61 protein-coding genes and 4 tRNA genes (2 of these 65 running past the window's edge) are annotated in these 56,863 nt (G+C 50.1%); 17 read left to right on the top strand and 48 right to left on the bottom strand.

The genetic code is table 11. The features are described from left to right. The 11 genes in view from secY to rplN are tightly spaced (at most 21 nt apart) and all read right to left on the bottom strand, a layout consistent with a single transcriptional unit that may run on beyond the window. A protein-coding gene (secY, locus tag BCM14_RS06675; RefSeq protein WP_106227231.1) for a preprotein translocase subunit SecY crosses the window boundary here: on the bottom strand, nt 1-91 show its 5' portion. The gene continues 1,235 nt to the left of window position 1, outside the view; the window shows 91 of its 1,326 coding nt (coding positions 1-91); it begins with the start codon at nt 89-91; the stop codon falls past the left edge of the window. Nucleotides 92-105: 14 nt separating this feature from the next. Continuing rightward, nucleotides 106-546: a 50S ribosomal protein L15 gene (gene rplO / locus BCM14_RS06670; RefSeq protein WP_106227230.1), complete on the bottom strand. Its 441-nt coding sequence runs from the start codon at nt 544-546 to the stop codon at nt 106-108. An 11-nt stretch (nt 547-557) separates the two neighbouring features. After that, nucleotides 558-743 carry a 50S ribosomal protein L30 gene (gene rpmD / locus BCM14_RS06665; protein WP_106227229.1) on the bottom strand — a complete coding sequence of 62 codons (186 nt, stop codon included), beginning with the start codon at nt 741-743 and terminating at the stop codon, nt 558-560. Nucleotides 744-745: 2 nt separating this feature from the next. After that, nucleotides 746-1,267 (bottom strand): 30S ribosomal protein S5, encoded by a 522-nt coding sequence (rpsE, locus tag BCM14_RS06660; RefSeq protein ID WP_106227228.1) that lies wholly within the window; start codon nt 1,265-1,267, stop codon nt 746-748. Nucleotides 1,268-1,282: 15 nt separating this feature from the next. Then, complete coding sequence (gene rplR / locus BCM14_RS06655; protein WP_106227227.1) at nt 1,283-1,648, bottom strand: 50S ribosomal protein L18; 366 nt, start codon at nt 1,646-1,648, stop codon at nt 1,283-1,285. A 21-nt stretch (nt 1,649-1,669) separates the two neighbouring features. After that, the gene (rplF, locus tag BCM14_RS06650) at nt 1,670-2,203 is read right to left on the bottom strand and encodes a 50S ribosomal protein L6 (protein WP_106227226.1); all 534 of its coding nucleotides are present in this window, start codon (nt 2,201-2,203) and stop codon (nt 1,670-1,672) included. A gap of 10 nt (nt 2,204-2,213) precedes the next feature. Next, on the bottom strand, nt 2,214-2,609 hold the full coding sequence (gene rpsH / locus BCM14_RS06645) for a 30S ribosomal protein S8 (RefSeq protein ID WP_106227225.1): 396 nt from the start codon (nt 2,607-2,609) through the stop codon (nt 2,214-2,216). A 10-nt stretch (nt 2,610-2,619) separates the two neighbouring features. Beyond that, on the bottom strand, nt 2,620-2,925 hold the full coding sequence (rpsN, locus tag BCM14_RS06640) for a 30S ribosomal protein S14 (RefSeq protein ID WP_106227224.1): 306 nt from the start codon (nt 2,923-2,925) through the stop codon (nt 2,620-2,622). An 11-nt stretch (nt 2,926-2,936) separates the two neighbouring features. After that, nucleotides 2,937-3,476, bottom strand: coding sequence for a 50S ribosomal protein L5 (rplE, locus tag BCM14_RS06635; RefSeq protein ID WP_106227223.1), 540 nt, complete (start codon nt 3,474-3,476; stop codon nt 2,937-2,939). Between the two features lie 12 nt (nt 3,477-3,488). Next, nucleotides 3,489-3,809: a 50S ribosomal protein L24 gene (rplX, locus tag BCM14_RS06630; RefSeq protein ID WP_106227222.1), complete on the bottom strand. Its 321-nt coding sequence runs from the start codon at nt 3,807-3,809 to the stop codon at nt 3,489-3,491. 9 nt (nt 3,810-3,818) lie between these two features. Further along, entirely contained in the window at nt 3,819-4,187 is a 369-nt protein-coding gene (gene rplN / locus BCM14_RS06625) for a 50S ribosomal protein L14 (protein WP_106227221.1), read from the bottom strand. Between the two features lie 419 nt (nt 4,188-4,606). On the opposite strand from rplN, the gene BCM14_RS06620 reads away from it, so the two are divergent. After that, nucleotides 4,607-6,034, top strand: a complete 1,428-nt coding sequence (locus tag BCM14_RS06620; protein WP_106227220.1) for an NAD-dependent succinate-semialdehyde dehydrogenase — start codon at nt 4,607-4,609, stop codon at nt 6,032-6,034. Between the two features lie 92 nt (nt 6,035-6,126). Here BCM14_RS06620 and rpsQ read toward each other — a convergent pair whose 3' ends face one another. From rpsQ to mnmG, 32 genes are all read right to left on the bottom strand, one after another. Next, on the bottom strand, nt 6,127-6,408 hold the full coding sequence (gene rpsQ / locus BCM14_RS06615) for a 30S ribosomal protein S17 (protein ID WP_106227219.1): 282 nt from the start codon (nt 6,406-6,408) through the stop codon (nt 6,127-6,129). Between the two features lies 1 nt (nt 6,409). Beyond that, nucleotides 6,410-6,601: a 50S ribosomal protein L29 gene (gene rpmC, locus BCM14_RS06610; protein WP_106227218.1), complete on the bottom strand. Its 192-nt coding sequence runs from the start codon at nt 6,599-6,601 to the stop codon at nt 6,410-6,412. Nucleotides 6,602-6,620: 19 nt separating this feature from the next. Beyond that, complete coding sequence (gene rplP, locus BCM14_RS06605; RefSeq protein ID WP_106227217.1) at nt 6,621-7,037, bottom strand: 50S ribosomal protein L16; 417 nt, start codon at nt 7,035-7,037, stop codon at nt 6,621-6,623. A gap of 2 nt (nt 7,038-7,039) precedes the next feature. After that, nucleotides 7,040-7,831: a 30S ribosomal protein S3 gene (gene rpsC, locus BCM14_RS06600; RefSeq protein ID WP_106227216.1), complete on the bottom strand. Its 792-nt coding sequence runs from the start codon at nt 7,829-7,831 to the stop codon at nt 7,040-7,042. Nucleotides 7,832-7,840: 9 nt separating this feature from the next. Further along, nucleotides 7,841-8,170, bottom strand: a complete 330-nt coding sequence (gene rplV, locus BCM14_RS06595) for a 50S ribosomal protein L22 (RefSeq protein WP_106227215.1) — start codon at nt 8,168-8,170, stop codon at nt 7,841-7,843. 3 nt (nt 8,171-8,173) lie between these two features. Beyond that, nucleotides 8,174-8,449 (bottom strand): 30S ribosomal protein S19, encoded by a 276-nt coding sequence (rpsS, locus tag BCM14_RS06590; RefSeq protein WP_106227214.1) that lies wholly within the window; start codon nt 8,447-8,449, stop codon nt 8,174-8,176. Between the two features lie 11 nt (nt 8,450-8,460). Next, on the bottom strand, nt 8,461-9,288 hold the full coding sequence (gene rplB / locus BCM14_RS06585) for a 50S ribosomal protein L2 (RefSeq protein ID WP_106227213.1): 828 nt from the start codon (nt 9,286-9,288) through the stop codon (nt 8,461-8,463). Further along, nucleotides 9,289-9,585, bottom strand: a complete 297-nt coding sequence (rplW, locus tag BCM14_RS06580) for a 50S ribosomal protein L23 (protein ID WP_106227212.1) — start codon at nt 9,583-9,585, stop codon at nt 9,289-9,291. Beyond that, entirely contained in the window at nt 9,582-10,205 is a 624-nt protein-coding gene (rplD, locus tag BCM14_RS06575; RefSeq protein WP_106227211.1) for a 50S ribosomal protein L4, read from the bottom strand. The genes rplW and rplD overlap by 4 nt, the downstream gene beginning before the upstream one ends. A gap of 3 nt (nt 10,206-10,208) precedes the next feature. Further along, nucleotides 10,209-10,898: a 50S ribosomal protein L3 gene (gene rplC / locus BCM14_RS06570; protein WP_106227210.1), complete on the bottom strand. Its 690-nt coding sequence runs from the start codon at nt 10,896-10,898 to the stop codon at nt 10,209-10,211. A gap of 256 nt (nt 10,899-11,154) precedes the next feature. Then, nucleotides 11,155-11,466 (bottom strand): 30S ribosomal protein S10, encoded by a 312-nt coding sequence (gene rpsJ, locus BCM14_RS06565; protein WP_003806903.1) that lies wholly within the window; start codon nt 11,464-11,466, stop codon nt 11,155-11,157. A 94-nt stretch (nt 11,467-11,560) separates the two neighbouring features. Further along, on the bottom strand, nt 11,561-12,751 hold the full coding sequence (tuf, locus tag BCM14_RS06560) for an elongation factor Tu (RefSeq protein WP_106227197.1): 1,191 nt from the start codon (nt 12,749-12,751) through the stop codon (nt 11,561-11,563). A gap of 18 nt (nt 12,752-12,769) precedes the next feature. Continuing rightward, nucleotides 12,770-14,872, bottom strand: a complete 2,103-nt coding sequence (gene fusA, locus BCM14_RS06555; protein WP_106227209.1) for an elongation factor G — start codon at nt 14,870-14,872, stop codon at nt 12,770-12,772. A gap of 15 nt (nt 14,873-14,887) precedes the next feature. Further along, entirely contained in the window at nt 14,888-15,358 is a 471-nt protein-coding gene (gene rpsG, locus BCM14_RS06550; protein ID WP_106227208.1) for a 30S ribosomal protein S7, read from the bottom strand. Between the two features lie 160 nt (nt 15,359-15,518). Then, on the bottom strand, nt 15,519-15,902 hold the full coding sequence (gene rpsL, locus BCM14_RS06545) for a 30S ribosomal protein S12 (protein WP_106227207.1): 384 nt from the start codon (nt 15,900-15,902) through the stop codon (nt 15,519-15,521). 364 nt (nt 15,903-16,266) lie between these two features. Continuing rightward, entirely contained in the window at nt 16,267-20,487 is a 4,221-nt protein-coding gene (gene rpoC / locus BCM14_RS06535; protein ID WP_106227205.1) for a DNA-directed RNA polymerase subunit beta', read from the bottom strand. Next, nucleotides 20,487-24,599: a DNA-directed RNA polymerase subunit beta gene (gene rpoB, locus BCM14_RS06530; RefSeq protein WP_106227204.1), complete on the bottom strand. Its 4,113-nt coding sequence runs from the start codon at nt 24,597-24,599 to the stop codon at nt 20,487-20,489. Before rpoB ends, rpoC begins: the two co-directional genes overlap by 1 nt. 191 nt (nt 24,600-24,790) lie before the next feature. Further along, a complete protein-coding gene (rplL, locus tag BCM14_RS06525; RefSeq protein WP_106227203.1) occupies nt 24,791-25,168 on the bottom strand; it encodes a 50S ribosomal protein L7/L12 in 378 nt (125 codons plus the stop codon). A 71-nt stretch (nt 25,169-25,239) separates the two neighbouring features. After that, on the bottom strand, nt 25,240-25,764 hold the full coding sequence (rplJ, locus tag BCM14_RS06520) for a 50S ribosomal protein L10 (RefSeq protein ID WP_106227202.1): 525 nt from the start codon (nt 25,762-25,764) through the stop codon (nt 25,240-25,242). Nucleotides 25,765-26,010: 246 nt separating this feature from the next. Further along, nucleotides 26,011-26,715 (bottom strand): 50S ribosomal protein L1, encoded by a 705-nt coding sequence (gene rplA / locus BCM14_RS06515; RefSeq protein WP_106227201.1) that lies wholly within the window; start codon nt 26,713-26,715, stop codon nt 26,011-26,013. 2 nt (nt 26,716-26,717) lie between these two features. Beyond that, nucleotides 26,718-27,149 (bottom strand): 50S ribosomal protein L11, encoded by a 432-nt coding sequence (rplK, locus tag BCM14_RS06510; protein WP_106227200.1) that lies wholly within the window; start codon nt 27,147-27,149, stop codon nt 26,718-26,720. 55 nt (nt 27,150-27,204) lie between these two features. Further along, complete coding sequence (gene nusG, locus BCM14_RS06505; RefSeq protein ID WP_106227199.1) at nt 27,205-27,738, bottom strand: transcription termination/antitermination protein NusG; 534 nt, start codon at nt 27,736-27,738, stop codon at nt 27,205-27,207. A 12-nt stretch (nt 27,739-27,750) separates the two neighbouring features. After that, nucleotides 27,751-28,134 (bottom strand): preprotein translocase subunit SecE, encoded by a 384-nt coding sequence (gene secE / locus BCM14_RS06500; protein WP_106227198.1) that lies wholly within the window; start codon nt 28,132-28,134, stop codon nt 27,751-27,753. A gap of 50 nt (nt 28,135-28,184) precedes the next feature. Then, a tRNA-Trp gene (locus BCM14_RS06495) sits at nt 28,185-28,260 on the bottom strand. 58 nt (nt 28,261-28,318) lie between these two features. Next, entirely contained in the window at nt 28,319-29,509 is a 1,191-nt protein-coding gene (tuf, locus tag BCM14_RS06490; protein ID WP_106227197.1) for an elongation factor Tu, read from the bottom strand. A 99-nt stretch (nt 29,510-29,608) separates the two neighbouring features. Continuing rightward, a tRNA-Thr gene (locus BCM14_RS06485) sits at nt 29,609-29,683 on the bottom strand. Nucleotides 29,684-29,783: 100 nt separating this feature from the next. Next, a tRNA-Gly gene (locus BCM14_RS06480) sits at nt 29,784-29,857 on the bottom strand. Between the two features lie 41 nt (nt 29,858-29,898). Beyond that, a tRNA-Tyr gene (locus BCM14_RS06475) sits at nt 29,899-29,985 on the bottom strand. Nucleotides 29,986-30,130: 145 nt separating this feature from the next. After that, nucleotides 30,131-31,045: a ParB/RepB/Spo0J family partition protein gene (locus BCM14_RS06470; RefSeq protein WP_106227405.1), complete on the bottom strand. Its 915-nt coding sequence runs from the start codon at nt 31,043-31,045 to the stop codon at nt 30,131-30,133. Between the two features lie 18 nt (nt 31,046-31,063). Beyond that, the gene (locus tag BCM14_RS06465; protein ID WP_106227196.1) at nt 31,064-31,864 is read right to left on the bottom strand and encodes a ParA family protein; all 801 of its coding nucleotides are present in this window, start codon (nt 31,862-31,864) and stop codon (nt 31,064-31,066) included. Beyond that, complete coding sequence (gene rsmG / locus BCM14_RS06460) at nt 31,861-32,532, bottom strand: 16S rRNA (guanine(527)-N(7))-methyltransferase RsmG (protein ID WP_259673462.1); 672 nt, start codon at nt 32,530-32,532, stop codon at nt 31,861-31,863. Before rsmG ends, BCM14_RS06465 begins: the two co-directional genes overlap by 4 nt. Before the next feature lie 24 nt (nt 32,533-32,556). Next, a complete protein-coding gene (mnmG, locus tag BCM14_RS06455; protein ID WP_106227194.1) occupies nt 32,557-34,476 on the bottom strand; it encodes a tRNA uridine-5-carboxymethylaminomethyl(34) synthesis enzyme MnmG in 1,920 nt (639 codons plus the stop codon). A 292-nt stretch (nt 34,477-34,768) separates the two neighbouring features. Here mnmG and BCM14_RS06450 point away from each other — a divergent pair, with 292 nt between their 5' ends. After that, on the top strand, nt 34,769-35,938 hold the full coding sequence (locus BCM14_RS06450) for a methionine aminotransferase (protein WP_106227193.1): 1,170 nt from the start codon (nt 34,769-34,771) through the stop codon (nt 35,936-35,938). A gap of 387 nt (nt 35,939-36,325) precedes the next feature. On the opposite strand, the gene mnmE is transcribed toward BCM14_RS06450, so the two are convergent. From mnmE to rpmH, 5 genes are read right to left on the bottom strand one after another with little or no spacing between them, the layout of a single operon-like run. Then, nucleotides 36,326-37,678, bottom strand: coding sequence for a tRNA uridine-5-carboxymethylaminomethyl(34) synthesis GTPase MnmE (gene mnmE / locus BCM14_RS06445; RefSeq protein WP_106227192.1), 1,353 nt, complete (start codon nt 37,676-37,678; stop codon nt 36,326-36,328). A gap of 17 nt (nt 37,679-37,695) precedes the next feature. Next, entirely contained in the window at nt 37,696-39,426 is a 1,731-nt protein-coding gene (yidC, locus tag BCM14_RS06440; protein WP_106227191.1) for a membrane protein insertase YidC, read from the bottom strand. Between the two features lie 50 nt (nt 39,427-39,476). Beyond that, complete coding sequence (gene yidD / locus BCM14_RS06435) at nt 39,477-39,716, bottom strand: membrane protein insertion efficiency factor YidD (RefSeq protein ID WP_106227190.1); 240 nt, start codon at nt 39,714-39,716, stop codon at nt 39,477-39,479. Further along, nucleotides 39,713-40,120: a ribonuclease P protein component gene (locus tag BCM14_RS06430; protein WP_106227189.1), complete on the bottom strand. Its 408-nt coding sequence runs from the start codon at nt 40,118-40,120 to the stop codon at nt 39,713-39,715. The genes yidD and BCM14_RS06430 overlap by 4 nt, the downstream gene beginning before the upstream one ends. Nucleotides 40,121-40,168: 48 nt before the next feature. Continuing rightward, the gene (gene rpmH, locus BCM14_RS06425) at nt 40,169-40,303 is read right to left on the bottom strand and encodes a 50S ribosomal protein L34 (RefSeq protein WP_023951589.1); all 135 of its coding nucleotides are present in this window, start codon (nt 40,301-40,303) and stop codon (nt 40,169-40,171) included. A 179-nt stretch (nt 40,304-40,482) separates the two neighbouring features. On the opposite strand from rpmH, the gene dnaA reads away from it, so the two are divergent. From dnaA to BCM14_RS06350, 15 genes are all read left to right on the top strand, one after another. Next, the gene (gene dnaA, locus BCM14_RS06420) at nt 40,483-41,919 is read left to right on the top strand and encodes a chromosomal replication initiator protein DnaA (RefSeq protein WP_106227188.1); all 1,437 of its coding nucleotides are present in this window, start codon (nt 40,483-40,485) and stop codon (nt 41,917-41,919) included. Between the two features lie 3 nt (nt 41,920-41,922). Then, a complete protein-coding gene (dnaN, locus tag BCM14_RS06415; RefSeq protein ID WP_106227187.1) occupies nt 41,923-43,032 on the top strand; it encodes a DNA polymerase III subunit beta in 1,110 nt (369 codons plus the stop codon). 7 nt (nt 43,033-43,039) lie between these two features. After that, complete coding sequence (gene gyrB / locus BCM14_RS06410) at nt 43,040-45,493, top strand: DNA topoisomerase (ATP-hydrolyzing) subunit B (RefSeq protein ID WP_106227186.1); 2,454 nt, start codon at nt 43,040-43,042, stop codon at nt 45,491-45,493. 143 nt (nt 45,494-45,636) lie between these two features. Then, nucleotides 45,637-46,689 carry a cyclase family protein gene (locus tag BCM14_RS06405; RefSeq protein WP_106227185.1) on the top strand — a complete coding sequence of 351 codons (1,053 nt, stop codon included), beginning with the start codon at nt 45,637-45,639 and terminating at the stop codon, nt 46,687-46,689. A gap of 6 nt (nt 46,690-46,695) precedes the next feature. Then, the gene (locus BCM14_RS06400; RefSeq protein WP_106227184.1) at nt 46,696-48,051 is read left to right on the top strand and encodes an acyclic terpene utilization AtuA family protein; all 1,356 of its coding nucleotides are present in this window, start codon (nt 46,696-46,698) and stop codon (nt 48,049-48,051) included. Between the two features lie 5 nt (nt 48,052-48,056). Next, nucleotides 48,057-48,413 carry an AtuA-related protein gene (locus BCM14_RS06395; protein ID WP_106227183.1) on the top strand — a complete coding sequence of 119 codons (357 nt, stop codon included), beginning with the start codon at nt 48,057-48,059 and terminating at the stop codon, nt 48,411-48,413. Nucleotides 48,414-48,429: 16 nt separating this feature from the next. Further along, nucleotides 48,430-49,512 carry an NAD-dependent epimerase/dehydratase family protein gene (locus tag BCM14_RS06390; RefSeq protein WP_259673461.1) on the top strand — a complete coding sequence of 361 codons (1,083 nt, stop codon included), beginning with the start codon at nt 48,430-48,432 and terminating at the stop codon, nt 49,510-49,512. Nucleotides 49,513-49,515: 3 nt separating this feature from the next. Continuing rightward, a complete protein-coding gene (locus BCM14_RS06385) occupies nt 49,516-50,478 on the top strand; it encodes a tripartite tricarboxylate transporter substrate binding protein (RefSeq protein ID WP_106227181.1) in 963 nt (320 codons plus the stop codon). A gap of 2 nt (nt 50,479-50,480) precedes the next feature. Next, on the top strand, nt 50,481-51,623 hold the full coding sequence (locus BCM14_RS06380; protein ID WP_106227180.1) for a thiolase family protein: 1,143 nt from the start codon (nt 50,481-50,483) through the stop codon (nt 51,621-51,623). Nucleotides 51,624-51,626: 3 nt separating this feature from the next. Beyond that, nucleotides 51,627-52,019, top strand: a complete 393-nt coding sequence (locus BCM14_RS06375; protein ID WP_106227179.1) for a Zn-ribbon domain-containing OB-fold protein — start codon at nt 51,627-51,629, stop codon at nt 52,017-52,019. A 100-nt stretch (nt 52,020-52,119) separates the two neighbouring features. After that, nucleotides 52,120-52,902 (top strand): ABC transporter permease, encoded by a 783-nt coding sequence (locus BCM14_RS06370; protein WP_259673460.1) that lies wholly within the window; start codon nt 52,120-52,122, stop codon nt 52,900-52,902. Between the two features lie 2 nt (nt 52,903-52,904). Continuing rightward, nucleotides 52,905-53,960, top strand: a complete 1,056-nt coding sequence (locus BCM14_RS06365) for an ABC transporter ATP-binding protein (RefSeq protein WP_106227177.1) — start codon at nt 52,905-52,907, stop codon at nt 53,958-53,960. A gap of 15 nt (nt 53,961-53,975) precedes the next feature. Further along, entirely contained in the window at nt 53,976-54,857 is an 882-nt protein-coding gene (locus tag BCM14_RS06360; protein ID WP_106227176.1) for an ABC transporter permease, read from the top strand. Nucleotides 54,858-54,881: 24 nt separating this feature from the next. After that, entirely contained in the window at nt 54,882-56,120 is a 1,239-nt protein-coding gene (locus tag BCM14_RS06355; RefSeq protein ID WP_106227175.1) for a metal-dependent hydrolase family protein, read from the top strand. Nucleotides 56,121-56,122: 2 nt separating this feature from the next. Then, nucleotides 56,123-56,863, top strand: the beginning of a protein-coding gene (locus BCM14_RS06350) for an amidohydrolase family protein (protein WP_106227174.1). 873 nt of this gene lie beyond the right edge of the window; only the first 741 of its 1,614 coding nucleotides appear in the window; its start codon is at nt 56,123-56,125; its stop codon lies beyond the right edge, outside the window.

The raw sequence follows: 56,863 nt of genomic DNA, 5'->3' as shown, positions 1-56,863 counted from the left end.
AGACGACCAGGGCCAGTACCAGAAACACGAGACGGCGCTTTAAGTCGCCGAAACGTGGTCCTGCTGCCTTAGTTGTCTGTGCTGTTGCCATTCTTCTAATCCGTCTTAAGCGATCGAGCCGCCAGCAGCTTCAATTGAAGCGCGCGCACCGGCCGTTGCATTGATACCCTTTAGGGTAACTCTGCGTGTGAGCTCACCCGACTTAAACACTTTTACAAACTTGACTTGGGTACCAATAACGTTAGCCTGCTTGAGCACCTGCACATCGATCTCGTCGACAGGCAATGCTTGCAAATCAGACAAGCGAACCTGCGCGTACAAGTGATCGTCCAGCGTGACGAAACCACGCTTAGGCAGACGACGTTGCAAAGGCATTTGACCGCCTTCGAAACCCACTTTGTGGAAGCCGCCTGAACGGGACTTTTGTCCCTTGTGACCGCGACCAGCAGTCTTGCCCAAACCAGACCCGATGCCACGACCCACGCGACGCTTTGCGTGTGTTGAGCCTTCAGCTGGTTTGATAGTATTGAGTTGCGTAATCGACATGATTATTCCTTTCAGGCCTCTGAAACCTTCACGAGATAATCAACTTTGTTGATCATTCCGCGAACTTCAGGTGTATCCACCAGCACTTTGCTGCTGTTTACTTTGTGCAAACCCAGGCCACGAACCGTAGCTCTGTGGTCTTGCTTGGTACCGATGGTCGATTTGACCAAGGTGACTTTGATTTGTTTCTGAGTCATGATCAACCCAAGATCTCTTCAACAGTTTTGCCACGTTTAGCAGCAACTTCTGATGGGGTGTGTGAAGCGCGCAAACCGTTTAAAGTTGCGCGTACCATGTTGTAGGGATTGCTCGAGCCAAGGCTTTTCGCCACAACGTTGCGAACACCCATGACTTCAAAAATTGCGCGCATTGGGCCGCCGGCGATTACGCCAGTACCTTCAGCAGCTGGAGAAATCAAAACAGTCGCTGCGCCATGCTTACCCACCACAGTGTGATGAACCGTGCCATTTTTGAGCGTCACTTTAAACAGCTCACGACGTGCTTGCTCCATCGCTTTTTGAACAGCGACTGGCACTTCACGTGCTTTGCCTTTACCCATGCCTACCCGACCATCGCCATCACCGACGACTGTCAGTGCGGCAAAGCTCATTGTGCGACCGCCTTTTACAACTTTAGTGACGCGGTTGACCGCAATCATTTTCTCGCGAAGGCCGTCATCCCTTTCTTCGGGAGCGTTTTTACCTTGTGCTTTAGTAGCCATTTGAAGATTCCTCGCTTAAAACTTCAGACCGGCTTCACGCGCGGCATCGGCCAGGGCTTTAATACGCCCGTGGTAACGGAAACCCGAGCGATCAAAAGCGACAAGCTCAATGCCAGCTGCTTTTGCTTTCTCGGCCACACGCTTGCCCACCAATGAAGCAGCGTTGGCATTGCCACCGCGACCCGACTGACCAGCCAGCTGTTGACGCACTTCTGCTTCGACCGTTGAGGCCGAAACGAGCACGCGATCGCCTTCTGGCGAAATGATGTTTGCGTAAATATGCAAATTCGAACGGAAAACCTGAAGGCGATTGACTCGCAACTCGGCGATTTTCTTGCGTGTCGGAATTGCACGACGCAAACGGGAAATTTTCTTGTCCATGATGTTTCCTTGTTTGCGCAATTATTTCTTTTTGGTTTCTTTGATGATGACACGCTCGTCAAAATAGCGAACACCCTTGCCTTTATATGGCTCTGGTGGACGATATGCACGAATCTCTGCCGCCACTTGACCAACGACTTGCTTGTTCGAGCCTTTCAGAATAATTTCTGTCTGAGTCGGACACTCTGCCTTGATACCGGCAGGCATTGGGTGGATCACATCATGAGAAAAGCCAAGCTGAAGCTTAATCGCGTCACCTTGAATGGCTGCGCGATAACCCACACCCACTAGTGTTAACTTACGCTCAAACCCTTTACTCACACCGGTAACCATATTGGCTACCAATGCGCGCAATGTGCCTGACATAGCTTTTGCCTGACGAGAGTCATTGGCAACGATGAATGACAACTTACCGCCGTCTTCGTTAACAATGACATCACCCGTCAAGGACTGCGTCAAAGAACCCAACGGGCCTTTAACAGTGATGTTGTCTGCCTGAATGCTGGCTTCTACGCCCTTTGGCAATTCGACTGGATATTTAGCAATACGTGACATTTGGTTCTCCTTAGGCCACGTAGCACAACACTTCGCCGCCCACGCCATTGGCGCGTGCTTTGCGATCGGTCATGACACCACGCGAGGTGGACACAATTGCTACGCCCAAGCCGTTCATAACCTGAGGAATGCTGCTGCGACCTTTATAGATTCGCAGCCCTGGGCGGGAGACACGCTCAATACGCTCAATCACTGGGCGACCAGCGTAGTACTTCAGCGTAATCTCGAGCTCTGGCTTCTGCTCAGTACCCTTTACCTGAAAACCATCGATGTAGCCTTCGTCTACCAGCACAGCAGCAATAGCCGCCTTCAGCTTTGAGGAGGGCATGGTCACTGAGGGTTTATCTACCTGCTGCGCATTGCGAATGCGAGTCAGCATATCGGCGATTGGATCGCTCATGCTCATATTTTTTCTCCTACCAGCTAGCCTTGGTCATGCCGGGAATTTCACCCTTCATAGCCAATTCGCGTAGTTTCATACGGCCAAGACCGAACTTGCGGAATACACCGCGTGAACGACCTGTGATTGCACAGCGGTTACGCTGGCGTGATGGACTTGCGTTGCGGGGTAACGCCTGCAGTTTCAGACGCGCTTCGTAACGCTCTTCGTCGGACTTGGATTGATCGTCGACAATTGCCTTGAGGGCAGCGCGCTTAGCGGCAAATTTCTCTACCGTTTTGGTGCGCTTGATGTCGCGATTGATCATGGAAAGTTTTGCCACGTTTGCGCCCCTTAGTTGCGGAACGGGAAGCTAAACGCTGTCAGCAGCGCCTTTGCTTCTTCGTCTGTCTTGGCGGAGGTGGTGATGCTGATATTCATCCCACGCAGCGCGTCAATTTTGTCGTATTCGATTTCAGGGAAAATAATTTGTTCCTTGACACCGATGTTGTAATTGCCACGGCCATCAAACGCACGACCAGAAATACCGCGAAAGTCACGAACTCGGGGTAATGCAACCGAAACGAGGCGATCGAGGAATTCATACATGCGCTGACCGCGCAAAGTCACCATACAACCGATAGGATAGTTTTCGCGGATTTTGAAACCGGCGATCGCTTTCTTGGTCTTGGTAATAACCGGCTTCTGGCCAGCTATCTTTGTCAGGTCATTAACGGCGTGGTCAATTACTTTTTTGTCAGCGACGGCTTCAGAGACACCCATGTTTAGAGTGATCTTCATGATACGCGGCACTTCCATTGAGCTCTTGTAACCAAATTGCTCGCGTAGTTGGCCAGCAATCTTGTTTTGATACAGTTCTTGAAAACGAGACATGTTTATGGCCCCTTACGCTTTCGCGCCAACGACATCGCCGCTGGAGCGATAAATACGAACTCTACGACCGTCGACTTCTTTCACGCCAACACGGTCGGCTTTGCCAGTCGCGGGGTTAAATAAAGCGATGTTCGAGATATGGATGGGCATGGTTTTGTCAATAATGCCACCAGCAACACCCTGCATAGGGTTTGGACGCACATGCTTTTTAACAACGTTGATGCCTTCGACTAACACGTGATCCGCGTCAACGCGCGACAACACGGTACCGCGACGTTTTTTGTCACGCCCAGTCAAGACTACAACCTCGTCACCTTTACGAATTTTTTCCATGATGACTCCTTACAGCACTTCTGGCGCCAGGGACACGATCTTCATGAACTTTTCACCGCGCAATTCACGAGTGACTGGTCCGAAGATACGAGTGCCGATTGGCTCGAGTTTGGCATTGAGCAAAACTGCCGCGTTACCGCCGAACTTAATCAGCGAGCCGTCTTTGCGACGAACACCTTTGGCCGTACGCACAACAACAGCGTTATAGATTTCACCTTTTTTGACACGGCCGCGTGGGGCAGCATCTTTCACGGTTACTTTAATAACGTCGCCTATGGAGGCATAACGGCGCTTAGAACCGCCGAGCACCTTAATACACATCACTGAGCGTGCACCGGTGTTATCGGCCACGTCTAGCGTGGTCTGCATTTGAATCATGATTTTTCCTGTTCCAACTTAGTAAAATACAAGCGCTTGATTATCAAACGCTCCCAGTTCACCAGTTTTGGTCCCGTCAGGCGCCACAAAGCACCCTGGGTTGAAATCTGTTAATTTACTTTTCTGATCCGCTGAAGATGGTTTGCCGAGCTTTGCAATTGGCCGCTTTGTTTAATTTGCGACGTTTTTACTTAACTATGCCACCCTGTTTCTCTTTACGATTCAGGAAAGTCCACCAGTATATATCCTGATTATAATTTTTGCAACTGTGTTTCGGCGCTTTATTGTTGTTCTTGGTCATCATGTTGCGAAATTATTGATTTTTGTTGGTTGCCAAAGGTTTTTCTCTGGTGGGTGCAGTTTATTTTTCCTTGTACACTAAGTCCCCTTTCACTCCACGCCCGTTCACAGGAATACTCATGTATCAGAATCTTTCGCTGTATATCAACGGAGAGTTTATCTCCGGCGACGGTAGAAAAATGCAAGACGTCATCAACCCGGCAACTCAGGAATTGCTTGGTCAGCTGCCACATGCAAGCGAAGCGGATCTTGAGCACGCGTTGAAATCAGCGCAAAAGGCCTTTGAAACCTGGAAGCATTCATCCCCTATGGATCGCTCGGCGATTTTGCGGCGCGTTGCTCAGCTGACACGAGATCGTGCGCAAGAAATTGGTCGCAATATGACGCTCGATCAAGGTAAGCCATTGGCTGAGGCGGTGGGTGAGGTGGTTGGTTGCGCCGATCATTGCGACTGGCACGCCGAAGAGTGCCGCCGGATTTACGGTCGTGTTGTTTTGCCGCGCGCGTCCAATGTTCGGCAGCTCGTACTTAAAGAGCCAATCGGGGTGTGCGTTGCTTTTACTCCTTGGAATTTTCCCTATAACCAGGCCATCCGCAAGATCGCTGCTGCGATTGGTGCTGGTTGCACCCTGGTTCTGAAAGGCCCTGAGGACGCGCCAAGCGCGGTCATGGCGATTGCCCAGATGTTTCAGGATGCGGGCTTGCCACCAGGTGTTTTGAATATTGTTTGGGGTGAACCAGCTAAGGTTTCTGACTACTTGATCAAGTCGCCTATTTCCCGCAAGGTTTCGTTCACGGGCTCCGTGCCGGTCGGCAAGTTACTTGCAGGATTAGCTGGCGCTCACATGAAACGCGTAACCATGGAGCTCGGTGGTCATTCGCCAGTCTTGGTGTTTGAGGATGCGGATATCGATCGCGCGGCTACGATGTTAGCCAATTTTAAGATCCGGAACGCCGGTCAGGTTTGCGTGTCACCCACTCGCTTCTACATTCAAAAGTCGGTCTACGATAAGTTTCTTGCCAAATTTACGGATGTTTTGAAAAATATCAAAATAGGCAACGGTCTGGATGCCGGTGTTCAAATGGGTCCTCTGGCTCACGAGCGCCGGATTCCCGCGCTGAGCCGTTTCGTTGACGATGCGCGCAAGCGTGGCGGTGAGGTCGTGATTGGTGGAGAGCCCATTGATGGTAAAGGCTTTTTCTTCCCGCCTACAGTGATTACTGGCTTGAAGGATGACGCGATGTTGATGACTGAAGAACCATTCGGTCCGATCGCACCTGTCGTGCCATTTAACGACATCGACGAAGTCTTGGTTCGTGCGAACAGCTTACCGTTTGGTTTGTCCTCTTATGTGTTCACCAACTCACTGCAAACTGCAACGAAAGTTTCTAATGCATTAGAGTCTGGTATGGTCAATATCAATCACTTTGGCAGCGCTCTGCCAGAGACACCCTTCGGCGGCGTCAAGGATAGCGGTATCGGCAGCGAGGGCGGGGCAGAAACGTTTGATGCTTACTTAGTGACCAAATTCGTAACACACGTCTAAGGTATAACTTTGTTATGCGGTGCCCCGATAACGGGCATCAATAAAAAAAGCGACAGCAAATTGCTGTCGCTTTTTTCGCACCTGCGTCGTAATTAGATCACGCGGGCGGCTTCAACCAATCGTGTAGCTGTCCATGATTTCGAACGAGATATAGGACGACCTTCCGCGATCTCTACTGTGTCGCCTTCGTTGTACTGATTGGTTTCGTCGTGAGCCTTGTATTTAGCTGAGCGCATAACGATCTTACCCAGTACTGGGTGTTTCACGCGACGCTCAACAAGTACAACAATGGTTTTATCCATTTTGTTGCTGACGACTTTACCAACCAAGGTACGCTGACGCTTGGCGATTGTTGTTGCTTGGGCTTGGGTCATATTAATTTCCCGCCTTTTCAGTCAACAGTGTACGAACACGAGCAATATCGCGACGCACATTGCGGATCTGGCTATTGTTAGTCAACTGCTGAGTGGCTTTCTGCATACGCAGACCAAACTGGGCCTTCAGCAGGCTTTCGAGCTCTTGACCGAGCTCGGCGGCTGTTTTTGTACGTAATTCGCTGGCTTTCATATCGATTCCTTTATACCCTTTAGGCACCGATGTGACGCGATACGAAGGTCGTAGCGATTGGCAACTTAGCCGCGGCAAGGCGGAAAGCCTCACGCGCCAGTTCTTCACTGACTCCTTCCATCTCGTACAACACTTTGCCGGGTTGAATTTCTGCAACCCAATACTCCGGGTTACCTTTACCGTTACCCATACGTACTTCCGCTGGCTTCTGTGAAATTGGCTTGTCAGGGAAGATACGGATCCAGATACGTCCACCACGTTTAATGTGACGGTTGATGGCACGACGGGCTGCCTCGATCTGACGGGCTGTTAAGCGACCACGACCGGTTGCTTTTAAGCCAAACTCACCAAACGAAACGTTCGCACCGCGTGTTGCCAGGCCGGTATTACGGCCCTTCTGCTCTTTACGATATTTCCTGCGTGCTGGTTGCAGCATGCTTATTCTCCTTCAGGCGCGGGTGCGGCGTCAGTCTTGCGGGGCGCACGAGTACGACCGGCAGGACGTGCAACGCGAGCACCTTCTGGCTTGTCGCCACGTGGGGCCCGGCGTGGGCGACGCTCTTCTTCACGAGGAGCGGCGGTTTCAACAGGCACTTCGCCGTTTGCCAAAATATCGCCTTTATAGACCCATACCTTGATGCCAATCACACCGTACGTCGTGTGGGCTTCAGAAGTACCGTAGTCGATATTGGCGCGCAATGTGTGAAGCGGTACACGGCCTTCGCGATACCACTCTGTGCGGGCAATCTCAATGCCGTTCAAACGACCAGCGCTCATAATCTTGATGCCTTGAGCGCCCATACGCATTGCGTTTTGCATGGCTCGCTTCATTGCACGGCGGAACATAATCCGCTTCTCAAGCTGTTGCGAAATCGAATCGGCGATCAATTGCGCGTCTGTTTCAGGCTTGCGTATTTCTTCGATGTTGACGTGCACTGGCACACCCATCAAACGCTGCAAGTCTGATTTCAGACCTTCAATATCTTCTCCACGCTTACCGATCACAACACCAGGACGCGCTGAATAAACAGTGATCCGGGCATTCTTGGCGGGGCGTTCGATAACAACACGGCCAACCGAAGCGGCCTTAAGCTTTCTTTTCAGGTATTCGCGAACACGGATATCGGAAGCAAGCATGCCACCAAAATCTTTATCGTCGGCGAACCATTTTGAGCTCCAATTACGAGTGACCGCAAGACGGAACCCAATCGGGTGAATTTTCTGACCCATCGTGACTCCTTAGGCTCCGACCTTCACAGTAATGTGGCAGGTCTGTTTTTCAATCTGGTTGCCGCGGCCTTTGGCCCTAGCGGAAAAGCGCTTCATCGACTCAGCCTTGTCCACATAAATCGTGGTGACTTTGAGTTCGTCGATATCTGCACCGTCATTGTGCTCAGCATTTGCGATCGCTGATTCAACAGCTTTCTTCAGAATGCCGGCAGCCTTCTTGTTAGTGAAGGTAAGGATGTTCAATGCCTGAGCAACAGACTTACCACGAATCAAATCTGCAACGATTCGGGTCTTTTGCGCAGAGATATGCACCCCACGGATAATGGCTGTGGTTTCCATTTCTTACCTCTTGGCCTTTTTATCGGCTGCGTGACCTTTAAACGTACGGGTCAGCGCAAATTCACCGAGTTTGTGGCCTACCATGTTCTCGTTAACATAAACGGGAACATGCTGACGGCCATTATGCACCGCGATTGTCAACCCGATGAACTCGGGAAGAATCGTGGACCGACGCGACCAGGTTTTGATCGGCTTTTTGCCCTTTTCTGCAACTGCAGCCTCGACCTTCTTGATCAAGTGTGCATCGACGAATGGGCCTTTCTTGACTGAACGTGACATGATTCGCCCTCTTATTTACGCTTGCGGCGCTGGACGATCATATTGCTCGTCCGCTTGTTGCTTCGGGTCTTGTAACCCTTAGCTGGGGTACCCCATGGGCTGACTGGTACGCCACCCTCACCGGTACGACCTTCACCACCACCATGCGGGTGATCGACCGGGTTCATGGCAACGCCACGAACCGTCGGACGGATACCACGCCAACGTACAGCACCAGCTTTACCGATCTGACGCAGGCTGTGTTCTTCATTACCGACTTCACCAATGGTGGCACGGCATTCGATATGAACACGGCGAACCTCACCCGAGCGCAGGCGCACCTGAGCGTAAGTACCTTCGCGAGCCAACAAGACCGCTGAAGCACCGGCTGAACGTGCCATCTGGGCACCTTTACCGGGCATCAATTCGATACAGTGAATCGTTGTACCCACTGGGATATTACGAATAGGCAATGTGTTACCAGCGCGGATCGGTGCTTCAATACCGGAAATCAGTGTCGCACCAACTGCTAGACCACGAGGTGCGATGATATAGCGACGCTCACCATCTGCATAACAAAGCAACGCAATGTGTGCAGTACGGTTTGGGTCGTATTCAAGGCGTTCAACCTTTGCGGGGATACCATCTTTATTGCGACGGAAATCCACAATTCGGTAATGTTGTTTGTGACCACCGCCACGATGACGCACCGTGATGTGACCGTTGTTATTACGGCCAGAACCACGCACCTGCTTTTCGAGCAACGGGGCAAAAGGAGCGCCTTTATGCAAGGTTGGTGTAACAACCTTGAGCATGCCACGCCGACCTGGCGAGGTTGGCTTAACTTTTAATAGAGCCATTTAGTTCACCTCCGCGAGGTTGATTTCCTGGCCGTCTTTCAGCGAGACGTATGCCTTGCGCTCATGACGGCGACGACCCATAAAACGACCAAAGCGTTTAACTTTGCCTTTGCGATTCAACACTTGCACTGAGTCAACTTCTACCTTGAACAGCAGTTCAACGGCAGCTTTAACTTCAGGCTTGGTTGCGTCGGCGATAACGCGGAAAGCGACTTGGTTATTTTGCTCAGCGACCATTGTTGCTTTTTCAGTAACGATGGGTGCCAAAATGATTTGCATTAAACGATCGTTGTTCATCCCAGCATCTCCTCGAGTTGAGCGACAGCCGTTTTCGTGATCAACAATCTCTTGTAATGAATCAGAGACAAAGGATCGGCATAACGCGGCTCGACCACAGCAACGTGTGGCAGGTTGCGCGTCGCGAGGTACACGTTTTCGTCCACTGAATCAGTAATAATCAAAACCGATTCATCCAGACCCATGCTCTTGAGCTTGTCAGCTGCAAGTTTGGTCTTTGGGGACTCTAAGGTGAAAGAATCAACAATAGAAATCCGGTCTTCACGAGCCAACTGTGAAAGGATCGAACGGATACCCGCGCGATACATCTTCTTGTTCACTTTTTGGCTGAAGTTCTCTTCTGGTGAATTCGGGAAAATCCGACCACCGCCACGCCACAGTGGCGAGGATGTCATACCAGCACGGGCGCGCCCTGTGCCTTTTTGACGGAAGGGCTTCTTCGTTGAGTGATGCACTTCGGCACGATCTTTCTGTGCGCGGTTGCCTGAACGAGCGTTAGTCTGAAACGCAATGACGATCTGGTGGACAAGTGCTTCATTGAAATCGCGGCCAAATATCGTGTCTGGCGCAGCAAAGGTAGATGAAGATTGGCCTTGATCATTTAGGAGCTTGATATCCATGACTTAGGCTCCTTTTTTAGCTGGGGCCTTGATGGCCGGACGCACAATGATGTCGCCGCCTGCGTAGCCAGGCACAGCGCCCTTGACCATCAGAAGACCACGCTCAGCGTCAACACGGACAACATCGAGGTTTTGAACGGTGCGCGTATCATCACCCAGGTGACCAGACATGCGCTTACCAGGAAAAATACGGCCAGGATCCTGAGCTTGACCAATCGAACCAGGTACGCGATGTGAACGGCTGTTACCGTGCGACGCGCGCTGCGATCCAAAGTGGTGACGCTTGATCGTGCCAGCGAAACCTTTACCAATCGTGGTACCGGTGACGTCGACCTGTTGGCCAGCCTCGAAGACGCTCTCAACTGCGACCACGCTACCAAGCGTGAACTCAGCTGCGCGAGCTGGATCGAGACGAAATTCTTTTAAGATGCTGCCAGCTTCTACGCCAGCTTTAGCGTAATGGCCTGTTTGTGGCTTGGCTACACGTGAGGCGCGTCGTGTGCCGTAAGCGACTTGAACAGAGGCATAGCCATCAGAATCAAGTGACTTAACTTGTGTGACGCGATTGTTCGATACATCCAGCACTGTCACGGGGATGGACTCGCCATCTTCCGTAAAAATACGGGTCATACCGACCTTACGGCCCACCAGCCCTAGCCGATGCGCGGCAGGCGTGGTTGTCGATTTCGACATGGTTTTTCTCCGGGGTTGGGCCCCAATTCCCGACTTCGATTGGTCGGGGCTGATAAAACCCAGCTTTCGCTGGGCGCTCATATACTGCACGAACTTTTGTGACCTATTACCGAGGGCCAACAGTTCTTTTGTGGTGTCAAAGCGTACCTGCTATTACAGCTTTCGCTGCATTTTCACAGATAAGCCTTGTATTCTAGCACTAATTTTTTGAACGTGACAAGCAGTTGCTAACACAACTGCTTGTTAAACAACATTTTTATTGCAATGCAATCTCAACGTCGACACCTGCAGGCAAGTCGAGGCGCATTAGCGCGTCAACCGTTTTGTCAGTAGGATCAACGATATCCATCAAGCGCTGATGAGTACGGATTTCGAACTGGTCACGAGATGTCTTGTTGACGTGTGGCGAACGCAATACGTCATAACGACGAATACGTGTAGGCAGCGGGACAGGACCACGAACCACCGCACCGGTACGCTTTGCAGTGTCAACGATTTCAGCAGCCGACTGGTCAATTAATTTGTAATCAAAAGCTTTGAGACGGATGCGGATTTTTTGATTTTTCATGACGGTTCCAAAAGAGCGATAAAGAACAATTTTTTACAGGCACTGCTCAGCATACAGTCTGGCCAGAACCTGTCTGACCAGAACGAGCCCTGAGTTACTTCAGAATTTTCGCAACGACGCCGGCGCCAACGGTACGGCCACCTTCGCGGATAGCGAAACGCAGACCTTCTTCCATTGCGATCGGGTTGATCAACTTCACAACCATCGAGACGTTATCGCCTGGCAGAACCATTTCTTTATCTGCTGGCAATTCAATCGTGCCGGTCACATCAGTCGTACGGAAGTAGAACTGTGGGCGATAGCCTTGGAAGAAGGGGGTATGACGACCGCCTTCGTCTTTCGACAGAATGTACACCTCGGCGGTGAAGTCTGTGTGTGGCTTGATCGAACCAGGCTTGGCCAGTACTTGGCCACGCTCGACTTCTTCACGCTTGGTGCCGCGCAACAGGATACCGACGTTATCGCCCGCCTGACCTTGGTCAAGCAGTTTGCGGAACATCTCAACGCCCGTGCAAGTCGTCTTCAGTGTGTCGTGGATACCGACGATCTCAATCTCTTCGCCGACTTTAACGATACCGCGCTCGATACGACCGGTCACCACGGTGCCACGGCCCGAGATCGAGAACACGTCTTCAACGGGCATGAGGAACGCACCGTCAACCGCGCGCTCTGGCGTCGGAATGTATGAATCCAGCGCATCGGCCAATGCCATGATGGCTTGTTCGCCCAGTGGGCCAGTGTCGCCTTCAAGTGCCAACTTGGCTGAACCCTTAACGATTGGTGTGTCATCGCCTGGGAATTCGTATTTAGAAAGCAGCTCACGCACTTCCATCTCGACGAGTTCGAGCAACTCTTCATCATCAACCATGTCAGCCTTGTTCAGGAACACGATGATGTAAGGCACGCCCACCTGGCGTGACAGCAGAATGTGCTCGCGCGTCTGGGGCATTGGGCCGTCAGCAGCGGACACGACCAGAATCGCGCCGTCCATCTGTGCGGCACCGGTGATCATGTTCTTGATGTAGTCGGCGTGGCCTGGGCAATCAACGTGGGCGTAGTGACGGGTAGCCGTCTCGTACTCAACGTGAGCCGTGTTAATCGTAATACCGCGAGCACGCTCTTCAGGTGCTGCATCGATCTGCGCATAACCTTTTGCTTCGCCGCCAAATTTCTTCGACAGAACCGTTGTGATCGCTGCGGTCAGTGTGGTCTTGCCGTGGTCAACGTGGCCGATTGTGCCGACGTTTACGTGGGGCTTGGTACGTTCGAACTTTTCTTTTGCCATGATTTTTCCTCTAACTAATTATTTACCACGTGCCGCGATGATTTCATCGGCAACGTTTTTGGGAGCTTCGGAATAATGCTTGAATTCCATCGTGTAGGTTGCACGGCCTTGCGTCAATGAACGCAGGTTTGTCGAGTAACCAAACATCTCAGCCAAAGGCACTTCGGCTTTGATGATTTTGCCGCCACCAACGATGTCATCCATACCTTGCAACATGCCACGACGTGAGGACAAATCGCCCATCACGGTACCGGCATAATCTTCAGGTGTTTCGACTTCGACGGCCATCATTGGCTCAAGCAAGACGGGGCTGGCTTTACGCATGCCGTCTTTGAACGCCATTGAGGCTGCCATACGGAAGGCGTTTTCATTCGAGTCAACGTCGTGATACGAACCGAAGAACAGCGTAGCCTTAACGTCCACGACTGGATAGCCAGCCAAAATACCTGCTGGAAGCGTTTCTTCGATACCTTTGTTGACCGCAGGGATGTATTCGCGGGGAACAACACCACCTTTAATTGCATCGACGAATTCGTAGCCGCCGCCTGGAGGCAAGGGCTCAAGCTTCAGCACAACGTGACCATATTGACCACGACCGCCTGATTGCTTGACAAATTTACCTTCGATTTCTTCACACACTTTGCGAATGGTTTCGCGATAGGCAACCTGTGGCTTACCCACGTTAGCTTCTACGCTGAACTCACGCTTCATGCGATCAACAATGATCTCAAGGTGCAACTCGCCCATACCAGAAATGATGGTCTGACCAGATTCTTCATCTGTGCGTACGCGGAAGGAAGGATCTTCTTGCGCCAAACGGGACAACGCCAGACCCATTCTTTCTTGGTCAGCCTTAGTCTTTGGTTCGACTGCCTGTGAAATCACTGGCTCAGGGAAAATCATCCGCTCAAGCATGATGTGTGCATCAATATCGCACAGTGTTTCACCTGTTGTGACGTCTTTGAGACCAACAACGGCGGCGATATCACCAGCAACCACTTCTTTAATTTCTTCGCGATTGTTAGCGTGCATCTGCAAAATACGACCGATACGCTCTTTTTTACCTTTAATCGGGTTGTAAATCGTATCGCCAGACTTCAACACACCTGAATACACACGAACGAAAGTCAGCTGACCAACATAGGGGTCAGTCATCAGCTTAAATGCCAAAGCTGAGAATTTCTCTGTATCTTCGGCTTTACGGCTCGTTGCTGTACCGTCGTCAAGTTCGCCCTTGACCGGTGGGATATCCACTGGCGACGGCAAGTATTCGATCACAGCATCCAACATACGCTGAACGCCTTTGTTTTTAAACGCAGTGCCACACAACATGGGCTGAATTTCGCCAGCGATCGTGCGTGTCCGCAAACCGAGCTGGATTTCCGCTTCGGTTAGCGCGCCGGTTTCGAGGTACTTATCCATCAGCTCTTCTGATGACTCGGCCGCGGCTTCGACCATCTTTTCATGCCATTCATTTGCTGAATCCACGAGTTCAGCGGGAATCTCACCGTATGAAAACTTGATACCTTGGCTAGCTTCATCCCAGATGATTGCTTTCATCTTAACGAGATCAACCACGCCTTGAAAGTTTTCTTCAGCACCAATTGGTATAACCACTGGTATGGGATTAGCACGCAGGCGAGTCTTCAACTGATCGTAGACCTTGAAGAAGTTCGCACCAGTACGATCCATCTTATTAACAAATGAGAGACGGGGTACTTTGTACTTGTTTGCCTGACGCCATACAGTTTCGGACTGAGGCTGAACACCGCCTACAGCACAATAAACCATGCATGCGCCGTCAAGCACGCGCATTGAACGCTCTACTTCAATCGTAAAGTCAACGTGGCCGGGGGTGTCAATCACATTGATACGATGCTCGGGATATTGAGCACCCATACCGCTCCAGAAAGCGGTAGTCGCCGCTGACGTGATGGTAATGCCGCGCTCTTGCTCTTGCTCCATCCAGTCCATGGTGGCTGCGCCATCATGCACTTCGCCAATCTTATGATTGACACCGGTATAGAACAAAATTCGCTCTGTGGTTGTGGTCTTCCCTGCGTCAATGTGGGCAGAGATACCGATGTTGCGGTAGCGCTCGATCGGAGTTTTACGGGCCATGGTTGAGTCCTTAGATTACCAACGGAAATGACTGAATGCTTTGTTAGCATCCGCCATCTTGTGCGTATCATCGCGTTTTTTCATGGCTGCACCGCGGCCTTCAGCTGCATCAAGCAGTTCGCCAGCCAAGCGCAGATCCATTGATTTCTCACCGCGTTTTTTTGCAGCTTCACGCAACCAGCGCATAGCCAGTGCCAAACGACGAACCGGGCGAACTTCGACCGGTACTTGATAATTGGCACCACCCACACGGCGGCTTTTTACTTCGACTATTGGCTTGATGTTGTTAATTGCCAAGTTGAAGACTTCGATTGGCTCTTTGCCAGTCTTGACTTGAACTTGTTCGAGCGCACCGTAGACAATACGCTCAGCAACGGCTTTTTTACCTGACAACATCACAACGTTCATAAATTTTGCGAGCTCGACACTGCCGAATTTTGGATCGGGCAGAATGTCACGCTTGGGAACTTCACGACGACGGGGCATTTCAATTCCTTGTGTCTATTCAGTTGAGCCTCAGCTTTGCTGTGCCCTAAAGGAGCCATCATGGCTACTTACTTACGATTCCTGATTATGACCATCACAATCAGTTGCACTACTACTGTGTACCATTACTGCAATACAAATTTGTTACCGCGAAAGATGCTTAGCCTTTAGCTTGTTTCGGACGCTTGGCGCCGTACTTGGAGCGAGACTGCTTACGATCTTTAACGCCTTGCAAATCGAGCGAACCACGAACAATGTGGTAGCGCACACCAGGCAAGTCTTTTACACGACCGCCGCGCACCAGCACGACCGAGTGTTCTTGCAGGTTATGGCCTTCACCACCGATGTACGAAATAATTTCAAACCCATTGGTCAGACGCACTTTGGCGACTTTACGCAAGGCGGAGTTTGGCTTTTTAGGAGTGGTGGTGTACACACGTGTACAAACACCGCGTCGCTGAGGGCAATTTTCGAGCGCTGGGCTCTTGCTCTTTGTGACGCTGACTTCGCGCGGTTTACGCACGAGTTGGCTAATGGTTGGCATGACCTTCTTTCCCTTTTATCTCTGATTTCGCGCTGTCTACGGCGCTTGACCAGAATTCCCGTTCCTGGGCTGCTCGCGCAAACCCACTTAGACACGGAAAACCGTAAAAGAGCGGGTATTGCTTAAAAACCAGACCCTTCGGCAAGCCCAGAGCTACCGTGATCTGCACTAAATTATTTAATGTTAGCCATAAAAATGACTAAGCCCACTAGCATATCGCAAAATGACTACTAATGTCAACCTTGAGATTGTCACAACTGCGGGTGTTACAAAGACCAAGCAAGCAAAAAAGTCGCTCTGTCGGGTAAAAAAGACCAAGAGGTGTACGCTCTTGGCCTTTTTAATTTCCTACTAGCGACGTCGGTTACCCGTTGGTATCCTCAGACTCGTCAAAGATGGCAAGTGGTGGTGCATCTTCGAATGGGTTGAGCAACTGACGGGCGGCTTCGCGTTCTGCTGCCTCGATAGCCTCTTTCTCTTTGCGTGCCACATGGTATGCCATGCCCGTGCCCGCAGGAATCAGACGGCCCACGATGACGTTTTCTTTCAGACCACGGAGGTCATCGCGCTTGCCCATAATGGCAGCCTCGGTAAGCACTCGGGTAGTTTCCTGGAAAGACGCCGCAGAGATAAACGAATCCGTCGACAACGAAGCCTTCGTGATGCCCAGAAGAATATTGTCGTACGTGGCTGGACGTTTACCGTCAGCGACAGCACGATCATTCTCGTTGAGCAGCTCAGCACGCTCGACTTGTTCACCCTGGATAAACGAAGTATCGCCATTGTCGACAATATTGATACGGCGCAACATCTGACGAACAATCACTTCGATATGCTTATCGTTGATCTTCACACCCTGTAAACGGTACACGTCTTGAACTTCATCGACCACGTAGGTGGCTAGACGCTCAATACCTTGTAAGCGCAGAATGTCATGAGGATCAGCAGGGCCATCAACGATCATCTCACCTTTGTTGACAACTTGGCCGTCATGCACCAATACCTGCTTCTCTTTCGGGATCAGGAACTCGTGAGTGATGCCCTCAAGGTCAGTAATGACCAAGCGTTGTTTGCCTTTAGTATCTTTACCGAAGGAGACAGTACCGGTGACTTCGGCAAGCATGCCGGCATCTTTGGGTGAACGCGCCTCGAACAGCTCGGCAACACGCGGGAGACCACCAGTAATATCGCGAGTCTTCTGCGATTCTTGAGGAATACGCGCGAGCACTTCACCCACTTGGGCTTGCTGACCGTCACGAACGGTAATCAATGCACCGACGGGGAACGAGATGTTTACTGAATGATCTGTACCGGCGATTTTGACTTCTTCGCCAGCTTCGCTTATCAGCTTGATCTGAGGACGAAGAGCAATTTTGCCGCCACGTGTTTTCGGCGTGATAACAACCAGTGTGGATAGGCCAGTCACATCGTCTACTTGTCTTGCAACCGTTGCGCCTTCTTCGATATTCTCGAAGCGGACAGAACCTGCATATTCAGAAACGATAGGACGGGTCAATGGATCCCAGGTTGCCAGACGCGCACCGGCCTTCAGTACATCGCCGTCGTTAACTTGTAACGTTGCACCGTATGGCACTTTGTGACGCTCACGTTCACGATCGTTGTCACCAAAGATAACAATTTCGCCTGAGCGGGAGATCGCGACGCGCTCGCCCTTTGGATTCGTCACGTAACGCATGGTGCTGGCAAAGCGCACGACACCATTCGACTTGGTTTCAACGCCACTGGCCATTGCTGAGCGCGATGCTGCACCTCCAATGTGGAAAGTACGCATGGTCAGCTGGGTACCTGGCTCACCGATTGATTGAGCAGCGATCACGCCAACTGCTTCACCAACGTTTACTAAATAACCGCGACCGAGGTCACGACCGTAGCAATGCGCACAAAGGCCATGACGAGTTTCGCAAGTCAAAGGCGTACGAACGCGAACTTCATCAACGCCAAGCTTGTCGATGCTATCGACGAGGTCTTCGTCAAGCAGCGTACCCGCAAAGATTGCTGTTTCTTGTGTGTCAGGGTTGACAATGTCAACTGCGGCCACACGACCAAGAATACGCTCGCGCAATGGTTCGATTACTTCGCCACCCTCAACGAGGGCTTTCATCGAATAACCGTGGGACGTACCGCAGTCGTTTTCAGTAATGACCAGATCTTGCGTCACATCAACCAAACGGCGTGTCAGGTAACCCGAGTTTGCTGTCTTCAGTGCGGTATCGGCAAGACCTTTACGTGCACCGTGTGTTGAGATGAAGTACTGCAACACGTTAAGACCTTCACGGAAGTTAGCTGTAATGGGTGTCTCGATGATTGAGCCGTCTGGCTTAGCCATCAATCCACGCATACCAGCCAACTGGCGAATCTGGGCAGCTGAACCACGCGCGCCTGAGTCGGCCATCATGTAGATGGAATTGAAAGACTCCTGGCGAACGTTGTCACCATGCCGATCAACCACTGGCTCGGTGGCAAGTTGCTCCATCATGGCCTTGCCGACTTTATCGCCAGCCTTGCCCCAGATATCCACAACGTTGTTGTAGCGCTCTTGAGATGTCACCAGACCAGACGAATACTGCTTGTCGATCTCTTTAACCTCACGGCTCGCTTCAGCCAAGATATCGACCTTGACTGGAGGGATCAACATATCGCCCATAGCGATAGAAATACCGCCACGCGTTGCTAGACGGAAACCCGACTGCATCAGTTTGTCAGCGAAGATGACCGTATCGCGCAGACCACAGCGACGGAAGGACTGGTTAATCAAACGTGAAATTTCTTTCTTTTTCAGGGCGCGATTCAAGACCGAGAAAGGAAGACCTTTCGGCAGAATTTCAGAAAGCAGGGCGCGTCCAACGGTTGTTTCAACGCGCTGAATGCCTTGCTCGAATTCATTTTTGCCAACACGCGTGTACTCAGGCAAACGCACGGTGATACGTGTTTGCAAAGTAACTTCACGGTTATCGTAAGCGCGTTGAACTTCCGCGACGTCGGCAAAGAACATGCCTTCGCCTTTGCCGTTGATACGCTCGCGAGTCGCGTAGTACAAGCCCAGCACGATATCTTGTGACGGAACGATCGACGGTTCGCCGTTAGCGGGGAACAACACGTTGTTCGATGCAAGCATCAGCGTGCGTGCTTCCATCTGCGCTTCGAGCGACAGAGGGACGTGGACCGCCATCTGGTCACCGTCGAAGTCAGCGTTAAAGGCCGCGCAAACGAGTGGATGCAGCTGGATTGCCTTGCCTTCGATCAGAACTGGTTCAAAGGCCTGAATACCAAGACGGTGCAGGGTTGGCGCACGGTTGAGCATGACCGGATGTTCGCGAATCACGTCTTCGAGAATATCCCACACCACTGGCTCTTGGCTTTCTACAAGCTTTTTAGCTGCTTTGATCGTCGTGGCTAAACCCATCAGTTCCAGACGATTGAAAATGAAAGGCTTGAACAACTCGAGTGCCATTAACTTTGGCAGACCGCACTGGTGCAGTTTGAGTTGTGGACCGACCACAATCACCGAACGACCCGAATAGTCAACGCGCTTACCAAGCAAGTTCTGACGGAAGCGACCGCTCTTACCTTTAATCATATCGGCAAGTGACTTCAGTTGCCGCTTGTTAGCACCAGTCATCGCTTTACCACGACGGCCGTTATCCAACAGAGAGTCAACAGACTCTTGCAACATGCGCTTTTCGTTACGCAAGATGATTTCTGGGGCTTTCAACTCTAACAAGCGCTTGAGACGATTGTTGCGGTTAATAACGCGACGATAGAGATCGTTCAAGTCTGAGGTAGCAAAACGACCACCATCCAGAGGAACCAGCGGACGCAAATCCGGTGGCAGCACTGGCAAGACTTCCATCACCATCCACTCGGCTTTGATACCAGATTTCTGAAAACCCTCAAGCACTTTCAGGCGCTTGGATATTTTCTTAATCTTGGCTTCGGACGAGGTTGCGCGAAGTTCGCCGCGCAGTGTTTCAACTTCGCGATCGATATCGATAGTACGAAGCAATTCACGAACAGCTTCTGCACCCATCAGGGCACGGAAATCGTCGCCATACTCTTCGGTCTTAGCAATGAAATCATCATCTGACATGATTTGACCACGCTTGAGCGGGGTCATTCCTGGCTCGATGACGCACCATGCTTCGAAGTAAAGCACGCGCTCGATGTCGCGCAAGGTCATGTCGAGAACCATGCCTAAACGGGAAGGCAGGCTCTTCAAGAACCAGATGTGCGCAACTGGGCTGGCGAGTTCGATATGGCCCATGCGCTCTCGGCGCACTTTGGCCACGGTCACTTCAACGCCGCACTTCTCACAAATCACACCACGGTGCTTGAGACGTTTATATTTGCCGCACAAACATTCGTAGTCCTTGATGGGACCAAAAATCTTCGAGCAAAACAAACCATCACGCTCAGGCTTAAACGTGCGGTAGTTGATAGTCTCTGGCTTACGAACTTCACCGTAAGACCATGAGCGGATCTTTTCGGGCGACGCAATGCCAATTTTGATGGCATCGAACTGTTCGTCTTGGGAGACTTGCTTAAATAAGTCGAGTAGCGCTTTCATTATTTACGCTCCAGATCCATGTCGAGGGCCAAGGAACGGATTTCCTTAACCAACACGTTGAACGATTCAGGCATGCCTGCGTCGATCGTGTGGTCGCCCTTAACAATGTTTTCATAAACCTTAGTACGACCAGTGATGTCATCGGACTTCACCGTCAACATTTCCTGCAACGTGTAAGACGCGCCATAAGCCTCAAGTGCCCACACCTCCATCTCACCAAAACGCTGACCACCGAACTGAGCCTTACCACCCAGCGGTTGCTGAGTAACAAGCGAATACGGTCCCGTTGAACGGGCATGCATCTTGTCATCCACCAAGTGGTGCAGTTTCAGATAGTGCATGTAGCCAACCGTTACAGGGCGCTCGAATTGCTCACCAGTACGGCCGTCATAGAGCCACGCTTGCGTGCGGCTTTCTGTCAAGCCCATGCGGTCTGCAACATCTTGTGGATAAGCAAACTCGAGCATGCCAGTGATTTCTGCTTCGGTCGCACCGTCAAAGACGGGGGTCGCAAATGGAACGCCATTACGCAGGTTTTGAGCCAGTTCAATGACTTCGTCGTCATTCAACTCGTCAAGGCGAGCACCTGTGCCCGTGCTGTTGTAGATCTTTTCAAGGAAAGTCCGAATCTTTTTGACTTCTACTTTCTGTTGATCACGCAGCATTTCACCGATGCGATGACCCAGACCTTTTGCAGCCCAGCCCAGATGGACCTCTAGCACCTGTCCGACGTTCATCCGTGATGGAACGCCCAAAGGATTCAACACGATATCCGCTGGGGTACCGTCTGCCATATGGGGCATGTCTTCTACTGGAGTGATACGCGAAACAACACCTTTGTTACCATGACGACCTGCCATCTTGTCACCAGGCTGCAAGCGACGCTTAACGGCCAAGTAAACTTTGATCATCTTCAACACACCGGGTGGCAATTCGTCGCCCTGGGTGAGCTTCTTACGCTTTTCTTCAAACGCGAGATCAAATTGATGACGTTTCTGTTCGAGTGAATCCTTAGCTTGTTCGAGGACAACCGCATTAGCCTCATCGGCCAAGCGAATGTCGAACCACTGCCAGCGATCCATGTCGACTAGATACTCTGCCGTAATGCTTGCGCCTTTAGCTAACTTTTTAGGGCCGCCATTGACCACTTTATTAACAAGCATTTTTTCGATACGGTCAAACGTGTCGTTCTCGACGATACGCAACTGATCGTTCAAATCCTGGCGATAGCGACGCAGTTCATCATCAATGATGGATTGCGCGCGCTTGTCACGCACGATACCTTCACGCGTGAACACCTGAACATCAATCACCGTACCGACCATGCCTGAGGGCACGCGCAGCGAGGTGTCTTTAACGTCGGATGCTTTTTCACCAAAAATCGCACGAAGCAGTTTCTCTTCGGGGGTCAGTTGTGTTTCACCTTTAGGTGTCACTTTACCGACTAACACATCATCCGCACGAACTTCGGCGCCAATATGCACAATGCCTGAATCATCCAGACGATTGAGCTGTGTTTCAGCCAAGTTGCTGATGTCCCGTGTGATTTCTTCAGGGCCCAGTTTGGTATCACGAGCAACGACCGTCAGCTCTTCGATGTGGATCGAAGTGTAGCGATCATCAGCAACAACTTTTTCAGAGATCAAAATCGAATCTTCGAAGTTGTAACCGTTCCAGGGCATGAAGGCGATTAACATGTTCTGACCAAGGGCTAATTCGCCCAAGTCAGTTGATGCGCCATCAGCAAGGACGTCACCAGCAGCCACGACATCACCGCGACGCACGATAGGGCGTTGGTTGATGTTGGTATTCTGGTTGGAACGCGTGTACTTGATCAGGTTGTAGATATCAACGCCAACTTCGCCTGCCACATTCTCGCTATCGTTCACACGAATCACGATACGGTCAGCATCAACGTGGTCGACTAAACCACCGCGCAATGCTTGAACGGTCGTGCCTGAGTCAACAGCAACCGTGCGCTCAACGCCTGTGCCAACGACTGGCTTTTCGGGACGCAAGCAAGGAACTGCCTGACGTTGCATGTTTGCACCCATCAAGGCGCGGTTCGCGTCATCGTGCTCAAGGAAGGGGATCAATGATGCGGCGACAGAAACGATTTGCGAAGGCGCAACGTCCATATAGTTAACATTCGCTGGCGACGTCAGCAAGGTTTCACCAGCTTGACGGCAAGCCACCAGCTCGTCGGTGAATTTGCCGCTTTCGCTGAGCTCTGCGTTAGCCTGGGCGATAATGTAATTACCCTCAGCAATCGCCGACAGGTAATCAATCTGATCAGTTACCGAACCGTCTACAACTTTACGATAAGGTGTTTCAAGGAAGCCATACTCGTTCAAACGAGCGAACAGCGCCATTGAATTAATCAGACCGATGTTTGGACCTTCAGGGGTCTCAATCGGACAGACACGACCGTAATGCGTCGGATGCACGTCACGAACCTCGAAACCGGCACGTTCACGGGTCAAGCCGCCAGGTCCCAAGGCCGATACACGACGCTTGTGCGTGATCTCGGACAATGGATTGGTTTGATCCATAAATTGCGATAATTGGCTTGAGCCGAAGAACTCTTTGATCGCAGCCGAAATAGGCTTGGAGTTGATCAAATCGTGTGGCATCAGATTTTCAGTTTCGGCTTGACCGAGACGCTCTTTGACTGCGCGCTCAACGCGGACTAATCCGGCCCGGAACTGATTTTCTGCCAACTCACCAACGCAACGCACGCGACGATTACCCAGGTGATCAATATCATCGATCTGGCCACGGCCGTTACGCAATTCGACGAGGATCTTGATTGTTTCGAGAATATCGTCATTGGTCAGCGTCATTGCGCCAGTGATGTCATCACCGCGACCCAAACGGCTGTTTACTTTCATGCGACCTACGCGAGACAAATCATAAGTGTCTTCGCTGTAGAACAAGCGCTGGAACAGCGCCTCAACTGCATCTTCCGTTGGTGGTTCACCAGGGCGCATCATGCGGTAGATAGCAACCCGTGCGGCCAGCTGATCCCCGGTTTCATCCGTGCGAAGCGTTTGTGAGATGAAGGGACCGCGATCAAGATCATTCGTGAATAAGGTTTTTATCTTACTTACACCAGCAATCCGCAGCGTGTTCAGGGTTGATTCTGAAATTTCTTCGTTCGCCGAGGCAACGACTTCGCCAGTATCCACATCAACGATATTTGTGGCCAGTACGCGCCCAATCAAAAAGTCTTCGGGGACCGATACTCTTTCGATTTTCGCTGCAGCAGCATCGCGCAGGTGCTTAGCATTAATGCGCTTGTCTTTTTCGATAAGCACTTTGCCTGACTTATCAGAAATATCGAAACGCGCGACTTCGCCTTTCCAGCGATCGCCGATGAACTCCATCATTGCGCCTTCAGATTGAAGTTCGAACTCATCGAACTCAAAGAATTGGGACAATATAGTTTCAGGCGTCATGCCAATTGCTTTCAGCAGAATCGTTACCGGCATTTTGCGGCGACGATCCACACGGAAGAACAGCAGATCTTTCGGATCAAACTCGAAATCCAGCCATGAGCCCCGGTAAGGAATAACCCGTGCAGAAAATAGCAGTTTGCCCGAACTATGCGTTTTGCCGCGGTCGTGTTCGAAGAACACGCCTGGCGAACGATGCAGCTGCGACACAATGACGCGCTCAGTGCCATTGATGACAAAAGAGCCAGTGCTGGTCATGAGCGGAATTTCGCCCATGTAGACTTCCTGCTCTTTGATTTCTTTTACTGTGGGTTTACTAATCTCACGATCAAGCAGGACAAGGCGTACCTTGGCGCGCAATGGCGAGGCATAGTTCAACCCACGTAGCTGACACTCTTTGACGTCGAACACGGGTTCACCCAGCGAGTAGCTGACGAACTCGAGTCGCGCCATATTGTTATGGCTAACGATCGGGAAGATCGAATTGAAAGCCGCCTGCAAACCTTGCTCTTTACGAGCGTTCGCGGCAAGTTCGGCTTGCAAAAAGGTTAAATAGGATTGCAGTTGAGTCGCCAGGAGAAAAGGAACGTTTTGAACGTCCTCACGCTTGGCGAAGCTTTTGCGGATGCGCTTTTTTTCGGTAAACGAGTAAGGCATTGGCACTCCGACTCGAGGTTACAAAGGCCGTCAAACCACGGCCACGGGCTTATAAATATCTGTACTAGCACTACTTTCTACGACTTCAGAAAACCCTTCTGCTCTGTAGAGCCAAGCCCCGCTGAGGGGTTTTCTGAAAGCGCAAACGCCCGGGATAGCCTATTGGCGCACCCGGGCGACACTGGCAAGGCTTACTTCAATTCAGCCTTAGCGCCAGCTTCTTCAAGCTTCTTCTTGGCGGCTTCAGCGTCAGCTTTAGCCATGCCTTCTTTAACTGGCTTTGGTGTTGCATCAACCAGATCTTTAGCTTCTTTCAAGCCAAGACCAGTGATTTCACGAACGGCCTTAATGACGCTAACTTTGTTTGCGCCAATTTCGGTGAGGTGAACAGTAAACTCTGTTTGCTCTTCAGCAACAGCGGCAGCACCACCAGCAGCAGGTGCTGCGACAGCAACAGCAGCGGCAGCGGCAGACACGCCAAACTTCTCTTCCATTTCTTTGATCAGTTCTGAGAGTTCCAGAACGGTCATTGCCGAGATGGCATCAAGGATTTCAGCTTTAGTAGCCATTGTTAATACTCCAGATTAAATAAATTGCCAGGGGTTGGTATCGCTTTTGTCTTCAATGAAGTCCAACAGACTTATGCAGCCTCTTTCTGATCGCGCACAGCTGCTAGGCCACGCACAAACTTGGTTGGAATTTCATTGAGGGTACGGACGAACGTTGCGATCGGTGCTTGCATGGTGCCAAGCAATTTCGACAACAATTCTTCGCGTGAAGGCATCGTGGCCAAAGCCTTAACGCCTTCGGCATCAAATACGCTGTTGGGCAATGCCCCAGCTTTGATGACGAGCTTATCGTTGGTTTTCGAAAATGCAGATAACACTTTTGCAGCGGCGACCGGATCTACACTGATTCCATAAATCAATGGACCGGTAAGCTTATCGGACAACCCTTCGAAAGGTGTGCCAGAAATAGCCCGGCGTGCCAACGAGTTTTTAAGGACTCGCAAGTACACACCCGATTCACGCGCAGTTTTACGCAGTACGGTGACAGAGGCGACGTCCAGACCACGGTACTCTGCAACGACGATCGATTGAGCGGCTGCGACCTGGGTCGTAACTTCCTCGATGACAATTGCCTTCTCTTGACGATTGAGACTCACGGTTTGAACACTCCATCATAAGATGCCTGGGATAATTCCCTTGCATCAACCGAATGCGGCGAACCTGGACGAAATCTAATAGAAATCTTCCGTGGACGCCGTCTAGGCTGGATCCAGAAACAACCTGGGATTAAGTGTCAGTTACAAGGACAGAGAATTCCATCGCCGCAACATCGACTCCAACCGTCTTTGACAGCAACATTCGGATAAATCCGAATGCAGCCCAAAGCCTTTACATATTGACGATTACTGTTGGGTAGCCGTCAACGAAGCCACTTCGACACGAGCACCGCCGCCCATCGTGGACGACACTGCCAGCTTACGAAGGTAAATACCTTTTGCTGCTGACGGGCGAGCTTTGTTCAAAGCATCGACCAAAGCGGCTAAATTGGTTCTCAGTTGTTCAACGTCGAACGATGCGCGACCAATTGTTGCGTGAACAATACCGGCTTTATCAGTACGGTATTGAACCTGACCAGCTTTGGCGTTTTTAACTGCTTGCGCCACATCCGGGGTCACCGTACCAACTTTTGGGTTAGGCATCAGACCGCGCGGACCGAGGATCTGACCCAGCGTACCAACGATACGCATCGTATCTGGTGAAGCGATAACCACGTCAAAGTTAAACGTGCCGCCTTTGATTTGTTCGGCCAGGTCTTCCATACCAACAATGTCAGCACCGGCAGCTTTAGCTTGTTCAGCCTTGTCACCCTGTGCGAAAACCGCTACGCGAACTGACTTACCTGTACCTGCTGGCAACACGACAGAACCACGAACCAACTGATCAGACTTCTTAGGGTCGATACCAAGTTGCACGGCGATGTCGATTGACTCGTTAAACTTTGCCGTTGCACACTCTTTAACAAGGGCAATTGCCTCAGTAACCGGGTAAAACTTTTCACGATCGATTTTGCCGGCAACAAGAGCCATGCGTTTTGAAAGCTTTGCCATGATTAGACTCCCTCTACCGTGATGCCCATACTGCGGGCGCTACCAGCGATCGTACGGACCGCAGCGTCAAGATCAGCAGCTGTTAGGTCAGGCGCTTTCGCCTTCGCGATTTCTTCAGCTTGAGCACGAGTCAACTTACCGACTTTATCGGTATGTGGGGTGGCAGAACCCTTTTGAATCCCTGCAGCTTTCTTGATCAAGATAGTCGCCGGAGGCGTCTTCATGATGAAAGTGAAGCTCTTGTCTGCAAACGCGGTGATCACGACAGGAATGGGCAGACCTGGCTCCAAGCCCTGGGTCTTGGCATTAAATGCCTTGCAGAATTCCATGATGTTCAAACCGCGCTGACCCAAAGCTGGACCAATCGGTGGTGAAGGATTAGCTTTACCAGCTGGCACTTGCAGCTTGATGAAGCCTATGATTTTTTTCGCCATGCTTTACTCCTAGTGGGTTCAAGCGCCTAAAGTTAATTAGGCTCCCCGGGTTTAATCAGGTCTTTTCGACCTGACTGAAATCAAGCTCAACTGGTGTTGAGCGTCCAAAAATTGCTACTGAAACACGTACTTTGCTCTTCTCGTAATTCACTTCTTCAACGTTGCCATTGAAATCGGCAAATGGGCCTTCTTTAACACGTATCATTTCGCCCACTTCAAACAAGACTTTGGGACGTGGTTTCTCGATACCCTCTTCCATCTGAGACAGAATCTTCGCAACTTCCTTTTCGGATATTGGCGAAGGACGGTTACCCGATCCACCAAGAAAGCCCGTGACACGAGGGGTGTTCTTAATAACGTGCCAACTTTCGTCGGTCAGTTCCATTTCGACGAGAACATAACCAGGAAATATCCGACGTTCACTAATTGACTTTTGACCATTCTTCGATTCAACCACCTCTTCAGAGGGAACCAGAATCTGACCAAAAGCATCTTGCAAGCCTGCGCGCTCAATGCGCTCAACCATTGCTTTGTGAACACTTTTTTCCATGCCGGAATAGACATGAACAACATACCAACGTTTGCTCATCGATCGCCTTTATTATTTCCAGCCAAGCAAGACACTAAACAGCACCCACTCAACAGTTCGGTCGAGAATCCACAGAAACAAACCCATTACTGCGACAAAGGCAAAAACGATGCCTGTCATCTGCATGGTTTCTTTCCGAGTAGGCCAAGAAACGCGCTTGACCTCATTGTAGGAATCCTGACCGAACGCAATGGTACGTCGTCCGGGTTCGCTCGACCACGCTATTAGCGCGGCAATTATTAAACTCACAACGAACACACCCACGCGCGCAACCGCTGGCCACTTGCCTTCAAACATTGAGAAGGCAACGATACCCGCGATGACCACTAAAACTGATAATGCCAGTTTGATGCGGTCGGTGCTGCTGGTTACTGACTCGACTGATGTATTCGACATTTTCTTTTTGTGTTAACACAAGTAGTGCGATTAACACTGTTTATTGGCTGTGGCAGGGGCGGAGGGCCTCGAACCCCCAACCTTCGGTTTTGGAGACCGACACTCTGCCAATTGAGCTACGCCCCTGTACCAGTACTGCTAAACAAGTCACAAACCTTTTCAGGTTCGTGCCCCTTACTGATTTTTACTTCAGAATTTTCGCAACGACGCCGGCGCCAACGGTACGGCCACCTTCGCGGATAGCGAAACGCAGACCTTCTTCCATTGCGATCGGGTTGATCAACTTCACAACCATCGAGACGTTATCGCCTGGCAGAACCATTTCTTTATCTGCTGGCAATTCAATCGTGCCGGTCACATCAGTCGTACGGAAGTAGAACTGTGGGCGATAGCCTTGGAAGAAGGGGGTATGACGACCGCCTTCGTCTTTCGACAGAATGTACACCTCGGCGGTGAAGTCTGTGTGTGGCTTGATCGAACCAGGCTTGGCCAGTACTTGGCCACGCTCGACTTCTTCACGCTTGGTGCCGCGCAACAGGATACCGACGTTATCGCCCGCCTGACCTTGGTCAAGCAGTTTGCGGAACATCTCAACGCCCGTGCAAGTCGTCTTCAGTGTGTCGTGGATACCGACGATCTCAATCTCTTCGCCGACTTTAACGATACCGCGCTCGATACGACCGGTCACCACGGTGCCACGGCCCGAGATCGAGAACACGTCTTCAACGGGCATGAGGAACGCACCGTCAACCGCGCGCTCTGGCGTCGGAATGTATGAATCCAGCGCATCGGCCAATGCCATGATGGCTTGTTCGCCCAGTGGGCCAGTGTCGCCTTCAAGTGCCAACTTGGCTGAACCCTTAACGATTGGTGTGTCATCGCCTGGGAATTCGTATTTAGAAAGCAGCTCACGCACTTCCATCTCGACGAGTTCGAGCAACTCTTCATCATCAACCATGTCAGCCTTGTTCAGGAACACGATGATGTAAGGCACGCCCACCTGGCGTGACAGCAGAATGTGCTCGCGCGTCTGGGGCATTGGGCCGTCGGCAGCGGACACGACCAGAATCGCGCCGTCCATCTGTGCGGCACCGGTGATCATGTTCTTGATGTAGTCGGCGTGGCCTGGGCAATCAACGTGGGCGTAGTGACGGGTAGCCGTCTCGTACTCAACGTGAGCCGTGTTAATCGTAATACCGCGAGCACGCTCTTCAGGTGCTGCATCGATCTGCGCATAACCTTTTGCTTCGCCGCCAAATTTCTTCGACAGAACCGTTGTGATCGCTGCGGTCAGTGTGGTCTTGCCGTGGTCAACGTGGCCGATTGTGCCGACGTTTACGTGGGGCTTGGTACGTTCGAACTTTTCTTTTGCCATGGCAGACTCCTGACCTTTACTTAAGCTGGTGACTTAGGTTGAATAACAAAAACGTTTAAACAAATCTATTTCAATACTGCGGTAAAGCACAAATGCCTTTGGTGCCCATGACGCGGATCGAACGCGTGACCTCTCCCTTACCAAGGGAGTGCTCTACCACTGAGCCACATGGGCGCATTCGCCGGGAAACCGACCCCACGAACCATTAAATCTGTACGACTCACCGCTCGAAGTAAGTCCCTTCATTACTGCAACCTTGCCGCTCAACATTTACTGGAGCGGGTGAAGGGAATCGAACCCTCGTCGTAAGCTTGGAAGGCTTCTGCTCTACCATTGAGCTACACCCGCGAGGTCGTTTCAGTAGTTTGGGACCGCTTAAAACAGTTTTCTGGTGGAGAAGGTTGGATTCGAACCAACGTAGGCGCAAGGCCAACAGATTTACAGTCTGCCCCCTTTAACCACTCGGGCACCTCTCCACAAGAGAACCAACGATTATGGGGGAAGTTTTACGTATTGTCAAGTCAACGCGCATCTGTCTGCTGACTTTCGGGTGCGGACCTACCGGTTTACTTGATTAGTTCTGCTTGCTGGTTGTTGGCTCGTTTCGGCGAAGGTGTCTGGCTAAGCTTCGCTGAGCACATCCTTAAGGTTCATTTTTTCTATTACTGCTGAGAAATTGTCCCAATTATGAAATTCAATGAGCATTTGACCTCTACCTTTGGCGTCGGCCTTCAACGTCACTTTCGTATTTAGTTTGTCTGACAACGCCTCTTCAATCCGGGTTAAATCTCGAGATTTAGTCTTATCTTTTTTGTTATTGGTTTGTTGAGAAGTCGTGTCAGCTGCCGTGCGGGTTACTAATTTCTCAGCTTCTCGAACCGACAGGCCCTTGGCGATGATTTGATTGGCCAGTTGGATCTGCGTAGCGGAATCCACCGCTAATAACGCTCTGGCGTGGCCCATATCAATATCGCCAGCTAAAAGCATCGTTTGAACGACTGACGCAAGGTTCAACAACCGCAATAAGTTTGAAGTGGCTGACCGAGAACGACCAATTGCTGCAGCGGCTTGTTCATGCGTTAAGTTGAATTCTTCAAGAAGTCTTTTAACTCCCTGAGCCTCTTCAATTGCACTGAGATCTTCGCGCTGAATATTTTCTATCAGTGCCATGACTGCTGCATGTTCATCCGCTACGTCGCGAATTAATACCGGTACTTCTTCCAGTCCGGCTAACTGTGCGGCGCGAAATCGACGTTCGCCAGCAATAATTTCATAACGAATCGGTGCTTTACTCACCTGGCGCACGAGAATAGGCTGCATGATGCCCTGTGTACGAATGGAGTCTGCTAGTTCAGCAAGGGCCCCTTCATCCATGCGGGTACGTGGTTGATATTTGCCTGCTTGCAGTTGGGAGAGCGGCAACTGATTTGGTCGTGGTTGATTTGACCCAGCATCCAGTACTTCAAGCGATGGGCCGTCTGCGCCCAACAAGACGTCGAGACCTCGTCCAAGGCCTTTTGTTTTTTTCGTTACCATTGCGTTTCCTGTCTTCATTTACTGCACGCCGTTTTCTGTTCGTTCAATTACTTCTTGGGCGAAATCGATATAAGCCTTTGCGCCACGGGATGATTTGTCATAGCTGACGCCGGGGATTCCATAACTAGGCGCTTCAGCCAGACGAACGTTTCTCGGAACAATGGTTTTAAAAACTTTGTCGCCGAAGTGTTGCTCTAATTGTGCAGAAACTTGTTGTTGCAATGTCATCCTTGGATCAAACATCACTCTTAACAAACCAATTAAGGTCAAATCGTTGTTGATGTTGCGATGAACCCGTTTAATCGTATTGACCAAGTCGGACAAACCTTCAAGGGCGAAATACTCGCACTGCATTGGGATTATTACCCCGTGTGCCGCAGCCAATCCATTCAGCGTCAATAGCGATAAGGCAGGCGGGCAATCAATCAGAACAAAGTCATAGCGGTCTGAAACCTGGTCTATGGCCTTCTTTAATTGCAGCTCTCGCTCATTAAAGCCAACTAAGTCAATCTCTGCACCTGCTAGTTCGCGATTTGCGGGGAGGACGTCATAGCCACCTGAATCTGAGGCGACGATGGCTTGCCTTATTTCACATTCGTTGATGAGAACATCGTAAACAGTGTGCTCGATACTACTTTTATCAATCCCGCTACCCATGGTTGCATTGCCTTGGGGATCAAGGTCAATTAACAAGACCCGTTTGGCGTGCGAGGCTAAACCAGCGGCAAGGTTAGTCGTAGTGGTAGTTTTACCGACGCCGCCCTTTTGATTAGCGATACAAAATACGCGCATCATGTTGGATGGTGTGGGTGTAGTCATGGTTGGGTGTTCCTGGTTAGCCAGATCATGCATCTGTGAGCATTTAGTTCGGGTATTTTTAGTTCTTCTGTTTTGAAGAGGGCCCAAGCATTATTGGTCTCAATCTGTTTCAGCTCTTCACCTGGGTATAGACCTTTCATTGCCACCAAGGCGCCATGCTCGCCCACATGCTGGCCAGCTACTGCGATGAAATCTTGTATGGAAGCGAACGCTCTGGAAATAACAACTGAGCAGTTTTTAGGTGGCAGCTGTTCTATCCTTGCATGATTCGCTATCAAATTAGGTAGTTCCAATACACCTGCCATTTGTCGTATGAAGCTAGCTTTCTTGTCGACCGTATCAACGCACTCGACTTGGGTGTTGGGCATCATGGTGGCGATGACTATGCCAGGTAAGCCCGCTCCTGATCCTACGTCCAACACGGTACGCTGAGGTGACACAACTTTGGCCAAATAGGTTTCTAGGGGCTTGATAACCGAGAGGCAGTCGAATATATGCTGAACCAGCATGGCATCAGGATTTCGCACAGCGGTGAGGTTATAAGTTTTGTTCCAAAGGTGTAATTGGTCAACATAATGCAGCAGTTTTTCAATCTCTGTGGCTTGAAGCGTCATATTCAGGGCTGAGCCTGCCTTGATGAGACGCTCTGCGCTCGACTTTGAGGACATCACTTGGTTCATTGAGTCTGGCTATTAGGCCGCGTTGTCTGCTATCTGGGAACCATATTTGATTCTCTTCAGATGGATTAAGAGCAACGAGATTGCGGCTGGTGTGACGCCAGACATGCGCGACGCTTGACCAATCGTCTCAGGGCGATATTGCATGAGTTTTTGTCGGACTTCGAAGGACAAGCTACGGATTTCAGAATAATCAATATCACCGGGTATTGGTTGCAAATCGTGAGACTGCGCTCGAGTGATCTCGTCTTGCTGTCTGGCAATATATCCTTCGTATTTCACTTGTACCTGTACTTGTTCTGCCGCGTCGCCCGGTGGTAAACCGTTTGGCATCTGAACACCGTCGACATAAGGCATTGCCATCAATGTCTGATAAGTAACGCCAGGTCGTTTAAGTAAATCAGATAGTAAGTACTCACGTTCTATCGCTTTACCTAAAGTATTTTCAGCAACGTGCTGCTCGACCATCTTAGGATTTACCCACGTCGATCTTAAGCGCTGGATCTCAGCTTCAACGGATTCACGTTTACGGCTGTATGCCTCCCATCTCTCATCGTCAACCATACCGAATTGCCGTCCAAGGTCAGTGAGTCTCCAATCGGCATTATCTTCCCGTAGACTTAGTCGGTATTCTGCCCTTGAAGTGAACATGCGATACGGCTCGGTAACCCCTTTTGTGACGAGGTCATCGATTAGAACTCCCATGTAAGCTTGATCTCTGCGCAAAACAAATGTGCTTTGCTCTCGAGCTAATCTTGCGGCATTAATTCCGGCGAGTAGTCCTTGCGCAGCTGCTTCTTCGTATCCTGTTGTCCCGTTGATTTGACCAGCAAAAAATAGTCCTTGAATGCTTTTGGTCTCAAGACTGGTTTTCAATTCTCTGGGATCAAAATAGTCATACTCAATCGCATAACCTGGTCGAACAATATGCGCTTGCTCCAGTCCTGGCAAGCTGTGGATAAGATTGAGTTGGACGTCAAACGGCAGACTGGTTGAGACGCCGTTGGGATAGATTTCGTGAGTATCTAACCCCTCAGGTTCCAGAAATATTTGATGGCTGTTTTTGTCGGCAAAACGATGAACTTTGTCTTCAATCGAAGGACAGTATCTTGGCCCTACCCCTTCAATCACTCCGCTATACATTGGCGACCGATCTAATCCGCTTCGAATAATATCGTGCGTTTTTTCGTTCGTATGAGTAATCCAACAAGAGACTTGCTGTGGATGAAGTTCTCGGGAACCTAAAAAAGAAAAAACCGGGATCGGATCTAGATCACCTGGTTGCTCTTCCAAAACAGCGTAATTAATTGAGCGACCATCGATTCGAGGTGGGGTCCCTGTTTTGAGACGACCTTGAGGTAGCTTTAACTCTTTTAATTTTTGACCAAGTCGCGTCGCTGGCGGATCACCAGCGCGACCGGCTGTATAGTTTTGCAAGCCGACATGAATGAGTCCATTAAGAAATGTGCCGGCAGTTAGCACAACTGCTTTGGCTCGAAATTGCAATCCTATCTGAGTAACTGCACCAACGACTTTGTCGCCTTCCACAATAAGATCATCGACTGCTTGTTGAAAAAGCCAAAGATTAGGCTGGTTTTCCAACCGATTGCGAATAGCTTTGCGATATAAAACACGATCAGCCTGGGCCCGAGTTGCTCGAACTGCAGGGCCTTTTGAACCATTTAATATCCGAAACTGAATACCGGCTTCGTCAGTGGCAATAGCCATTGCTCCACCCAAGGCATCAATCTCTTTAACAAGATGTCCTTTTCCAATCCCACCGATTGATGGATTACATGACATCTGACCCAAGGTCTCGATATTATGAGTAAGTAAAAGGGTAGAAGCACCAGACCTAGCAGAAGCGAGCGCTGCTTCTGTTCCTGCGTGGCCACCGCCCACCACTATTACATCGAATATTTTTGGATGTTCCATAACCGATTAGTACTACGTAAGGGGTCGAATTATAGTCCTTGATTGCTAATTCAAAGAATACTTCTCTATTATTGTGGTGAGTGAGATTAACAACTTTAACGTTTGTTTCACGTGAAACATGACAACAAGTAAATAATGAATTTGGATGATGTTTCACGTGAAACATTGATGCCAACCCTGTGGATAACTTTGTGGGTAATAATTGTCTCGCAACCTAAAACTATCTACCAATCCGTACAATTATCAAGCTGCGACAGCTTAAAATTAAACGACTACCCAACTTATAAAATCGATGAAAATAAATACCAAACTACCTGCAGTGGGAACCAACATATTCACTATCATGTCGAAATTAGCGGCTGATCACGAATCCATCAATTTGGGCCAAGGGTTTCCAGACTTTAATCCTGATCCAACATTAATTTCACTAGTAAGTAAGGCAATGAACGATGGATATAACCAATATCCATTCATGACGGGCGTACCAGCTTTGCGACACACAATTGCTGAAAAGATGTTCAAAACTTCTGGTCACCAATATGACGTTGATCAAGAAGTTACCGTCACAAGCGGCGCTACTGAAGCGTTGATGGCTGCAGTTATTTCTTGCGCTGGGCCTGGCGATGAAGTCATAGTTCTGGAGCCATGTTACGACAGCTATATCCCAGCAATTACGCTCTCTAGTGCTACACCCATCTGTGTGCCACTTACACCTCCAACATCTGGCTCAACCACCTTCAGTATTGACTGGGATAGGGTGGCTTCGAGCATTACACCGGCAACAAAAATATTAATACTAAACTTTCCGCACAATCCAACTAGCTCTGTTTTGACAGAAGCGGATCTCGACGAACTAGAACGGTTAAGCAATCAACACGACATATTATTTATTTCGGACGAAGTCTATGAACATATTGTCTTTACCAAAGAAGGCCATAAAAGCTTAGCAACAAGGCCGGCGCTGGCGGCTCGAACTTTTGTTATATCGTCTTTTGGTAAAACCACACACACCACAGGTTGGAAACTGGGCTACTGCTGTGCACCACCAGCATTGACAAATGAACTTCGAAAGGTTCATCAATTCATGGTGTTCACAGTACCTTCGCCTTTTCAATATGCCATGGCGCAATATTGCAAAGATCCTAATACCTACCTGGGTTTAGCAGCCTTCTATCAAGAAAAAAGAGATCATCTTATAAATGGACTTAATCAAACCAGATTTAAACCTTTACCGAGCGATGGCACATTTTTTTTGCTCGCTGACTACAGCGAAATATCAGATTTACCTGAAGCTGACTTCTCAATTTGGTTAACTAAACACCATGGCGTAACCGTCATACCAGTATCTGCCTTTTATTCCGATCCAAGAAGTTCAACATCAAATCACAACATTATTCGATTTTGCTTTGCTAAACAGCCCGCCACTCTTAACGCTGCAATTGATCGACTGATCACAGTATAGATCGAAAACTCAGCTGCTGAGTTCTTTTGCTAGTTAAAAGAAGTTGTAGTCTTTTACGTGTTTTTAAAAAGCAGTTAGTTGTTCTTTAATCTTTTATATATAAAGACTAATGATTAATACAGGTTGTGGATAAGTCGAACAAGTATTAAAAAGCTCAATACATCAGTTCTTTACCTTAAAATTTGACTGGGGATAAACTCTGTTTTGAAGTGGGTACAAAATTGGATAGTTTTTGTAACGGAAACAATTCTGTCACTTATGCAAAAACTATCCTCATTCTTTGCACAAACTGTTCTCCCTAGTTATCCACAACCACAATTTTTAGCAATATGGTTTGAAAACAACAGTAGCTACTACTGCAAACCCCTGTAAGAAAAATGAAGCAGATTATTTTCCTATGCAAAAGTGCGAGAAAATTTCGCCTAACAGATCATCTGGTGTCACTTTTCCCGTTATTGAACCTAACTCGTCATGAGCCAGGCGTAATTCTTCAGCAAACAAGTCCAGTACGCGGTCGTCTAGCGCGGCATGCACAGCAGCCGTCTCTATGTGAACCATTGCCTTAGCCAGAGCGCCTGTGTGCCGTTGTCGAGCCATCCAGGGGGATTCCTGACTTGGTTGCCAACCAGCGAGTGCCAGTAAACGGGATTTGAGTTCGTCTATCCCTTCGCCGGTTTTTACCGAAATGCTTAATTCGTCAGATTCAGGGCTAACCGAGTCAACCAGATCCAGCTTATTAATGACTGTTAAAACAGTACTCGATCGTGCCCGGCGCCTGTCAATCTCGGTATCCAGCTGTCTTTGAGGGTTCAAGGCGTCGATGAGGTGAAGGACTACATCAGCCTGCTCAATAGCTGTCCAGGTGCGTGCAATCCCAATCGCTTCAATCTCGTCACTTGTGTCTCGTAAACCCGCTGTGTCGGTAACAGTGACCGGAATGCCATCGAGTTGTATTAAATGAGTAATCTTGTCACGCGTCGTGCCGGCAATATCTGTCACGATTGACACATCATCCGCCGCCAATACATTCAGTAGGCTTGATTTACCAGCATTGGGAGCGCCTGCCAGAACAACATTTAAGCCCTCCCGCAAAACGAGACCCTGTTGACATCTTGAGAGTATCAAGGCAAGTCGGCTCTCTATTTCGCTTAGTTTTGTACGTGCTTGATACTTTTCCAGAAAATCTATTTCTTCTTCGGGGAAATCGAGCGTAGCTTCCACCAGCAATCTTAAACGTAAGATAGCTTCGGCTAAGTCATTGATCTGCTTGGAAAACTCTCCGGACAGTGATGCCATCGCTGCACGTGCAGCCGACTCAGAAGATGCGTCGATAAGATCCGAAACAGCCTCTGCTTGAATAAGATCGATCTTATTGTTTAAGAAAGCGCGCTCTGTAAACTCACCTGGTCGCGCAGGTTGTAGATGGAAGGGTTGCCCGATTGATAAACAATGTTTAAGGATTTGTCTAACGACTGCTTGCCCACCATGGCATTGAATTTCAAGAACATCTTCGCCTGTAAATGAATGAGGCGCTTGAAAATGAATAACAATGACTTGATCGATGGTGATCCCGTCCATCCCAATAATAGGTAAATAATGGGAGTGACGGTCGATCAAAGGCCGTTGTAGCAGTGCCATGATAAAGGGCCCCAATCGGGGCCCTGAGATTCTTACTACGCTGATTGCACCGCGACCGGTAGCGGTCGCGATAGCAATAATGGGTAAACGATGCCCGCTCATAGCAGATTGTTAGATACCTATTTAACTGGATCGTTAGCTGCAGTGGTTAACTTTCGAGTGATATACCATTGTTGCGCAATTGATAAGGTGTTATTGATACACCAGTACAAGACCAGGCCTGCGGGAAAGAAAAACATCATCCCGCCAAAAACGAGTGGCATGAACATCATGACTTTAGCCTGGACTGGATCAGGTGGTTTGGGATTTAAACGCATTTGCAAGAACATCGTACCCATCATAATTGCGGGCAGAATAAAGTAAGGATCTTGAACCGCTAAATCTTGCACCCAAAAAATCCAAGGCGCTCCACGCAATTCAACACTATTTAACAGCACGTTATAAAGAGACAGAAACACCGGAATCTGAATCACAATCGGGACACATCCACCAAGAGGATTGATCTTCTCTGTGCGGTACATTTCCATCATTGCTGTATTTAGCTTTTGGCGGTCGTCACCAAATTTTTCTTTTAAAGCTTGAAGACGGGGTGATACCTGTTTCATCTTGGCCATGGACCGGTAGCTGGCTGCCGAGAGAGGGTAAAAAGCAGCTTTAATGAGCACAGTCAGAGCGATGATGCTCCAGCCCCAGTTACCAATAAGTTTATGAATCCAAGTCAACAAAGAAAACACGGGTTTGGCAATAATACTGAGCATGCCGTAATCAACAACCTGGTCTAAACCGGGCGCAATTGCTTCGAGCGCGTTCTGGTCCTGCGGACCCACCCAAAGTGTTGCGGGGATAGTGACGGCTTTACCGGCCGGGATCAGACCGGCAGATTGAATACTGTTAACGGAAAACAAATTTTTATCGTGCTCGACGATCGCGACGTGCCGAGCGACACCTTTGGTAGGTACCCAGGCGGTTAAGAAATAATGTTGGATCAAGGCAAACCAACCATCATTAGCCGTCTGTTTAATTGGCTTATTTTTCTCTTTGCTCTTTTCGATTTCAGAGAAAGTGAATTTCTCGTATTTGTGCTCGTCTGTATATATCGCCGGGCCAATGAAACTAGCTGGCCCGCTCGATACGCCTCCCAACCACCCGGGCAACCAACTAGCACTGGTCGATTGCTGATCAGCAGGCTGACCGTCTCGCGTGATTTGCAAAAAGAGTTCTGGTGAAATGTCGGCAGTCGTTTGATTGTCAATCGAATGATCTACGTGAATAGCATAACTGCCACGGTGGAAGGTAAACGATTTCGTTAGCGTTACCCCGCTTGCTTCTGCAGCGAAGGATACTTTTAAAGTGTCCCCTTTAAGTTCAAGTGAATCGCTGGCAAGTTTGAAATTTGAAGCATACGTTGGGAGATTGGATGTCCCAGGAGCACCAACTAAACCAGACTGAACAATATAGATGTGGCCATCCTTATGCTGCAAAAGAGGCGTAGGCATCTCGGAGTTAGCAGTTAATGGGTAATTCAGTAAGTCAGCTTGAATTAACTCAGCGCCGTGAAGGTCGAACGTAAGTTTTAAAACATCTGTTTTAACTACGATTAACTCTTTTGCGCCGGTGACACCGGTACCGGTTGCAGAAACAGAACCTGCAGCGTTTGCCGTTGTGTTGCCAACAGTGTTTGTAACTGGAGCCCCGGACTTATCGAGGGTAGTTGGGGTCGCCGCGGTAACTGAAACAGGTGACTTGACAGCTAAAGGCGCCAACTTGCTTTCATGCGCCTGCCAGTTACTCCAGAGCATCAGCAGTGAAAGAGAAAAAATCATTAAGAGGATCGTGCGTCGAATATCCATTCTTGCCCAATAAATGTGTAACCAGTCTCGAGAGGCTGGGAGTTTAGCTTTTAATCTGTGTTTTTGTGTGTCGTAATTGGCGGAACCGGGTCTGCGCCGCCTGCGCACCAAGGATGACAGCGGCCAAGGCGACCTGCCGCAAGTGCTAAGCCTTTCAAAGAACCATGGACCTCAATTGCCTCAACAGCATAAGCCGAGCATGTTGGTGTGAACCGACACGATTGACCCAGCCAAGGACTTAAAAAAAACCGATAGGCCTTGATCGGAGCAATCAATAATTGCTTGATCATCTGCTTGCCGTCGTTATCGAGCGAGCGCGAGCGAAATGAGCGTCTGCCTCTGCCCGCGCCAGTCGTTTTAGAGCGGTAAGTGAACAGATATCAATCCTTTTGTGGAGACGGAAGACGTAATCAGCAGCCGGCAGCTCTAGTCTTTGCAGACGAAATGATTCACGAATCACCCTTTTCAAGGCGTTTCGAGTTGTTGCCAGTTTGGCATGTCGTTTTGCCATGATTAGCCCCAGTCTTGCCGTCGACGCATCAGCTAAAGTATCGGTAGTTTGATCCACCGGCTTTAGTTTAGTTGCTGTGACGGCGAAAAGAGCACCCCGACCAATTCGCCGGCCTGCGAGGGCATCGGCATATTCAGAAGGAAGATGCAGGCGCGCCGTTGGAGGGAACGAAGCGCTAGGCATAGTGGTTAAATCTAAAAGTGCTGGCGCAAATAATGCCAGAACGAGGGATTAGACCGCCAGACGCTTGCGGCCTTTGGCGCGACGAGCGTTAATCACAGCACGACCACCGCGAGTTTTCATGCGAACACGAAAACCATGAGTGCGTTTGCGACGGGTAACGGAAGGTTGGAAAGTACGTTTCATGATGGATAACCCAAATCAAAGAGCAAAAATAGCGGGATAAATCCCGTAAAGCCCTCCATTTCATCAAAAATAATCAATTTAGTCAAATATTTAGGTTGTGAATAGGGAATTTCACGCACGTCTCCCTGTGGATAACTTTTTCATGGCAGGGTAGAATCAGGGTTTACATAGTGAGAAATATGAACGAGTTTTGGCTGTCCTGCGTAAACCATCTAGAGCAGGATTTTCCCCCGCAACAAATCAGCGCTTGGATCAGGCCGTTGGTTCCGCTTGACTTTAACGAGTCCGAAGCGGTTTTGCGGCTATCGGCGCCAAATCGTTTCAAGCTTGATTGGGTCAAAAAGAATTTCTCAAATCAAATAGAACAGTACGCGACGGATTGGTTCAAAAAGCCAGTCAGATTGCATCTCGAGTTGCAGGCGGGGAATGACGCAACAAATGCCTCAGGTAAGCCCAACGATGTTCACTCAGGTGCACTAGCCATACCCGCAGGGCTAGCCGCACGAGTGTCGGAAAACAACCCAGCGGCGGCTGCCGCGGCAAACGAGGTTCGGCAAGAATCCGTTACGGCAGTCGTGCAAGCGGTCGACGAGAAGTCACGCTTAAATACTGATCTGACCTTTGAGACTTTTGTGACAGGCAAAGCGAATCAGCTTGCTCGTGCCGCCGCCTTGCAAGTTGCAGAAAACCCAGGCGTATCCTACAACCCATTGTTTTTGTATGGCGGGGTTGGTCTGGGTAAGACGCATTTGATCCATGCCGTCGGCAATGCGATGATGCAGGCTGGGCTGGGCAAAAAGGTACGTTACGTCCATGCAGATCAATATGTATCTGATGTTGTCAAAGCTTACCAGCGTAAAGCCTTCGATGATTTCAAGCGCTACTATCACTCGCTGGATTTATTGCTGATCGACGATATTCAATTCTTCTCGGGCAAAAATCGGACACAAGAAGAATTCTTCTATGCGTTTGAAGCGATGGTTGCCCAGCGTAAACAAATTATCATCACAAGTGATACATACCCAAAAGAACTCGCTGGTATTGATAGTCGCCTGATTTCACGCTTTGACTCAGGCCTCACCGTCGCGATTGAGCCACCAGAACTAGAAATGCGAGTGGCCATTCTGTTGCGCAAAGCCGAAACTGAAGGCTTGGCAATGCCTGAAGAGGTTGCTTTCTTCATAGCCAAGCATTTGCGCAGTAACGTTCGTGAGCTTGAGGGTGCTTTACGTAAAGTACTGGCGTATGCAAGATTCCATGGCCGAGAGGTTGTCAATGTCGATATCTGCAAAGATGCGCTCAAGGATTTGTTGTCAGTTTCTAGTGGTCAGATAACAGTTGAGAACATACAGAAGACGGTCGCTGACTATTACAAAATGAAAGTCGCTGACATGTATTCGAAACGGCGCCCCGCTAATATCGCCATGCCCCGTCAAGTTGCGATGTACTTGGCCAAAGAATTGACTCAAAAGAGCCTGCCTGAAATCGGTGATTTATTTGGTGGTAGGGACCACACCACGGTATTACACGCCGTTCGCAAGATTTCTGATTTGCGACTAAAACAGAACGACCTCAACCATACGCTGCACGTACTCGAACAAACTCTAAAGGGATAATCGATGCAACTTGTACAGACCCCACGCGATGCTTTGCTCAAGCCACTCTTAACAGTGGCTGGGATTGTTGAACGACGACATACGTTGCCGATCTTGGCAAACATCCTGATGCGTAAACAAGGCGGTAAAGTCTCTTTTATTGCGACGGATCTCGAAGTACAGATCACCACTCACGCCGAATTTGGGGTGGGTGCAGACGACGAATCACTGACCGTTGCCGCACGAAAGCTGGTAGACATTCTGCGCGCGTTGCCCGATGTGGGTGATGTCAAATTGTCAACCGCAAGTAGCAAACTAGCCGTGCAAACCGGTAAGAGCCGCTTCTCTTTGCAAACGCTACCGGCAAATGATTTTCCGGTGATGTCGCAGCCAGAACGCTGGGACGTATCACTAACATTGCCTCGCAAGACACTGAAGCATTTATTCAATATGGTGCACTTCGCCATGGCACAGCAGGACATCCGTTACTATCTAAACGGAATGTTGTTGGTTTTTGAACCAGGCATGCTTCGTGCTGTTTCAACAGATGGCCATCGTCTGGCGCACGGCTCAACGCAGGCAGACGGCATCACCCAGTTAACAGAGGTCATCGTACCGCGCAAGACGGTATTAGAAATGCAACGCTTACTTGATGACAGCGATGAGCCTGTCACGATCGACGTTGCGCCTGGCCAGATTCGTTTCTCATTTGGTCAGGTAGAACTGGTATCTAAACTGGTTGAGGGTAAGTTTCCGGACTTCAAGCGCGTGATTCCGTCTAATTACACTCGCCATTTTGACGTGTCGCGCGAGGCCCTGCAGGGTAGTTTGCAGCGAGCAGCTATTTTGACCTCCGAAAAATTCAGAAGCGTTCGCCTGCAACTGGGTCAGCATTTGTTGAAAATATCTTCAACTAATGCAGAGCAAGAAGAGGCACAAGAAGAGCTAGATATTGATTATGGCCATGAGGCGTTGGATGTTGGCTTTAACGTGAGTTATTTGCTGGATTTTTTGGCAAACGTGAAAACCGAAACGATACGCTGGTCGGTTATGCCTGATGCGAATGCATCAGCCCTGATTACGTTGCCCGAAGAAGACTCGTTCAAGTATGTTGTTATGCCAATGCGGATTTAATTAAAAAATGTCAGAAGAAAAGCAGTTGCCAGTAGACAACGGTGATTACGGCGCCGATTCCATCAAGATGCTAAAAGGCCTCGAGGCCGTTAGAAAGCGTCCAGGTATGTACATCGGTGACACGTCCGACGGTACGGGCTTGCATCATATGGTGTTTGAGGTGGTCGATAACGCGATCGACGAGTCTTTAGCGGGTCATTGTGATGACATCGTCGTGACGATCCATACCGATAACTCAATTTCTGTCACGGATAACGGTCGGGGGATCCCGACAGATATCCATAAAGACGATGAGTTCAGTCGTAGTGCTGCGGAAATCGTTTTGACCGAGTTGCACGCTGGCGGCAAGTTTGATCAGAACTCGTACAAAGTGTCTGGTGGTTTGCATGGCGTAGGGGTTTCCTGTGTTAACGCGCTGTCGTCATGGTTGAAGCTGACGATTCGCCGCAATGGCCAGGTGCACCAAATGGAGTTTCGCAAAGGCGAGCGGGTTGCGCCCTTGGCGGTAACCGGTACAACCGAAAAGCGCGGGACTGAAGTTCACTTTTTAGCAGACACAGACATATTCAACAATGTTGAATATCACTATGAGATTTTGTCTAAGCGCTTGCGCGAATTATCGTTTTTAAACAATGGCGTAAAGATTCGTTTGATCGATCAGCGCCAGGGCAAAGAAGAGAATTTCGCATTTTCGGGTGGCGTAAAAGGTTTCGTTGAGTATATCAACCGGACCAAGACGGTCCTGCACCCTAACGTGTTTTCGGTGAGTACCGAATCCAATGCGGGTGGTACTTTGGTGGGTGTCGAAATTGCGATGCAATGGAACGACAGCTACAGTGAACAAGTGCTTTGTTTCACCAACAATATTCCCCAGCGCGATGGTGGTACTCACCTAACTGGTTTGCGTGCTGCGATGACACGGATTATCAACAAATATATTGCTGATAATGAAATGGCTAAAAAAGCCAAGGTTGAAACCAGCGGCGACGATATGCGCGAGGGTTTGACATGCGTTCTCTCGGTCAAAGTCCCGGAGCCAAAATTCAGCAGCCAGACTAAAGAAAAGCTAGTTTCAAGTGAAGTGCGGCCAGCGGTCGAAGAAGCGGTAGCCCGTACGCTAGAGTCGTGGTTACTCGAAAATCCAATCGACGCGAAAGCATTGTGTGGCAAGGTTGTCGAGGCTGCTCGCGCTCGCGAAGCCGCTCGCAAAGCGCGTGAGATGACACGCCGCAAAAGCGTACTGGAAGGTGCAGGTTTGCCCGGCAAGCTTGCTGACTGCCAAGAGAAAGACCCAGCACTATGCGAACTGTATATAGTTGAGGGTGACTCAGCAGGTGGTTCGGCTAAGCAAGGCCGGGATCGTAAGTTTCAGGCTATTTTGCCGTTACGCGGTAAGGTCTTGAACGTTGAAAAAGCGCGATTCGATAAGTTGATTTCAAGTGAGCAGATCACGACATTGATCACAGCGCTGGGCACAAGCATTGGCCCTGATTTCAATGTCGATAAATTACGTTATCACCGTATCATCATCATGACCGATGCCGACGTTGATGGCGCACATATCCGCACGTTGTTATTGACGCTGCTATATCGTCAGATGCCGCAGTTGGTCGAGCGCGGTTATATCTATATTGCACAGCCCCCGCTTTATAAAGTGAAGGCTGGTAAAGATGAGCGTTATTTGAAGGATGAAGTTGAAGAGACGCAATACATGTTGCAACTCTCGTTGCGTGATGCGCAGCTCATTCCCTCTGAAGGTGCAACCCCCATAGCAGGCGAAGCGTTCGCGGAGCTGGCTCGTCAGTATGTGACAGCCGATGGTGTAATTGCCCGGTTGTCGCGTTTCATGGACGTATCGACTTTGTCGGCAATTGTTGGCGGCGCAACGATAGAACTGGATACGCTTGAGCGTGCTCAGGCAAGTGCTGATCGGATGCAGGCTGCATTGCAAGATCCGTTGCTGCCGAATCAGGTTGAAGTGACAGCTGAATACCATGTAGCGAGCGAAGCGAATAGACTGGTGATTCGTCGCAAGCATCATGGCAATGTTCGGGCAACGGTGCTTGACAACGATTTTGTGGATGGCGCAGATTATGGCGTGTTGGCTCGAGCTGCGGCGACTTTCCAGGGCTTGATCGGTAAGGGTGCAACGGTTGCTCGCGGTGAAGGCGAGAAGCGCAAAGAATCGATGATCGGCGACTTCCGCGATGCCATGCAATGGTTGCGTGGCGAAGCTGAGCGTAACGTGACCAAGCAACGCTATAAGGGTCTGGGTGAGATGAATCCAGAGCAACTCTGGGAGACCACGATGGATCCTAAAGTGCGCCGCTTATTGCGTGTACAAATTGAAGATGCGATTGCTGCAGATGCGATTTTCACTACGTTGATGGGCGATAACGTCGAACCAAGACGCGCGTTTATCGAGACGCATGCGTTACAGGCCGCGAATATTGACGTGTAGTGAATTGAGTTGGTGAAAAAAGCGCTAAGCGTTTCGGCGGCTTAGCGTTTTTTTTTGCTGTTTTCTCTTAGCACAGTTGACGCAACGTCAATAAACCACGAATATCTAACTATAAAATCAAACAAAAACACGGAGACATAAACATGGCAACAAAACGTTGGGCTAATCGCCCTGAAGGTTCGAGCTGGGGTGATTTTGGCGACGATGACCAGCGCGGCAAGATGAATCTCTTGACGCCGGAAAAAGTCATGCAGGGCGTCGCGGAGGTTAAAGTAGGCAAAGCATTCATGCTTTCATTGCCCCTTGATTTGCCTGGTGGCAATGTGTTGAACCCCCGTCGTTATCCGCCAGTTCTTCGTCCGACGCTGCGTGAAGGTCGCCCGAACATGAACGTCAAATTGTTTGACTTCAACAAAGATCAAACCGACGTAGTCAGTGATGACCTGGTTGTGATGCATTTGCAATATTCAACGCAGTGGGATAGCTTGGCTCACGTCGGCTCGATGTTTGACGCGAATGGCGATGGTATCCCCGAAGCGGTTTATTACAACGGTTACCGCGCAGGTACCGATGTTGTTGGACCAGAAAAAGCAGAAGATGCTGGTTATGCTGGTGCAGGTAGTCAAGTCAGCACCTCCTACGCAAAAGCGCTAGGTATCCAGAACATGGCAGAGACTTGCGTACAGGGTCGCGGCGTCATGATCGATTTGCGCGCCAACTTGGGTGACGCGCGCACAAATGTTGGTTACGACGACATGATGCGTATCCTTGAGAAGGACAAGGTCGTGATTGAAAAGGGCGACATGGTTTGCCTGCATACCGGTTTTGCTCAAGCCTTGATTGACATGAAGGGTAATCCTGACGGACATAAACTTGAAAACAGTTATGCAGCGCTCGATGGCCGTGATCAGAAGTTATTAAAGTGGATCACGGATAGCGGTCTCGTTGCATTGATTGCAGACAATTACGCAGTCGAAGCGCATCCAGCAACAAGCCACATTGGCTGCTGCGCTATCCTGCCATTGCATGAGCATTGTTTGTTCAAGCAAGGTATTCATCTCGGTGAGATGTTCTATCTGACTGAGCTGGCTAACTGGCTAAGAGCGCATGGCCGTAATCGTTTCTTGTTGACCGCGCCGCCATTGCGTTTGCCCGGTGCCGTGGGATCACCGTCGTCAGCGGTCGCAACCGTCTAAGCGCTCATGAAGAGCAGCATCCGAATTGGCTCAGGCGCGGCCTGGTGGGGTGACCGCGTCGAACCTGCAGCCTTGAATGCAGAGAAAGGCGATCTTGATTACTTGTGCTTTGAAACCATGGCTGAGGCGACGGTTTCGGCTGCACAAGTGCGGGCGCGCCGCGATCCAAGTTTCCCCGGCTACGACACCTATCTTGACGATAGGATGCGTGCAGTCCTGCCAGCGTGTATGAAACGCGGGACCAAGATCATTACCAATCAAGGCTGGATCAATCCTGACGCTGCGGCTGAGCGAGTTGTTTACTGGCTGCAGGAATTTGGCTTCACGGGCGTCAAGGTTGCGTCGGTTAATGGCAGCTTGATTACAGAGCGCGTCTTGGAGCTGACCGATACGATTCTAGAAAACGGCAAACCCACGTCGACCTTGAAATCAACATTGATTTCGGCGGAAGCCTACCTGGGTGCAGAGCCTATTGTCGAAGCGTTAAAGGGTGGTGCGCAGATCGTCATCACAGGCCGCGTTGCTGACCCGTCGATTTTCCTGGCCCCGATGATGTATGAGTTTGGATGGGATCCCCTCGACCATGTGAAGCTTGGACAAGGGACTGGCATTGGCCACCTGCTTGAATGCGGTGCTCAGGTGACTGGTGGATATTTTTCAGATCCCGGCTTCAAGGATGTGCCTGAGCCGTGGAACTTCGGTTTCCCGATTGCAGAGGTTTCGCCAGATGGTTCAACTGTGCTGAGTAAAGTTGCGGGCACGGGCGGTGCGATTACTTTGCAGACGGTTAAAGAGCAAATGCTTTACGAAGTGCATGATCCAGCCAATTATTTGACCCCTGATGTGGTCGTGGACTTCACTACTGCAAAGATCGAGGTGGTGGGCCCTGATCGCGTTCGCGTCTCAAACATTGGAGGCAAGCCCCGTACACCGACCTTCAAGGTGTCAATGGGATGCACGGAAGGCTTCATCGGTGAGGATATGTTTTTTTATGCGGGGCCCGGTGCGTTAAGACGGGCACAGTTGGCTAAAAAGATTCTTGAAGAACGTTTCAAGATCGTCAAGCTTGACGCAGAGGATGTTCGGATCGACTACTTAGGCTTAAACGCGATTCATGGGGACGCGACACCAGGCAGCGCGCCAGAGCCGTATGAGATAGCAGTTCGAGTTGCGGCACGAACTAAGACACGAGAGGAAGCTGCTAAGGTTGGTCGGGAGATCGATGGTATGGCGGTCTCTGGGATTGCCCACACGGGCAAGCGCGTGCCGCATCAGGATAGAACCCGTGAAGTGATTGGTGTGTGGTCTGGGCTTGTGGATCGCACTCAGCTTGCCCCGACTGTTCGTTATTTCGAGAGCTGAACAAAATGAAAGTCAAACTTCAACATGTTGCGCACGCGAGATCGGGCGACAAGGGTGATACGTCAAACATTGCGGTCTTTGCCTACCAACCAGAGTTTTATCCTTTGCTGAAAGAACAGTTGACGGCTGATCGCCTAAAAGCGTTTTATGCAGGTGCGATCAAAGGGGTCGTTACTCGTTATGAGGCCGATAATATCGATGCACTGAACTTTGTTTGCCAGGGTGCGTTGGGCGGTGGTGTATCGCGTAGCCTTTGTCTGGATAATTATGGCAAAGCTTTGTCAGCCGCCATCCTTGGCTTTGAAATAGAAGTACCTGAGCACTTAAAGACCAAACTGCAAGGCCAGCATTTGCTTGCATGACCGATTCGGGGATGCTGTGAAAAAACATAGAATATTAATAGCAGGCGCAGGGGGTGTTGTTGGTGCAGCCGCGGTTGACCATTTTTCTGCCCAACCAGACTTTGAGGTTCTTGCCTTAGCGCGCCGACCGCTGGATTTGCCCGAAGGTGTGAAGCAGCTTCGTGTTGATTTGACCGATCCGGTTGCGTGTCAAAAAGCAGCCACCGAACTTTCGCATGTGACGCATATTTTGTACGCAGCCTTGTTTGAATTGCCTGATTTGGTGTCAGGCTGGCGCGACCCAAGACAGATGTCGATTAATGAAGCGATGCTGCGCAATTTGCTCGATGCGATTGAGCCCGTTGCCAAAGGCTTGCGGCATGTTTCGTTCTTACAAGGTACGAAGGCGTATGGCGGTCATGTCGAGCCGGCCCCTGTTCCCTGTAAAGAAAGATGGCCTCGCCACAATCATCAAAATTTTTACTGGTTGCAAGAGGATTTTATTCGCGCCAGACAAGCACAAGCTGCTTGGACTTTCACGATATTGCGGCCTCAGGTGGTTTTGGGCTACGCCGTGGCAAGTCCGATGAATGTGATGATTGCCATCGGTGCGTTTGCGGCGATTTTGCGGGAACAAGGCTTACCGTTGACCTTCCCGGGTGGGGGTGATTACGTGAACGGCGCAAGCGATAGTCGTTTGATTGCGCAAGCCGCACATTTTGCGGCGGTTCATGAAATCGCTGCGAACGAAACCTATAACGTGGTCAATGGCGACGGTTTGGTGTGGCGGGACCTTTGGCCCAGTGTCGCTGAACGCTTCGGTATGCCGCTTGGCGGACACGAGCCTTTGTGTTTAAAAGATGAGATGCCTAAATACGAGGCCGTGTGGTCAAGGATCGTTGCTAAGCATGGACTAAAACCGCTGACGCTCGAGCAATTGGCTAATAGCTCCTGGGAGTTCACGGATCGGACCCTCGGGCATGGTTTAGCGCATCCAGCTAATGCGGTGTTGAGTGGCGTAAAACTGCGTCAGCATGGTTTTGCGGGGTGTATTGATACTGAAGATTCGCTTGGATTTTGGTTAGAGAAAATGCAATCACAACGGCTTTTGCCGAGGTAAATCATGCGAGCAGCTTTTGCTATTTTGTTGTCGATTGCGAGTAGCTTGATCAATCCCGCGCAGGCGCAAACCAGCGACAAGCCGATCCGGTTGATTGTGCCCTATCCCGCTGGAGGTACGACGGATTTGCTTGCGCGTGCGATTGCGCCCAAAATGAGTGAACGCTTAGGTCAGACAGTAGTGATTGAAAATAAGGCCGGTGCAGGTGGTGTGATTGGTGCGCAGCAGGTCGCTAAGTCAGCACCCGACGGATTAACGCTGGTGTTTGTGAGCATTGCGTCGCATGGAATCATCCCAGCACTGCAAGAACCACCTCCCTATGACGCAGTGAAAGATTTTGCAGCGATTACGCTGGTTGCGAATACGCCTAATGTTTTGATGGCAAATCCGGACTTTGCAGCAAAGACGGTTAAGGATTTGATTGTTATGGCAAAACAAAATCCGGGCAAAATCAATTTTGGTTCGACCAGTCACGGAGGCTCTCCGCATATGAGCGGTGAACTGCTGAAGCTGATGACGGGCATTGACTTAACGCACGTCCCGTATAAAGGGGGTTCGCCCATGCTGATCGATCTGATGGGAGGACAGATACCCATAGGATTTGATAATTTGCCTTCTTCCATGACTTACATTAAGTCAGGTAAGGTCAAGGCATTAGCGGTGACGACAGCGAAGCGGTGGCCCGGTGCGCCGGACATCCCAACCATGGCAGAGGCGGGTGTCCCTGGATACGAAGTATCGGCCTGGTTTGGTTTGATGGCACCTGCAGGCACTCCTCAGGTAACGATCGATGCCCTTAATGGGGCAGCCGTTGCTGCACTAAAGACTCCCGAGATTGAGAGGCTTTTTTACGAGCAGGGCGCAGAGCCCGTGGGTAATACGTCGCAAGCGTTTCAAACATTTTTGATTAGTGAGCGTGACAAGTGGGATAAGCTTGCGCGAGCCAATCACATCAAGCTGAATTGAGCATGAGTCATGCTTATATTGCCGGTGTTGGTAATACCCCGTTTGGTCGGTTAGAAGGATTCAGTTCGATAGATTTGATGGCGCGTGCGGCGAGTGCTGCCTTGACTGCTGCGCAGTTAAGTAGACAAGAAATCGACGGTGTCTTATGTGGCTACGCGACGACGCTGCCGCACCTTATGTTGTCGACTTTGTTCTGCGAAAAGTTTTCTTTACGGCCGAATTATTGTCACGGCATGCAGGTGGGTGGTGCGACGGGCGCGGCCATGTTGATGCTTGCAAGAGAGCTTGTGGTGAGTGGCCGCTGTCGTCACGTGTTGGTTGTCGCAGGCGAAAACCGTTTGACTGGGCAGACACGCGACAGCTCAATACAAACCTTGGCACAAGTGGGGGATGCGGATTTTGAAGTGCCGAACGGTGCTTCAGTGCCAGCCTATTATGGGTTGATGGCCTCGCGGTATCTGCACGAGACCGGTGTTACCTCAGAGGACTTGGCAGAGTTTGCGGTCTTGATGCGGGGGAACGCCGCAAGGCATCCTGATGCACATTTGCGCGATCCGATAACAGTGGCAGATGTGCTGGCGTCAAAAACCATTGCCGCGCCATTGAGATTGATGGACTGTTGTCCCATATCTGATGGGGCGATGGCGTTGGTCGTTTCGGCCGAGCCTAGATCTGGCGTTCCTGTTCGAATTGCGGGTGCAGGACAGGGGCATTTTCATCAACATCTGACTGCCATGGTTGATGTGCTGAATACAGGCGCTGCGCATGCGGCAAAGCAAGCGTTTGAACAAGCAAACCTCTCGGCTGCTGACATGGATTATCTGGGTATTTACGATTCTTTCACTATCACCTTGGTGATGTTGTTAGAGGAGATAGGTTTTGCACCACGGGCTGGTGCCGTTAAGAGATTACGCGCGGGGGATTTCTCACAACATGGTAATCAGCCGTTGAATACGCATGGTGGGTTGTTATCTTTTGGGCATTGCGGGGTGGCCGGCGGGTTGGCACATACGGCCGAAGCATGGCGACAATTCAATGGGCTGGCTGGCACGAGGCAAGTTAAGTCACCTAAGCATGCGTTTATCCATGCTGATGGTGGCGTGATGTCGTCGCACGTGAGTTTGATTTTGGCGCGAGAGGGCTGAGTCATGTTTGAGAAACCGTCTTCGTCGCCGTTAGCCCAGCCCTTTGTGGATGGCTTGAGTAAACGACAGTTGATGTTTCAGCGTTGTGAAGTTTGTGCAAAGGCACAAACCCTGGCGCGATACGCCTGTCAGTTTTGTGGGACTGAGACGCTCCGTTGGTACGAATCGAAGGGCAACGGCAAGGTGTACAGCGTCACTCAAGTGGGACGCGCACCGTCGGAATCATTTAAGGCGCTTGTACCTTATGCTCTTGCTATCGTTTCGCTTGATGAGGGATTTAAGCTCATGGGGCACACCAGGAATGGTGTTGTGATTGGTGACCGAGTGGTGGCGCACTACTTTGAACACGATGGACAGGTGTTGCTGCGATTTGAAATAGCTTCAAAACCAGAGTGATGCGGGCAGTTACGCTGATTCAACATGGCTTATGATAGAAATTCATTAGCCGATTGATAATCAGGATGAGAATACTGCGAGTATGCAATTGAGCAAGGTTATGTTGAGGCTATTCGTTGTAGTCATTTATGGCGTGATGTTGTGCCCGCTATTTTTTGTTGTTTGGCTTAGTTTTTTTAAAGACGCGATTCTTTATTTCCCCCCATCTGGTTATTCGCTCGCCTGGTACGTCAATGCGTGGGCGAACAAATCCTTCGTCAATGGTTTTGTTTTCAGCGTGCAGGTGGCAATATTTTCCGCGGTAGTTGGCGTATTAGTGGGCGTTGCAGCGGCTATCGGGATCATTCGAAATCCCTTCAAAGGAAAAAGCGTCGTTAACACTTTATTGTTGTCGCCTTTATTGATGCCAGGCATTGTTGCCGGGATCGCCATCTATATTTTTTATATTCAGGCAGAGAATCTCGTTGATAAAGATATCGTTGGCACAACGGCTAGTCTGGTTCTTGCGCACGTTTGCCTAACCATTCCTTGGACTGTCAGAATGGTATCTGCCAGTTTGCATGGTTTGGATCCATCGATTGAGGAGGCGGCCTCCAATCTGGGCGCAAACGCGGTCAGCGTTTTCTGGCGCGTAACCATACCTATGTTGCGCCCCGCAATGGTCGCTGCGATGTTATTCAGTTTTATCGTGTCATTTGAAAACCTAGAGGTTTCCTTGTCGCTCGTGTCGCCTGGCAGAACCACTTTACCGATCGCAGTGATGCAGTATCTTGAGTTCAATCTTGATCCGACGATTGCCGCCGTGGCGACGGTACAAATTGCTTTATTAGGAGCCATCATGTTGATCACTGATCGGTTCGTTAAACTTAGTCAGGTGGTTTGAGCATGGCAAAGGTCTCACTTGTTCATCTAAGAAAGCAATTTGACTCTTCTGTGGCCGTCGACGATTTCTCTCTTGAAATTGAGGATGGTGAGCTTGTCACCTTCCTTGGCCCGAGCGGTTGCGGTAAAACCACGACTTTAAGAATGATTGCGGGCTTTGTTGCACCGACTCACGGAAAAATACTGATTGATGGAGAAGACGTAACGCAGACCCGACCGCATAAAAGAAACACGGGTATGGTGTTTCAGCGGTACGCGTTATTTCCTCACATGACCGTTGCAGAAAATATTGCATTTGGTCTCGAGATGCACAAAGTCCCGCCGGCAGCGCGTAAGCAAAGGGTCGCGACTGTTCTGGATATGGTCCGGATGACTGGTTTTAAAGATCGATATCCCAGACAACTGTCAGGTGGCCAACAACAGCGAGTTGCCATTGCACGTGCACTGGCGATTCAACCTCAAGTTTTTCTGCTTGATGAACCGTTATCTAATCTCGATGCCAGGCTAAGACAGGCGGTGAGAGAAGAGATACGTGAGTTGCAACAAAGCTTAGGCTTGACTACCGTTTTTGTCACGCATGATCAAGAAGAAGCTTTGGCTATGTCCGATCGAATGGTCATCATGCATAAGGGAACCGTGCAACAGGTTGGCAAGCCAAGCGACGTCTATGAACAACCAGTCAATTTGCTTGTTGCAGATTTCCTGGGAAAGATGAATTTCTTTCGCGGCCGACCAATTGCTGACCACGCTTTTTTGACAGCGACCGGCACTGTGTTGTCCGTAGCTGCCTTGAGAGCCGACACTCAGTGCGTGGGTGTGCGTCCCGAACGGATGTTGTTGTCTAGCCAACCGCAGTTAGACAACAGCATTCAGGTCAAAGTGACTAGCGTTGCTTATTTAGGTCCTCAAATTGAAGTTACCTTAATGGACGCCGGAAATGAATTAATCCGCTGCCAACTGAGCAATGCCGCAGGGATAGATACCCAGGTCTTTCAGTCGGGCGCTGAGGTGTTTGTTAATTGGCGCGCAGACGACAACGCAGTCTTTTGTGATTCATAGGTTCAGCAACTGAGCATGAACTTATCTCCCGCACCCCAACAAGTAAAAAAATTATCAGGACCCAGCTTGGCGTTCCCAGCCTCGCTTGTTGTCTTGCTGATTATTGTTGTGCCGATGCTCTTGGTGGCAAGATATAGTTTGAACCAGTTCGTGCCAGGTCAAGTGATGAAGGCTGCATTGAGCCTGAGTAACTACATCAGTTTTTTTACGGATCCTTATTACCGTCAAGTGTTCGTGAGCACCCTGCAAGTGGCTGCCATTTGCACGGTGTTGTCTTTGATACTTGGATTTCCAGTTGCTTATTTTTTGGCAAAAACAAAAACGAATTACAAAAGCTTTTTAATTATTCTGTTGATTTTCCCGCTGATGGTCGGCAATGTCGTCAGAGCTGCTGGATGGATGGTGGTGCTGGGTAACGCGGGGGCAGTCAATGCACTGTTGCACTGGTTAGGCATAATTGACCACCCACTCAAGTTGCTTTATACGCCCGTGGCGGTTGTCATTGGCACAACTGCGGTTGTATTGCCCTACATGATTTTGACACTGCAGAGCGTCTTGGAAGGAATCGACTTTTCGCTCGAAGAGGCAGCTCAAAATCTTGGTGCAAGCGCATTCACAACACTTCGCCGAATCGTATTTCCCCTGATCGCACCAGGCGTTGCTGCTGGCACGATGTTGGTATTTATTTTATGCATGAATGCTTATGCGACGCCTGTTTTGCTGGGTGGGAGCGGCATCACCATGATGGCGCCAAGTATTTATGCGCAGATTTCTCGGGCATCGAATTGGCCAATGGGGTCGGCAATGGCAATGATTTTGCTGATGACTAGTTTGTTGGTTTCTTTGTGTGCAAATTGGCTGATACATCGCCGTTATCAGAAGACGATGGTTTCGTGATTTATAACTTGTAAGGGAGTTGTGATGGCCTCGGTTTTGTTTAAGAACTGTGCACTGCTTGATCCGCTTGTGCCAAACCTTTTGAAGCAGCACGACGTGCTTGTCGTCGATGATCGGATTGCAAAGGTGTCAGATACGCCCATCCCGACGCAGGTTGACCAAGTGATCGATGTCAAGGGTAAGACGCTGATGCCGGGTTTAATCGATTGTCACGTGCATGTCATGGCAACGCAGTTGAATCTCAGCACGCAAGGGGTCTTACCCGATGCACTGGTGATGATGCGTGCAGTGCCGATTATGGAGGCGATGTTGCGCCGTGGTTTCACAACCGTCAGAGATGCCGGCGGTGCAGGGTGGGGGCTGAAGTGTGCAATTGAAGAGGGGACAATAGATGGGCCGCGCCTATTTACCGCCGGCCGTGCGTTAAGCCAGACGGGCGGCCACGGAGACCCCCGGCCTCGGTCAGACCATCTAAAGCCCATGAGCTTTTGTGGCTGCTGTTTTCGCGCAGGTGACATTGGCCGTGTCGCTGATGGTGTTGATGCAGTTCGTAAAGCCGTGCGCGAAGAGTTTCAAATGGGTGCGGATCATATCAAAATCATGGCTTCGGGTGGTGTCGCATCGCCAACAGATCCCATTGGTGCCTGGGGTTATTCGGATGATGAAATATCCGCTATTGTGGCCGAGGCAAATGGTCGGCAAACGTATGTGATGGCGCATGCGTACACCGCTGAGGCGATTGCACGGGCTGTTAATTTAGGCGTTCGCACGATTGAGCACGGAAACCTGATTGATGAGTCGACTGCGCAATTGATGGCTCAGAAAGGTGCTTATGCAGTGCCAACGCTGGTGACTTATGAGGCATTAGCGAAAGAAGGCGCGGCCTTGGGTTTTCCGGTGGATAGTGTCGCCAAGATAGAAGTGGTTCGTCAGGCCGGGTTGACTGCCCTGGCGCTACTTAAAAAAGCAGGCGTCAAGATTGCTTACGGAAGTGACTTGCTCGGCGCGACCCAAAGGTTGCAAAGTGATGAATTCAAAATCCGCACACAGATAATGAGCAATTTTGAGGTGATTCAAAGTGCAACAGTGATTGGTGCAGAAGTACTCAACCAAGTTGGAAAATTGGGTCGGCTTCAAGAAGGCGCTTTTGCCGACATATTGATTGTCGATGGCAATCCTTACGAAGATATTACTTGCTTGCTTGGACAAGGCGATCACATTGACCTCGTCATGAAAGCAGGGAAAATTTACGCGCAGAGGTGAGCATGATTGATACCAGCATCATTAAGGATTTCGATTGCGGCGAAGAAAGCCGTTTAATTAACGAGCCTAAGGGAATGTTTCCGGCAACGGCGGCTACCCAGCGCGATCGTGGCGCGGGGCCGTTCAAACGCCTTATTTTGCGTGGCGCGACCATTATCGATGGTACCGGCGCACCACCTTGGGGACCAGTGGATCTTGTTGTTGAAGCTGGACGCATCACCGGTCTGGTTAATGTGGGCACCCCGCAGGTTGCCATTAAACCTGGGCGACGACCAGCAGCGGGTGATCACGAAATCGATTGTCACGGCAAATTCGTTACGCCGGGATTAATTGATTGCCATGGTCACGTGGGTACGCCATATCATGGCATGAGTGGGTCGGTGCCACCAGCAGACTATGTCTACAAGCTGTGGCTGGCACATGGCGTGACAACCGTGCGTGAGATGGGCAGTATCAATGGTTTGGGATACATGTTGCAGCAACGTGAGGCGGCTGAGCGCAACGAGATAGCGGCACCCAGAATGATTTGTCACAGCTACTTCCCGGCTGTTAACGACAGAATTAAAACGATCTTCACGCCGGAGCAGGCGCGCGAGTGGGTGCGGCGCATTAAAGCACGGGGTGCTGATGGCGTTAAATTCTTTGGCGCACCGCCTTTGATCATGCAGGCTGCTTTGGATGAGGCCAATCGACTTGGTCTCAAGAGCGGTTGCCATCACGCACAAATGAGCGTGACGCGTGTG

Origin of the sequence: Jezberella montanilacus (assembly GCF_003003055.1) — a bacterium.
Taxonomy (GTDB): domain Bacteria; phylum Pseudomonadota; class Gammaproteobacteria; order Burkholderiales; family Burkholderiaceae_B; genus Zwartia; species Zwartia montanilacus.
Note: the sequence above shows the minus strand (reverse complement) of the source record. Positions and strands in the feature narration are given on the sequence as shown.

Bases quoted from the DNA above. Each gene is read 5' to 3' on its own strand.
- rplO (WP_106227230.1), bottom strand. From the start codon at position 546: ATGTCGATTACGCAACTCAATACTATCAAACCAGCTGAAGGCTCAACA.
- rpmD (WP_106227229.1), bottom strand. From the start codon at position 743: ATGACTCAGAAACAAATCAAAGTCACCTTGGTCAAATCGACCATCGGT.
- rpsE (WP_106227228.1), bottom strand. From the start codon at position 1,267: ATGGCTACTAAAGCACAAGGTAAAAACGCTCCCGAAGAAAGGGATGAC.
- rplR (WP_106227227.1), bottom strand. From the start codon at position 1,648: ATGGACAAGAAAATTTCCCGTTTGCGTCGTGCAATTCCGACACGCAAG.
- rplF (WP_106227226.1), bottom strand. From the start codon at position 2,203: ATGTCACGTATTGCTAAATATCCAGTCGAATTGCCAAAGGGCGTAGAA.
- rpsH (WP_106227225.1), bottom strand. From the start codon at position 2,609: ATGAGCATGAGCGATCCAATCGCCGATATGCTGACTCGCATTCGCAAT.
- rplE (WP_106227223.1), bottom strand. From the start codon at position 3,476: ATGTCTCGTTTTCAAGAACTGTATCAAAACAAGATTGCTGGCCAACTA.
- rplX (WP_106227222.1), bottom strand. From the start codon at position 3,809: ATGGAAAAAATTCGTAAAGGTGACGAGGTTGTAGTCTTGACTGGGCGT.
- rplN (WP_106227221.1), bottom strand. From the start codon at position 4,187: ATGATTCAAATGCAGACCACGCTAGACGTGGCCGATAACACCGGTGCA.
- BCM14_RS06620 (WP_106227220.1), top strand. From the start codon at position 4,607: ATGTATCAGAATCTTTCGCTGTATATCAACGGAGAGTTTATCTCCGGC.
- rpsQ (WP_106227219.1), bottom strand. From the start codon at position 6,408: ATGACCCAAGCCCAAGCAACAACAATCGCCAAGCGTCAGCGTACCTTG.
- rpmC (WP_106227218.1), bottom strand. From the start codon at position 6,601: ATGAAAGCCAGCGAATTACGTACAAAAACAGCCGCCGAGCTCGGTCAA.
- rplP (WP_106227217.1), bottom strand. From the start codon at position 7,037: ATGCTGCAACCAGCACGCAGGAAATATCGTAAAGAGCAGAAGGGCCGT.
- rpsC (WP_106227216.1), bottom strand. From the start codon at position 7,831: ATGGGTCAGAAAATTCACCCGATTGGGTTCCGTCTTGCGGTCACTCGT.
- rplV (WP_106227215.1), bottom strand. From the start codon at position 8,170: ATGGAAACCACAGCCATTATCCGTGGGGTGCATATCTCTGCGCAAAAG.
- rpsS (WP_106227214.1), bottom strand. From the start codon at position 8,449: ATGTCACGTTCAGTCAAGAAAGGCCCATTCGTCGATGCACACTTGATC.
- rplB (WP_106227213.1), bottom strand. From the start codon at position 9,288: ATGGCTCTATTAAAAGTTAAGCCAACCTCGCCAGGTCGGCGTGGCATG.
- rplW (WP_106227212.1), bottom strand. From the start codon at position 9,585: ATGAACAACGATCGTTTAATGCAAATCATTTTGGCACCCATCGTTACT.
- rplD (WP_106227211.1), bottom strand. From the start codon at position 10,205: ATGGATATCAAGCTCCTAAATGATCAAGGCCAATCTTCATCTACCTTT.
- rplC (WP_106227210.1), bottom strand. From the start codon at position 10,898: ATGTCGAAATCGACAACCACGCCTGCCGCGCATCGGCTAGGGCTGGTG.
- rpsJ (WP_003806903.1), bottom strand. From the start codon at position 11,466: ATGAAAAATCAAAAAATCCGCATCCGTCTCAAAGCTTTTGATTACAAA.
- tuf (WP_106227197.1), bottom strand. From the start codon at position 12,751: ATGGCAAAAGAAAAGTTCGAACGTACCAAGCCCCACGTAAACGTCGGC.
- fusA (WP_106227209.1), bottom strand. From the start codon at position 14,872: ATGGCCCGTAAAACTCCGATCGAGCGCTACCGCAACATCGGTATCTCT.
- rpsG (WP_106227208.1), bottom strand. From the start codon at position 15,358: ATGCCCCGTCGTCGTGAAGTTCCCAAGCGTGACATTCTGCCCGATCCA.
- rpsL (WP_106227207.1), bottom strand. From the start codon at position 15,902: ATGCCAACCATTAGCCAACTCGTGCGTAAACCGCGCGAAGTCAGCGTC.
- rpoC (WP_106227205.1), bottom strand. From the start codon at position 20,487: ATGAAAGCGCTACTCGACTTATTTAAGCAAGTCTCCCAAGACGAACAG.
- rpoB (WP_106227204.1), bottom strand. From the start codon at position 24,599: ATGCCTTACTCGTTTACCGAAAAAAAGCGCATCCGCAAAAGCTTCGCC.
- rplL (WP_106227203.1), bottom strand. From the start codon at position 25,168: ATGGCTACTAAAGCTGAAATCCTTGATGCCATCTCGGCAATGACCGTT.
- rplA (WP_106227201.1), bottom strand. From the start codon at position 26,715: ATGGCAAAGCTTTCAAAACGCATGGCTCTTGTTGCCGGCAAAATCGAT.
- rplK (WP_106227200.1), bottom strand. From the start codon at position 27,149: ATGGCGAAAAAAATCATAGGCTTCATCAAGCTGCAAGTGCCAGCTGGT.
- nusG (WP_106227199.1), bottom strand. From the start codon at position 27,738: ATGAGCAAACGTTGGTATGTTGTTCATGTCTATTCCGGCATGGAAAAA.
- secE (WP_106227198.1), bottom strand. From the start codon at position 28,134: ATGTCGAATACATCAGTCGAGTCAGTAACCAGCAGCACCGACCGCATC.
- tuf (WP_106227197.1), bottom strand. From the start codon at position 29,509: ATGGCAAAAGAAAAGTTCGAACGTACCAAGCCCCACGTAAACGTCGGC.
- BCM14_RS06470 (WP_106227405.1), bottom strand. From the start codon at position 31,045: ATGGTAACGAAAAAAACAAAAGGCCTTGGACGAGGTCTCGACGTCTTG.
- BCM14_RS06465 (WP_106227196.1), bottom strand. From the start codon at position 31,864: ATGACTACACCCACACCATCCAACATGATGCGCGTATTTTGTATCGCT.
- rsmG (WP_259673462.1), bottom strand. From the start codon at position 32,532: ATGTCCTCAAAGTCGAGCGCAGAGCGTCTCATCAAGGCAGGCTCAGCC.
- mnmG (WP_106227194.1), bottom strand. From the start codon at position 34,476: ATGGAACATCCAAAAATATTCGATGTAATAGTGGTGGGCGGTGGCCAC.
- BCM14_RS06450 (WP_106227193.1), top strand. From the start codon at position 34,769: ATGAAAATAAATACCAAACTACCTGCAGTGGGAACCAACATATTCACT.
- mnmE (WP_106227192.1), bottom strand. From the start codon at position 37,678: ATGAGCGGGCATCGTTTACCCATTATTGCTATCGCGACCGCTACCGGT.
- yidC (WP_106227191.1), bottom strand. From the start codon at position 39,426: ATGGATATTCGACGCACGATCCTCTTAATGATTTTTTCTCTTTCACTG.
- yidD (WP_106227190.1), bottom strand. From the start codon at position 39,716: ATGATCAAGCAATTATTGATTGCTCCGATCAAGGCCTATCGGTTTTTT.
- BCM14_RS06430 (WP_106227189.1), bottom strand. From the start codon at position 40,120: ATGCCTAGCGCTTCGTTCCCTCCAACGGCGCGCCTGCATCTTCCTTCT.
- rpmH (WP_023951589.1), bottom strand. From the start codon at position 40,303: ATGAAACGTACTTTCCAACCTTCCGTTACCCGTCGCAAACGCACTCAT.
- dnaA (WP_106227188.1), top strand. From the start codon at position 40,483: ATGAACGAGTTTTGGCTGTCCTGCGTAAACCATCTAGAGCAGGATTTT.
- dnaN (WP_106227187.1), top strand. From the start codon at position 41,923: ATGCAACTTGTACAGACCCCACGCGATGCTTTGCTCAAGCCACTCTTA.
- gyrB (WP_106227186.1), top strand. From the start codon at position 43,040: ATGTCAGAAGAAAAGCAGTTGCCAGTAGACAACGGTGATTACGGCGCC.
- BCM14_RS06405 (WP_106227185.1), top strand. From the start codon at position 45,637: ATGGCAACAAAACGTTGGGCTAATCGCCCTGAAGGTTCGAGCTGGGGT.
- BCM14_RS06400 (WP_106227184.1), top strand. From the start codon at position 46,696: ATGAAGAGCAGCATCCGAATTGGCTCAGGCGCGGCCTGGTGGGGTGAC.
- BCM14_RS06395 (WP_106227183.1), top strand. From the start codon at position 48,057: ATGAAAGTCAAACTTCAACATGTTGCGCACGCGAGATCGGGCGACAAG.
- BCM14_RS06385 (WP_106227181.1), top strand. From the start codon at position 49,516: ATGCGAGCAGCTTTTGCTATTTTGTTGTCGATTGCGAGTAGCTTGATC.
- BCM14_RS06380 (WP_106227180.1), top strand. From the start codon at position 50,481: ATGAGTCATGCTTATATTGCCGGTGTTGGTAATACCCCGTTTGGTCGG.
- BCM14_RS06375 (WP_106227179.1), top strand. From the start codon at position 51,627: ATGTTTGAGAAACCGTCTTCGTCGCCGTTAGCCCAGCCCTTTGTGGAT.
- BCM14_RS06370 (WP_259673460.1), top strand. From the start codon at position 52,120: ATGTTGAGGCTATTCGTTGTAGTCATTTATGGCGTGATGTTGTGCCCG.
- BCM14_RS06365 (WP_106227177.1), top strand. From the start codon at position 52,905: ATGGCAAAGGTCTCACTTGTTCATCTAAGAAAGCAATTTGACTCTTCT.
- BCM14_RS06360 (WP_106227176.1), top strand. From the start codon at position 53,976: ATGAACTTATCTCCCGCACCCCAACAAGTAAAAAAATTATCAGGACCC.
- BCM14_RS06355 (WP_106227175.1), top strand. From the start codon at position 54,882: ATGGCCTCGGTTTTGTTTAAGAACTGTGCACTGCTTGATCCGCTTGTG.